Genomic DNA, 57,671 nt, shown 5'->3' on the forward strand with positions numbered 1-57,671 from the left:
TCTGGGTCACCATACGCACCCTTCATTGTAGGTACACCTGGTGCAATGCCCTGCTGCTTGTAATACGCTTCCTTCTGACGTTGGATTTGGTTCATACGTTCAGCATAGTCCTGCTGACCAGCGGTTACATATGAGCCGTTACGCCCGTAAACGTTGTTAAACAGACCTGTTCCTATTCTTGAAGCAACTCGTTTGTCACCAAGGAAGTAATGCTTCGTAAATCTGTTTTTGTTGACAGAGAGGATACTTGCAGGATAAAGCGTAAAGTTATCCGTCTCATGGAAGGTAATACCTTGCGGTGCACCATTGATATACACACCCTCCATCGTACCATAACTCTTCATGATACGCTCACCGGCAGCGTTGTAAGTGTAACGGCTTGTCTTGCCGTTATCACTTAAAACCATCAGGCGGTTGTCCTCATCCCAATACATCTCGCGGGTAGTATTCGTAGAGTCGTTCGTTACCAGTGTTGGATTACCATTGGCATCGTACGTGTAATGGTCATGACCAATCTGCGTTGGAGCTGTCGGGTGGTTACTGTCCTCATACTTATAAGCAAAGTTATAAGACTTGGCAGTTGTCGTTGAGTCCACTTTCTGAACTTTTGTCAGCGGCTCACTCATCCGTCCGAACGACATCACCATATCATACGATGCATGCTTTGCTTTAGCGCTTGCATGAATAAGGCGGTTCAGCTCGTCATATTCATACGTATGCGAACTCCTTCCTCCCAGCTTCGCCCTATTGAGTTTCATCAGCGACGTTGGGTTGGCAGCATTCGTAATACCGAGGATATTATCCACAGCATCATAACGATACCTGTTCTCCATCACAGTCTGACCGTCCGCTGTAAGGTTCATCACCTGCAGACGGTCACGCTGCTTGTCGTAGCTATAGGTAGTCTCCGTGCCATTACCGAGCTTCGTATAGACCGTATGACCCTCCTTGTCGTAACCTATCCTATCAACAATAACGCTCTGACTTCCCTGTTTATTGCTCGTAAGACGCTCAACCTGTCCAGCAGCATTGTAGTGATAGGTCACCACTTCACCGTCAGGATAAGTCATCGTCTGTACACGGTTCCAGCTGTCATACGTAGCACCATAGACATAAGTCCTAATATCTGCCACGCTCGCCATGACCGTTCGGACAGTCTTAACAACTTCGCCCTGTCTGCCGTAGATGCGTAGTTGAGGTTGTTCCGTGTACTCGTATTGTTCATTGTTATATTATCGAAGAATTTTAATTTACTTAGTTTGCACGATTACTGCATACGTCTTGCAGTTCTTCTGCAAAGGCCTTGCAGTGTTACTGCATGCGTGCTGCAGTGTTTCTGCAAGGCTTCTGCAGTGAGACTGCAACGCGGGTGCAGAATCTCTGCAGTACTATTGCGAAATGATTTAGTGCGTTGTATCGATTCATTCGTTCGGTGTTGTCCGCCTTGAACATGTTGTATATGTCATTGTTCCCAGTCGGGGCGCTGTTCGTAGCTGTCGAATTGCGGGGCGGGGAGTTCGTATTCATTGAATATTGTTGTTATTTCTGCCTGCTGCTCGGGCGAAATGAGCTGGTCTCCCTTTTGGGCGTAATAGAAAGCGCGCTCGCTGCTGAACACGTTCATTACATCGTAGCGCACGCTGTGGTACTGCGCTTTGGGGATATGGTCGAACAGTCGGCGCATGCCTCGGGCGTATCGCATGGGGGCGTCACTGCGAAACTCGCGGCACGCTTCGCCTTTCGCTACTTGTGCTACGTAGGCGGGCGTTACGCAATAGTTCGTTGTCGGCGGTTCGGGTTGCAACTGATATAGTCGGGCAACTTGGCGGCGAAGGCAGTGTACTGCTTTCGCGCATTCTTTGTCTGTGGCGTAGCATGAGGCGTAGCCGAAGGGGATTTTTTCAATCTGCATAAATATGATTAATCAAATATAGCTGTTAATTTATTCTTTTTTACAACTACAAAGATAATAATTTACTTGATAATCTCTAAATCTTTTACGTATCGACCATTCTTTTCTGCCGAGAAAGAATAATACTCAGCCCCGTTACCCACAATACCGATATTCCTCCCTTTCATGGGGAAAGAATCCAACACATTAAAAGCCCCATCTCTTCGTATCGTTTTATAAGAGAAGGAATGTGGGTGTATCCTGTAAATGTTCTTATATAAGTTATCTACATAAATTGTATCTGTTCCGGTAATAAAATAGAGCAGGATCTCTCCATAATAACCATTGGTTTTGCGAATAATGATAGAATCTGTATCCCCAATGATGAGACTATCATACTTATCACCCTCGGAAACGGATATATAAATATTATTCATATCACAATAATATCGCTTTTTTATCTTTTTGTTTGTACAGGAAATAACAAGAAGTAAAACGAATGTGTATGCAATGATGTCCTTTATTCTCATTTGAAAAAGAAATTTTGATAGTATTTACAAAGGGATAAATAGGTGAGGAAATTTATTGTTGTCTGATACAGTACTTTATACCCTTAGGTATTCTTATCGGAATCACATGTAGTTCGAGTTGCTTTTATCACCCTTCCTATTGAATCCGTTCTAATCTTAACTCTAAAAGCTATACCTCCCATGCCGTTATTCGACAAAGTATATGTAGAATTTGGTCTTAATTTGATCTTTTTAGAAAAATTGTAACCTCCGACATAAACATTATATTTATCGGGAATACTATCAAGCCTTATTTTGCTTGGTGGTGGATTTATCGTATCATTCCACACAAGTAATATACCTCCCTCATATTGACATCCATTTGAAGCTACGGAGTCGTTATCAATACTGAGTTTATAAAAAGACTTTTCACACGAACATATCGTTTGACTCGCAATATCAAAGTAAAAAGCATTATCTACTTTACATGAAAAAAATAGAAATACATATAGAATTACTATGATATTATCTTTTTTTAGTTTTGCTTTCACTCTTTTTCCCAAATTTATTTGTAATAAAGGCCTTCCACCATTGATCTAATCTCTCTATGATTTGATCTTGGGAATTATTCTTGTTCTTAAATAGCTTTTCTAAACCTTTCATTTTATAATTTTTATCGATAAATGCACTAAATTTCCTAAAAGTAATAGCTCCTTTATCTGCTTCCTTTTCTTTTGTAGAATAGCTACCATCATGCCAATTTTGCCCTGATAGTATATTTCTAAGATATTGATAAACAGATCCTACCAGATGCCTTTTTCCTTTTATTTGAGGAATATGACCAACCTCATGGGCATTTCTTTCCATAAACTCATAGAAAAAGGCTCCATTAGTTTCTCTATATGTCATATTATTTTTAAAATTATAATAATAATGGGTTATTATTGCATGATCAGGATCTTTCCCTGCTGTCAATGATGAACCAGCTGTACCTATTGATCCATTTAATATACCAGTTTCCTCAAATATTACATTTGCGAAAAGGATTTGTTGCTCATTGACCCCACTTACTAAGTGGAGAAGATGAGCTGCTGCTGGAGTAAAATAATAACCTCCAAGTGGATTCCTTGCTAATATTATACTATTTTCTGATTGTTTCCCATTTGGATCTAAATATTTAATAGGATTATCCATTGTATAGCAATACCCATTCACATTTGGATACTTCTCCGCTAACGGATCCACCCCATACCAGATACTTGCCATAGGATTCATGTACCTTGCACCGTAATAGTACAAGCCTGTCTCCTCATCGAACTGCTTGCCGTTGAACTTATATGGCAGGTCTTCACTGCTACTATGCTCGTCAACCAACAGTTCACCGTATGGCAGGTAAGCATCATACTGTGTGATGTTGGCTTTATCGTCTGTGATATAAGACGTTGAGCCGAGGTGGTCACTGTGATAGAAGAAGGTCTCCTCACATGTTGTGTCGTTTGGAATATAACCATAACCAGCCTGCGGGTCGTCAGGGGTACTCGGGTCATTCCAGCTTACAGGTGGACCGGGGTTGGTATTCGGTGTGGTGTTGGGGCGTGGAGTCTGAATCCAACCCTGTGGCACATCGTGGTTGCCGAGTGTGTCAATGATAGAGTTATACCCTCGTTTTGTATTCTCCGGGTCACCATACGCACCCTTCATAGTAGGTACACCAGGGGCAATGCCTTGCTGCTTATAGTATGCCTCCTTCTGTGTCTGAATCTGATTCATACGCTCTGCATAGTCCTGCTGACCAGCCGTTACGTATGAGCCGTTACGTCCGTAAACGTTGTTGAACAATCCTGTACCGATACGGCTGGCGATTCGTTTGTCACCAATGAAGTAATGCTTTGTGAAGCGATTCTTGTTAACAGAGAGGATACTTGCCGGATAAAGCGTAAAGTTGTCCGTCTCGTGGAATGTGATACCCTGCGGTGCACCGTTGATATACACACCCTCCATCGTACCGTAACTCTTCATAATACGTTCGCCGGCAGCGTTGTAAGTGTAACGACTTGTCTTACCGTTATCGCTTAAGACCATGAGTCGGTTGTCCTCATCCCAGTACATCTCACGGGTAGTGTTCGTAGAGTCGTTCGTTACCAGCGTTGGATTACCGTTGGCATCGTATGTGTAATGGTCGTGACCAATCTGCGTTGGAGCCGTAGGATGGTTACTGTCTTCATACTTATAAGCAAAGTTATAAGACTTAGCAGTTGTCGTTGAGTCCACCTTCTGCACCTTTGTCAGCGGTTCACTCATCCGTCCGAACGACATCACCATATCATACGATGCACGCTTAGCCTTACCGCTGGCATGAACAAGACGGTTCAGCTCATCATACTCATACGTATGCGAACTCCTTCCTCCTAACTTCGCCTTGTTGAGTTTCGTCAGCGACGTTGGGTTGGCAGCATTCGTGATACCGAGGATATTATCCACAGCATCATACTGGTACCTGTTCTCCATCACAGTCTGACCATCCGCTGTAAGGTTCATCACCTGCAGACGTTCACGCTGCTTGTCATAGGTATAGGTAGTCTCCGTGCCATTACCGAGTTTCGTATAGACCGTATGACCCTCCTTGTCGTAACCTATCCTGTCAACAATAACGCTCTGACGTCCCTGTTTATTGCTCGTCAGGCTCTCCACCTGTCCGGCAGCATTGTAGTGATAAGTTACCACTTCACCGTCAGGATAAGTCATCGTCTGCACCCGGTTCCAGCTGTCATAGGTAGCACCATAGACATAAGTCCTGATATCCGCCACGCTCGCCATCACTGTACGTACAGTCTTCGTCACCTCACCCTGTCTGCCGTAGTAGTAGGCTTCACCACCCGAAGCATCCTCAACGAGGGCAAGACGACCGGCACGGTTGTACTTATCGCCAGCCTTACCATAGGTATAAGTAACACGGTTGAAGAGATTTTCTGGATAAAGCACCTCATGCAGTCGTTCGAAGTCGTAGGTGTAAGAGATGTAACCCTTGTCAGATATCGACTTCCTAAGTTCTGCCGTGAGCTTCGTCAGGAGGTTGCCTGCCGCATCATAGGTCATATCCGTCTCACCTGCATCAGGATGGTTCACCATCAGTTTGCGACCAAGCAAGTCATAGGCATACTTCGTCTCCCTACCGTTAGGATGCTGAACTGTCATCACCTGACCGACAGGGTCATAGCTGTACTTCACCGTGATATCCTCACCACGAGCATGCTGCACCGTCTCCCGGTTACGCCCCTTGGCATCGGTATAGCTCTCCGCATGTCGTCCCAGTGCATCCGTGACCGTTGTCTGAAGCATCGGTTCACCGTCATGACTACCGATACTGTAGGCTGTGCGTGTCACACTGCCGTCAGCAAGCGTAACACTCATGGTACGGTCGTGCGCATCATACTCTGTCTTTGCCTGCAAATCACCTGTAGCATGGTTGTAAGTGCCAATATTACCATGGCTCTCCGTCATTGGATAATAAGCCGCAATATTACGTCCAAAGGCATCGATAACAGCCCTCCCACTGACGATGGAGACCTTTTGATTGCTGCCACCAGACCAGACCACACCTGTCTGTTTCGTCTGGACGGCACGCATCAGCGAGTCGGCAAAGGTGTAGGTATCTATGTTGCCTTCCTTAGAATAATGAATGGTATGTGCCTTACGTTCTGCAGGGAAGTACTCAAAGCGGATAGTAAACGGCTGACCGCTCTCTATCTCATACGGAGCACGGATAGTCCTCTGTCTGCCCAGTGCATCGTAGGTGTATTCCATCTTCTGCCCGTTAAGGTCGGTCGTTACGGCCGGAGCATTCCAAAGACCATCATAAGCCGTACTGGAGCTATAGCCGTAGGCATCCTTGACACTTGTCACAAGACTGTGATAGAGGTCATCATACGTATAAGCATAGAACATACGCTGATGGTTATAGTTCTCCGGCTTCGTCATGCGTGTGATGTTGCCATAGCCATCGTAAGTCATGTTATAGACAGAAGGCTTGTCACCGTTATGGAGCATGATTTCCGTTATCTCACCGTTGCCGTCTACCTTCGTTGAGCGTTCACGATAAATCTTACTACCACTGCTGACAGTGATATGGCTCGGGATACTGACGATATACTTGTCGGCAATCTTATGATAGTTAATGTTTGCCTCTAAGCTATAGGCTGTTGTAGTCTCCTTATATCCCTGTAGGTTACCATAGTCATCGTAAGTATTGCTGACAGCAACCGACAGACTGTCCCCACTGACTTCATCAAAGTTACTTTGAACGAGTGTCTTTAGGGCAGGGAAGACAACAGCATCTGTCGTATTATTACCAACGGCAAGTGTCTTCAGGTCGTAGTCATAGACAGCGCCCTGCAGTTTCTTTCCATCAGCGGTATAGAGATATTCACTCGTAACAAGTTCATGTGCATAGTAATCCCTGTTCTTACCATAGGTCTGTACGGAGTAACGATAGAGTCTATCACCATTCTCTGTGTCTATCTGATTAGTACGTACCTGCTTGAAACCATAGAAGTCACGCTCACGGCGGTCACGATAGCCACCGCTATATTCAAAGGTATTCCTGCTTCGTACTGCTCCGTTCTCCTTGTATCCACCTGTCGTCTCAACCGATGACATCACCCAGCGACGTCCCGGCAAGTCGTAACTTGGAGTTGTCTGCTCATAGTTGATATTGATATGTCCGCCGAAAGGAAGTGTCACGCTCTTTAGCATATTCGTTCTGCCCGTAAGGTTGCGGTAGACTATAAGCTGCTTTGCTCCATCAGCGACAATAATATCTGGATGTCCGTCACCGTCGATATCTCTCAAGGCTGTTTCAGTATAGCTGACACCATCAGACAAAGAACCTACTCCCTTGAATGTAAGTCTGAATTTCAAAATTCAAAAATGAATCGAAATTGAGACCGAGAAGTTGCCTTACCCTGAGACAGAAGTTTTCTCAAATATATATACGAACCTTTTTTCCTTTTGAATTGGCAGTGCTCTCTCCATCTTTTCCTTTAGTCATAAGTTTATTTTGTTTTGTAAATAATCAATTACAACTTTATGCGTTGAATCAACATCATACGATACACTGGTGCTTAAACCATTTTGTGTGAATATAGTCCATGTACCTATTCGCTTTGCTCTTTTCGTTTTGTCATTATATAGGGAATATCCTTTTGCAGCAATATGCCCGTTTTTATATCTCTTTATCACATACACAACTTTCCCAGACTTTATATTATTATACGTCAAAACGCTGTCTTTTTCTTTGTCCCCAACTTTATGGAATAATACTATCCCATTATCACGAGACTCGAGTAAATATTGTGAATACAATTTATGTCTAAATTCATTTATGGAGTCTATACCATCGCCTGCATACCATTTATCAGTATTGGAGTAATATGTCCAAGTTCCATCTCTCTTATCAAAAGAGAGCGAAAATTCACAATCACTCATGAAATAATAAATATAAGAATAACCATGAAACATAACTTCTGAAGTCTCTTGGTTTTCAGATAAATCAATAGAATCTAATTTTGTAGGATACATTCCATGAGAATGGCGGTACTGCTCTAATCTACTTATAATATCTTTACCATACTTTTTACCTAAATAAATTTCGTAATAATTACCAGAAATAATTATTAAGGATATAACAACAATTGAAAAAACAATTGACATGGCAGTTTTACCTATTATCATTTTTGTCTTCATACTTCAATTCCATTAATTATAATATATCCACAAAATATTATCATTTTAATTATAAGTTCATTGTTTTATCACTTTTTTTATATCTCAATGATCCGAGATTATTATTGTCAATACTAATATTCATTATTTTCCTTTTTTCATCAAAATATAATCTTATGTTACCTTTATTTGTTTTATTAAAATTTGATATAAGCTTAAGTACATCTTGTTTGGTATAATTAGCATCTTTAGGAGGATTGTAATAGGCATTCATAGCTAATTGTGAGAAATAAATTGCCTGACCACCCTTGTAAGCTTGAGTTGTCCTAGCAAAAGTCCAATGACTACTTGCCCGAGATACAACCGATGCATGAAGAAAATGACTCTCACCCATCCCTCTATGATTATCTTGAAAGTGCATGTCTTCATGAAACAACGTATTCATTAAATTATATTTATTTTTAAGAAGAATATCCGGTGTGCCATTTTCTCCTGCTGGAATCCAGATACCATTATCTTTAGGCTCATAATAAGCAGTTTCATCCTTTCTTATCTCACCTATAGTGCCTACGGTCGCTTTTATACCTATAGCTTTGGCATAATACCCAGCAACGTTCGCAATTATTTGTCTGTTCTTCTCGTTTCCCCAACCAAATAAAATTGACTTAGTTTCATAATCTGAAAAATATTTCTTAGAACCATCTGGATTAACAATTGTTATATTCGCAGAATTATTATTTACGACTTTAATTATATTGCCATTACCATTCACGTGAAACTCATCATTGCCATCAACATCAATAATTTTAATGGGATTAGCACTACAATATACATAAGAACCTAAAAATTGATACTTCTCCGCCAACGGATCCACCCCATACCATAAACTCGTGACTGGATTCAAATACCTTGCACCATAATAGTATAGGCCAGTTTCCTCATCGAACAGCTTGCCGTTGAACTTGTACGGTAAGTCTTCACTTGATGAGTGCTCATCAACTAACAACTCACCGTATGGTAGGTAGGCATCATACTGTGTGATGTTGGCTTTATCATCTGTGATGTAAGACGTGCTGCCTAAGTGGTCACTATGATAGAAGAAGGTTTCTTCTTTTGTGGTATCATTAGGGATGTATCCATATCCAGCCTGCGGGTCATCAGGGTTGCTTGGGTCGTTCCAGCTTACAGGTGGACCGGGGTTGGTGTTCGGTGTGGTGTTGGGGCGTGGAGTCTGAATCCAACCCTGTGGCACATCATGGTTACCGAGTTCTGTGAGGACGGCATTATAACCTACACCCGTGTTCTCTGGATCACCATACGCACCCTTCTCTGTTGGCACACCAGGTGCTACACCCACCTTCTTATAATATGCCTCCTTCTGTGTCTGAATCTGATTCATACGTTCCGCATAGTCCTGCTGACCAGCCGTTACGTATGAGCCGTTGCGTCCATAGACGTTGTTAAACAGACCAGTTCCAATCCTTGATGCTATGCGTTTGTCACCAATGAAATAATGCTTCGTGAAGCGATTTTTATTGACAGAGAGGATACTTGCAGGGTAGAGCGTGAAGTTGTCTGTTTCGTGGAACGTGATGCCTTGTGGTGCACCATTAATATACACACCTTCCATCGTTCCGTAACTCTTCATGATGCGTTCACCAGCAGCATTGTAAGTATAACGACTCGTCTTGCCGTTGTCAGAGAGTACCATCAGACGGTTGTCTTCATCCCAATACATCTCACGGGTAGCATTTGTAGAGTCGTTCATTACCAGCGTTGGATTACCGTTGGCATCGTATGTGTAATGGTCGTGACCAATCTGCGTTGGAGCCGTCGGGTGGTTACTGTCCTCATACTTATAAGCAAAGTTATAAGACTTAGCTGTTGTCGTTGAGTCCACCTTCTGTACCTTCGTCAGCGGTTCACTCATCCGTCCGAACGACATCACCATGTCATACGATGCACGCTTTGCCTTACCGTTTGCATGAACAAGACGGTTCAGCTCGTCATACTCATACGTATGCGAACTCCTTCCTCCTAACTTCGCCTTGTTGAGTTTCGTCAGCGATGTTGGGTTGGCAGCATTTGTAATACCCAGGATATTATCCACAGCATCATAACGATACTTGTTTTCCATCACAGCCTGACCATCCGCTGTAAGGTTCATCACCTGCAGATGCTCACGCTGCTTGTCGTAGGTATAGGTAGTCTCCGTGCCATTACCGAGCTTCGTATAAACCGTATGACCCTCCTTGTCGTAACCTATCCTATCAACAATAACGCTCTGACGTCCCTGTTTATTGCTCGTAAGACGCTCAACTTGTCCGGCTGCATTGTAGTGGTAAGTTACCACTTCACCATCAGGATAAGTCATCGTATGCACCCGGTTCCAGCTGTCATACGTAGCACCATAGACATAAGTCCTGATATCCGCCACACTCGCCATGACTGTACGGACAGTCTTCGTCACCTCACCTTGTCGACCATAGTAATAGGCTTCACCGCCACTCGCATCCTCAACGAGGACAAGACGACCGGCACGGTTATACTTATCGCCAGCCTTACCATAGGTATAAGTAACACGATTAAAGAGGTTTTCTGGATAAAGCACCTCATGGAGTCGTTCGAAGTCGTAGGTGTAAGAGATATAACCCTTGTCAGATATCGACTTCCTAAGCTCTGCCGTGAGCTTCGTCAGGAGGTTGCCTGCCGCATCGTAAGTCATGTTATAGACAGAAGGCTTGTCACCGTTATACGTTGTCAAACGGAAGTGTACAACTGCAAATATACAACTTTATTTTGTAAATGGGTCTTTAGATCATGGGAAAACGGGGAAGGATAGTGTGCGTTGTGCGCGTAAATGTAACCAAGAAAAAGCATCAAAACCCCTAATTAAGTTTAATTTTTAGTTGCTGTCACTTTTAACACTTTGCGTAATAAGTTTATATTCAGATGATTAAAGGCAGGAAGGGAGTGACAGAAATGACAGTAAAAACGGAAATGGTATACGGTAGGATTTTGTCTTTGGGAGGGAAAGGTCGACTGATAGTTATAAGATACGGCTGTTAGTGGTAAAACGCTCTGGCGCAGGTCCTCGTAAGATTATCCGTCCTTCCATATACCACCGCACCATTACGGACTAATCAGAAATATTTTTACAAGAGATTGAAGCTACATATCCACAAAATTAAAAGAAAAGTAAAGTAAAGCATTCATACTTGTAGTCCATTGTTTACCAAAGACTTACAAATGCCCTTCTAAAAGGTGCTCTTTTACGCTTCAAAAGGGCACCTTTTACACCTCAAAAGAGCACCTTTTACCCTGCGGAAGGGCATCTTTTGCCGTGTCAAAGTCCATCTGCTATTTTCAATTTATGAATCTTTATTACAATCCCTCTTATGCCCTTTCCCCTTTCATAACAAGCGAGTATTTCCCCCTCCGCATTATTAGAACGACATCATTTAAACAACTACTTTTCAATTTTCCTGTCACTTCTGTCACTCCTCAACACATCACAACGCATTGATAACAAGTTATTTATACGAAATGTTAAAAGTGACAGCAACTAAAAACAAAAAATACTTTGGGGTTTAGAGTAATTATAAACCATGTAATTCCAAAGATGTGTCCGAAGAAATGTGTATTGTTCCTTATGGTTATAAGTATTCCTTACATTGGAACAAAGAAAACCAAAAAGGCTGAATCCCTCACTTAGGATTCAACCTTGAATTATATCTAATAAAATGTTTAGCGGACAACGATTTTATTCTATCCTATTGTGGTTATATACGTCATGTTTTTGTATTTCTAAACCACCTAATTATAAAAAGTATCCTTCTTCTAAAGAAAGTTCTTTTACCGCTTTATCATTTATTATTTCTAACTTGATAGGATAAGGGAAGTTCCAATCGTCAATCAATAGACTTCGATAATTGGGTATCTTATGACTATGCAAAATATTCTGTTTGTTCAATAAATCTCCTGATTGTTTTAAATTATACAACACTATCAAGTGCCCATTCCAAAAGAAATACCCATTAAATTTTGAAGAATCATAAAAAATCATTGGACGGAAGATGACATACTGCTTACCCTTCTCTTGTTTAAAACGAAGCTCATATAATACTGAAGGGGCGTTTTCAATATAGTTATGAAGAAATTTCTTTAATCCCGTATTCTTTATAATATTTGTATCAACATAGCCTCCCTTAGATAATAAGGAGAAACCTTTGGGAATTCTAACTATTCTATTTTCATTAGTGATAAGAAATGCTCGTTGAATTGGCTCCGTTATACCTTTTGATTGGAAAACATTTCTGTAGCCATCTATTTTGCCACTATATTTTTTTAAGACTTTTGTATCTACTATATGTGTCCTATCTAAACTATCCGTCTGGAAATATGTTATTAACTTTCCATTATAGATATAATAACCATCAATCATGTCTGGGTCATAAGCACCTAACCCAGTCATAAATAACAAGTTATAATTATTAATTTTAGACACTTGTATTTGTATCACATTATATTCTGGATGCTCTTTAGAGAATTGGTTAAGCACATATTGTAGAGATGGGGAAATTGGTTCCTTTTTGATTGTACAACCCGAAAGTGCAAAAAGAGAACCAGAACAAAAACCGTTTTCGTTATGTTATCTATAGACATATTTTCTTATTCGTTGATAGCTTGGATTAAAAATTGGATTAATCTTTGACTTTTGAAGATTATATTGATATAATTGTTTTGCTTGTTTCGAGTCACCAGCATAATAGATAAATGCCTTGGGATAGTTATCCAAAGTCTGACGAGGATGGTCTTGTCTATACCTTCCATAAATAGCATCTAATGTCCACACATCTCCGTCTCTGTAATATTGTTTTACTAATTCTCCTGCAGGTGTATTTTTATACTCATTATAGTTACCTGATGCTCTTGTTACTCCCTCATTGCTTCCCCACGGATGGCTGTGTAACATAAATAAAAATTTTCCCGCATTTACAGTATTGACGTCAGCAGTCGATTGAAAATCAGAATTAAGTTTGAAAACAACTCCCCCATTATCACTTCTTTCTCCTATAAGATTCCACTCTACATTAGTATAATCTGCTACGAATTTAAAGAATTTAAAAGCATCTTCAGAGTTAGTCGTTGATGCATTTGTTCCGTTTCGTGTCTTATTTTTTACTAACTGAGAAGCAAGTCCCTTATTTATGAGAATATTGCTTTTATCAGAAGAAAAGATTCGATCTGTAGTTTTAGCATTTGTCCTTCTCCAAAAAGATATCTGCCCATTTTTATTTAGTTTATAATCATCTTTCCCATCAGGATCTATCATATTAATAGGGTTCCCATGACAATAAACATACGCCCCTATATTCGGAAACTTCTCCGCCAACGGATCTACCCCATACCAAACACTTGCCACAGGATTCAAGTACCTTGCACCATAATAGTACAAGCCTGTCTCTTCATCCAGCTGCTTCCCGTTGAACTTATAGGGTAGGTCTTCGGAGCTACTATGCTCATCAACTAACAGTTCGCCGTATGGTAGGTAAGCATCATACTGGGTGATGTTGGCTTTGTCATCTGTGATGTAAGACGTGCTACCTAAGTGGTCACTGTGATAGAAGAAGGTTTCCTCTTTCGTAGTGTCATTTTCTTCCATATTTGAAATCTATCAATTAATAAATATCATCTCGCGTGATGCTGTTTTACAGAAGATCTAAGTCATTATCATTTTCAATATTTGATTTGCTATATAGAATATCTTATCTTTTAAAGTAAAAGATTGGGCCCGTTCATTGATATTTACAATCTTCAAATCGTTAGATGATTTCTCCCATGAATTATAATAATACAAATTATCATTATCCAAGTGGTCTAAATATATTATCTCTTGTTTATGCCCTATTACCCGAAAAGATAACTTACTCATTTCAACTTCAACCAAATACCCTCCTACAATATCTTTCCAGTTTTTTTTAACTTGATATAGAGGGAGGTATATAAAGTCTCCATTTAATAAGATAGGACCACCAAAGCCATTATAAAAGGGACATTTGACATTTTCTCCATTTATATATAGATTACCACAAAGGGGACCTTCTTTTGCAAAATTGTGCAAATTATTAAAATGTATTTCGTAATTATTTTCTACATAAGAAAGATTAAAACTTAAAGGGTTACCTTTTTCTGCAGACTTTTTATCATTCATTATTTTATTCTTTTAAATCCAGTTATAGAAGGAGTAAAATATTGAGTACGACCTCCAATATAAGGAAAACCTTGAGAGGAGGCCGTTCCCTTAATCATAACAGTTCCCTTTGGGACACTTATTTCTGCAACTCCCTCCATCTTATTCCATTTAGGCAAAATTGCTAGTCCGGTTCTGTCTACTGTGCTATTCAATGCGCCATTACTTAAATAACGCCCCATTGGTGCAGCTAAACCGCCATAGTACCGATATAGGTTAACATCTTTTGTTAGTTGTATGACTTTCACTCCGTTATTGAAGTTCTCCAGTTCTGATATACTTGTTTCACCAACAAACTTCCCAACAGCAGCTGCCCCATGCCCCAAAGTTACGGAACTCTGTCTAACAGCACGTGCAGTCCTTGCGACTCGCACAGAATTTCTCGCAAGTCTTACTGACATTTTAGTTGCACTTTTAGTAAAAGCTCCACCTGCTGCTATTTGTGCAATATCAGCCCCTGTTTCACCAAATATTTCTCCTCTACGGTTTATATCATCACTTGTCTGAACTTCATTCCATCTTGCTTTAGTTGTATACCAAATTGCTTTACCAGTATTCACAGGATGAGCGGCAGCATGCCCCATCATCTTTAGTGTGTTAATGGGATGCCTAACCATATTATAGGTATTCTTGAAACTCTTGTATACTCCTTTGAAGAAAGAGCCAATACCAGACCAAATACTTTGATCGTCAGGATAAGAAGAAGATTTCCCATTGGCATCAATTAGTGTAATCGGATTGTCTACGCAATATACATAAGAACCTGTATTTACATACTCCTCTGCTAACGGATCCACACCATACCAAATACTTGCCACAGGATTTAAGTACCTTGCACCATAATAGTACAAGCCTGTCTCCTCATCGAACTGTTTGCCATTGAACTTATAGGGTAGGTCTTCACTTGATGAGTGTTCGTCTACAAGGAGTTCACCATATGGCAAGTAAGCATCATACTGGGTGATATTGGCTTTGTCATCTGTGATGTAAGACGTTGAGCCGAGGTGGTCACTGTGATAGAAGAAGGTTTCTTCTTTTGTGGTGTCGTTGGCAATGTAACCATATCCTGCCTGAGGGTCATCAGGGTTGCTTGGGTCGTTCCAGCTTACAGGTGGACCGGGGTTGGTATTCGGTGTGGTGTTCGGCTTCGGAGTTTGAATCCAACCCTGTGGCACATCATGGTTACCAAGTTCTGTGAGGACGGCATTATAACCTACCCCCGTGTTCTCCGGATCACCATATGCACCCTTCTCTGTCGGTACACCTGGAGCTACACCCACTTTCTTATAATATGCCTCCTTCTGTGTCTGGATTTGATTCATACGTTCAGCATAGTCCTGCTGACCAGCGGTTACGTATGAGCCATTACGCCCGTAAACGTTGTTGAACAGACCTGTTCCTATCCTTGATGCGATTCGTTTGTCACCAATAAAGTAATGCTTTGTAAATCGATTCTTATTGACTGAGAGGATACTTGCTGGATAAAGTGTGAAGTTGTCCGTCTCGTGGAAGGTTATACCCTGTGGTGCACCATTGATATACACACCCTCCATCGTTCCGTAACTCTTCATGATGCGTTCACCAGCAGCATTATAAGTATATCGACTCGTTTTGCCATTGTCAGAGAGTACCATCAGGCGGTTATCTTCATCCCAGTACATCTCACGGGTAGTATTCGTAGAGTCGTTCGTTACCAGTGTAGGATTACCATTGGCATCATAGGTGTAATGGTCGTGACCAATCTGCGTTGGAGCCGTCGGGTGGTTACTGTCCTCATACTTATAAGCAAAGTTATAAGACTTAGCAGTTGTTGTTGAGTCCACCTTCTGTACCTTGGTCAGCGGTTCACTCATCCGTCCGAACGACATCACCATATCATACGATGCACGCTTAGCCTTACCACTTGCATGAATAAGGCGGTTCAGCTCATCATACTCATACGTATGCGAACTCCTTCCTCCCAGCTTCGCCTTGTTGAGTTTCGTCAGCGACGTTGGGTTGGCGGCATTCGTAATACCGAGGATATTGTCCACAGCATCATACTGGTACCTGTTTTCCATCACAGCCTGACCATCCGCTGTAAGGTTCATCACCTGCAGACGTTCACGCTGCTTATCGTAGGTATAGGTTGTCTCCGTGCCATTACCGAGCTTCGTATAGACTGTATGACCCTCCTTATCGTAACCTATCCTATCAACAATAACGCTCTGACGTCCCTGTTTATTGCTCGTCATGCTCTCCACCTGTCCTGCAGCATTGTAGTGATAAGTTACCACTTCACCGTCAGGATAAGTCATCGTCTGCACACGGTTCCAACTGTCATACGTAGCACCATAGACATAAGTCCTGATATCCGCCACGCTCGCCATGACCGTACGGACAGTTTTCGTCACCTCACCCTGACGACCATAGTAATAGGCTTCACCGCCACTCGCATCCTCAACGAGGGCAAGACGACCGGCACGGTTGTACTTATCGCCAGCCTTACCATAGGTATAGGTGACACGGTTGAAGAGATTTTCTGGATAAAGCACCTCATGCAACCGTTCGAAGTCGTAGGTATAAGAGATGTAACCCTTGTCAGATATCGACTTTCTAAGTTCTGCCGTGAGCTTCGTCAGGAGGTTACCCGCTGCATCATAGGTCATATTCGTTTCACCAGCATCAGGATGATTCACCATCAGTTTACGACCAAGCAAGTCGTAGGCATACTTCGTCTCCTTGCCGTTAGGATGCTGAACAGTCATCACCTGTCCGACAGGGTCATAGCTGTACTTCACCGTGATATCCTCACCACGGGCATGCTGCACCGTCTCACGGTTGCGTCCCTTGGCATCCGTATAGCTCTCCGCATGTCGTCCCAGTGCATCCGTGACCGTTGTCTGGAGCATTGGTTCACCGTCATGGCTGCCGATACTGTAGGCTGTGCGTGTCACACTGCCATCAGCAAGCGTAACACTCATGGTACGGTCGTGCGCATCATACTCCGTCTTTGCCTGCAAATCACCTGTAGCATGGTTGTAAGTGCCAATATTACCATAACTCTCCGTCATTGGGTAATAAGCTGTGATGTTACGTCCGAAGGCATCGATGACAGCCCTTCCACTGACGATGGAGACCTTTTGATTGCTGCCACCAGACCAAACCACACCCGTCTGTTTCGTCTGGACGGCACGCATCAGCGAGTCGGCAAAGGTATAGGTATCTATGTTGCCTTCCTTAGAATAATGGATGGTATGTGCCTTGCGTTCTGCAGGGAAGTACTCAAAGCGGATAGTAAACGGCTGACCGCTCTCTATCTCATACGGAGCACGGATAGTCTGCTGTCTGCCCAGTGCATCGTAGGTGTATTCCATCTTCTGTCCGTTAAGGTCGGTCGTTACAGACGGAGCATTCCAAAGACCATCATAAGCCGTGCTGGAGCTATAACCGTATGCATCCTTGACACTTGTCACAAGACTGTGATAGCGGTCGTCATACGTATAAGCATAGAACATACGCTGATGGTTATAGTTCTCCGGCTTCGTCATGCGTGTGATGTTACCATAGCCATCGTAAGTCATGTTATAGACTGATGGCTTGTCACCGTTATGGAGCATGATCTCCGTTATCTCACCGTTTCCGTCCACCTTCGTGCTACGTTCACGGTAAGTCTTACCGCCACTGCTGACAGCGATATGGCTCGGAACACTGACAATATACTTGTCGGCTATCTTATGATAGTTAATGTTTGCCTCTAAGCTATAGCCCGTTGTAGTCTCCTTATATCCCTGTAGGTTACCATAGTCATCGTAAGTATTGCTGACAGCAACCGAAAGACTGTCCCCACTGGCTTCATCAAAGTTACTCTGAACGAGTGTCTTTAGGGCAGGGAAGACAACAGCATCTGTCGTATTATTACCAACGGCAAGTGTCTTCAGGTCGTAGTCATAGACAGCGCCCTGCAGTTTCTTTCCATCAGCGGTATAGAGATATTCACTCGTTACAAGTCCATGCGCATAGTAATCCCTGTTCTTACCATAAGTCTGTACGGAGTAACGATAGAGTCTGTCAGCGTTCTCAGTGTCTATCTGATTGGTACGTACCTGCTTGAAACCATAGAAGTCACGTTCACGGCGGTCACGATAGCCATCACTATATTCGAAGGTATTCCTGCTTCGTAGTGCTCCGTTCTCCTTGTATCCACCTGTCGTCTCAACCGATGACATCACCCAGCGACGTCCCGGCAAATCGTAACTTGGAGTTGTCTGCTCATAACCGATATTGATATGTCCACCGAAAGGAAGCGTCACAGAGCGCAGCATGTTCGTTCTGCCCGTAAGGTTACGACGTACATAGAGATGATTTTCGCTGTCACTATAGACAAGATCAGGAAGCCCGTCTCCATCCATATCCATAACTGCAGCTGTAGTACGGCTTATACTTTCGCTATGAGATCCCTGTACACTTGGTGTAATGCTAATTGTGAAACCGAAAGGAAGAGGAATCGTATAGGTATAGGCTGTGCTGGCATAGATGGCAACAGAGGAACCGAGATTGTCAGAAATATTACTCTGTCCGAGAGAAGTACTGCCAGACATAAATCCGCTTCCAGTATTCAAAGTAGCCTTCAGATTGCCCTTTTCATCCAGTTGAAGGAGATCAGGGAGACCGTCACCATTGACATCACTAAGCTGAGAACGCGTAGAGGTCAAGCTCTCCGTATCATTCTGACCGATATTGACACTAAAAAGTCCCAATACGGGAACCGTGATACCAAGTCCGTCACCAAAGTTGCTGTTTTTAGTCGACTCAAGTTGTGTAAGAGAAGAGGCTATCGCTGGTGTAAAGTCATAGCCAAGTCCATAACGAACGGTGCCGTTGGTAACCATATCAGGAAGTCCATCTCCATTAAGATCCTCCCAACCTCTTACTGTTTCCGAAGTTCCACTGGAGAAGTTTCCACTTGCTCCACAAGAAAATTCTGCTACTTTACCAGAGTGACTGGCAGAATTCCCCTCTGCAGCCCGCTGCCTCATAATCTGCTTTGTGGTTGTATGCTGTGCAAAGGCAGCCTTTGCGACAGCCATCTTCTCCTTAAAGTCTTTAAAGGAATAGGCACTCTTATCTGAAGAGAAGCCAATATCTCCACCTATATTGCTGGCGTCACCATCTGTAGCGGCATTTTCAACATCATATTGCAGGCTCCCCTTGCCCAGTATACCTGTAGGCTGTGTCAGTTGTGCAACGACTTTTCCATCATTATCATTCAACCAGTCAGGGTAACCGTCACCATTGAGGTCCATGGCGGAGATAATATTATAGGACTGCTGTGAGGTGTTACTTTTGTTGACTCCGAGGCTGGCTCCCAATGAGAATCCCATATTATATGTCTTACCCTTTGATTTCGACTCTGTCAGTAACACTGGTGCTGCCAGTCCTCCACCTTGTATATTATAATCGACAGTATCCACAATGATATCATCCTCTCCCAGTCGTGATGGACGCATGACAACAGAACCGACATAGGCACTATCTGTTGCACTCACAAAGTATTTTTTCTCTGGTAAGTAAGACAGTGTAAAGAACAATTGACGGTTAATATCCATCTCATTGGCTTCTACGGCACTCTCATTGACTTTTCCATCATGATAGTACTCATTTGTCTCAGGAATCTTCATCTTGTCCTTCGGTATTGCAACATTCTTTGCCGTACCATTCCATGCAAAAGATCCCCAACCTTTGTACAGCTGTCCATAGTCAAAACGGTTAAAGCTTGAATAGACAGACGCATTGACTGTGGAAACCTTGACAGGTCTTGACACTGCAGGACTTCCTGCTGTAGCAGGGCTGACAACAGAATCCCTAAATATCGTTAGCTTTGCAGTCGCATTTTCAAGTTCGTTCAAGATAGAATATGTCACCTGTACTTTTCCTGCAGACATCTTCTGTGCAAGTACAGAACCGTCTGCAATTCTGATAGTTGATCCTGTCAGTTGATTACTGCTGCCAAGAGTTAATTCTTTGCGGTAGAGTAAGGATCCATGATCATCCTTGATAGTCATATAGACTGTTGCTGGCGCCGTATCCTTGTTTGACATCCTTTGGGCAGAAAGCTCAGGGACAAGAGTAAGTGCTTTCCCCCATACCGGACTTTGTATAGAGACATTTCTGCCTATAACGGTGTCTGGACATAGAGAAATATTCTTGCTGAACATCAGGCATTGCGGGGAAAGAACATATTTCATGGTGTCCGCATAAAAGACAGGTCTCCAGTCTATATGTTTCCAGTTGATGGGACTCGCAGTACGTATAGTGAAATTAACAGTAGCTGCTTCTCCTGCTGTGGCTGTTAGATTACCGGAGAAGCTGCCATGGCTGATCACAGTATCTGCTTTAAGGAGGAGACTGTCCATGACCAACTGATTACCATCCTTATCAGTCTTTATGATTGCCAGTATAATGTCATCAGAAGTCTTCTGTTTATTGAATGTACCTTCAAATCTGTTTACTGCAGTTTCCGAAAGGGCAGCTGTTGAATATGCACCGCTTATATAATCTTCACTGCTGCGATATCTCTTCAAGTCCTCACCGGCATATTTATCAGTCTTGATAGAAGTATAAGTTATCTCCGGATCCCATATGACATCATCACCTATACCGGAGTAGCGTGCTCCGACACGAAATACAAAAACATCTCCAGGTTTTACGCTACGGGTCATTGTAGGTAAGGTCACTGATCCCGATTGTAACAGGATGTCCTTCCATAACACGTCACTATTGAATTGCATACTGAGGCTGACACCATCTCCCTCAGAAGAGTGCTTCTCTACATGGCTCATAACAGATACTGTACCTGAATAAGGCGCTCGCCAAACACGTACGACATCATGTAGAGGGAACTCTCTCTCCAAAGAGTCGCGAACAGTCTTGTAGTCAACTTTGAAAGCAGGCGCAACGTTAACTCCGGCTATTGATGGTATTGGGTTGCCAGTGGCCGTACTGGCAGGTGCAAAGGTCACATCTTTTCCGTCGCTATGGTTGAAATAAACGATTCCGTTAACTGCAATATCAACAAGGCCATCACTATTAAAATCCTGGAAATAAACCTTAGTTTTATTCTGATCCTTAGTTTTGCTGATGGCAAAACCCATATTCGCCGGTCCAAAACCTGTAGCAACGTTAGCACTGAGAGTATAGCTGGTAGCCTTGCCAGAAGAGAAACTGTTTACACCCACCAAAGCCTGTTCTTTACCAAAGACAGGATGAGAGAGGGCCTTGTTCATATTGAGGCGATAATGGAGTTTACCATCGCTACCTTTCCATACCTTATCGGGCATCCCATCGCCATTGATATCTACAAGTGTCACACGGCCTTCATTGGAAGAATTGGTATGGCTATAAGAAGCACCTGCACTCGCTGTTGCTGGCCCCCAGCCAGCGCCAACCATTATACCACCTCCAATGGTATTTCCCCTGGAGGAAGCTCCGCCAAGAAGAGACAAGTGTTCGTCGAAATGTCCAATTTTGGTTTTTACAAGCTTGCCATAATTGTCTATACCAGCTGTATAGGTTGTAATACTATCTGCATAGAGTCCTTTTTTCACATCATTATAGTAGTTGAAACTCTGTGCAGCTACTACTATACCTTTACTGTCGTTCTGGTCAATGCTCGTAAGAAGTGTTTTCCCGAAGGGTCCTTTTTCATAATGGATTGTATATGAACGAAGCTGCTGCCCATTGTTTTTGACCTCGACGCTTCCCAACAGAAGAGAGTCTGTCTGGAGAACCCCAAGTCTACCACTACGAACATAGTCAACTCTGTGTACGTTACCAGTATTCCAGTTGAATTCAATACTATACAGTCCTTCCGTCTCCCCGAATCCTGTCCATGTATAACGTTCAGGATAAAGGTTATTGCCAGACTTCATGTAATGGAAAGCGGCAAAGTTCCCATGAACATCGGTAACACGATCAAGTGCCCATTTGATACGGTTACCTTTGGTATCAGTAAGAGAAGTAGCATCACTGACATGACCACCATACCCACCATAACTGTAGACTGTACCATCCTTGCCCGTCACTTCCCAGTAATAGTTCTTCGGGCTGTTACCCTTTCGGATAATCCTACTGAAACCACCTTCAGTCATTGGATAGAACTGCTTATCAGTCTGACGTGACAAAGAATCAGTCCTACGATAGAGTCGGTCATTGAGCTGCTGTCCCATGAGGAGATAGCTCTCACTCTCTGACTTATCATCAAAACGTGGTACACCCCATCGGGTCTCTATGTCAATGCTCTGCACAGGAAGACTCCATCCATAGCCTACAAAACTACTACCGCCCTCACTGCTGTACTGTAAGCCGGCACTTACACCAATATCATTACGCCCTGCAGGAACTTCAAAAGGATAGGACAGTGTTGCCGTACCATTCTGATTAGCTGATGGAGCTTCAATCTGCTGAATACCCGCTGCTGGGTCAGCAGCCTTCAGCTCACTGATACCTGTAGGGACATAATTCTGTGTTTCGGGACTCTCTGGAACTTTGATGATACCGTTGATGACATCCGTAAAGTGAGAAGTCTCTGCCATTGCCACCTCACGTTTAGTATCAATACCTTTTGACTGGAGCATTGTCCAGCGTTGGTGCAGTTCATCATAGTAATAGGTGTGGATATCATCTACTGTATAGCCTTTCGGAATCAACGTGCTGTCGTAAGGGACAGAAATACTTGCCAGATGATGGACGAAATGATTACCATGGGGTAAAAAACGATAACCTGATACCGTATCTGTTCTTGCCATTAAGGTGTCACAGCCACCTGTAACATTCACCATACCCGTAGGCAAGGTTGGTAGTTCACCCTTTCTAAGTGGAGTAATACTGAGAACTTTACCCTTTTCCATAGCCTCACGTGGAACGGCAAGCTGGGCACGCCCAACATTGAGTGTATCGCTGTCGGAGTTGGCAAAGAACTTGCTGACGGTACGTTTGCCTAAGTCTGCAAAAAGTCTTGCAGATTTCCTGTTCGGCTTGTGAGTATCTACACGATTCCCCTTTTGATTTCTTATAACTTCTTTGGAGATTCTCTTCACAGGTAAGTTCTGTACACTGTCCTTAACTTGTTTTCGTAAGGAAGTTGCCTTTGGGGAAGTGCTATCTTTTTGTACAGAAGAGACTGTATCAGTACATGTAGAATCACTGATTACTGTTTCTTTAGCAGAACGACTACTTCCACCATTACAGGAGTTTAGTATGATTCCTGAAAGCAACAGGAACGGAAGGAGGAGTGAATGTGTAGAATACTTCATTATTCTTGCTATTTTGTTTCAGACCTAAAGGTCCTCAATATATATACTTGTGTTGGAAAATTTTATAAAAGATAAAAATGAGAATTACTTCCTCACCAGTTTAAATGTCTTTTCTTTGCTACCACTTTGCAGTGTCAATAAGTAGACACCTATCTGTGGCAGATAGACTTTAGTTGAAAAATATGTATCAGGCATATTAGTCTGACGACTGACAAGAGCTCCACCCGTCGTATAGAGTGCCATGTCCAATGGAGCTACTTCGCTCAGTTCCACCTGCACACTGACATATCCATTCACCGTTGGATTAGGACTTACACTTACATTTGCAAAGAAGTCACTACTTCCGTCAGAAGGATTCATGGAAGGAATCTCTGTGATACCTGTCTTCGAAATCTGAAACTCATTCTCAGCCTTGTTGCCCACATGGTCTGTCGTCGTAAGAAGGTATTTCCCTTCTATGAGTCCATCGGCAGACTGTATGCTGTCGCTTGTAGTACGATTGAAAACAGACATGTGTTCTCTCTGTAGAGTCATCTTGTAAGGGGCGATACCGCCTGTTACTCTGACAGAAAGTGTTCCTGTGCTGCCGCTCTTCTCCTTTGGCTGCACTACTTCTATTGTTGTAAACATATCTTTGGCAGCTCGTAGCGTGAACACATCACGTTTGCCTAACGGTATATTCTTAAAGACAATACTATCACCAACTGTCATGTTTGCCTTATGATAGCTTAGAGTTTTGACAGGAAAGCTACCTGTTCCTGTAGGGTCAACGGCAAGATAGTAGCTCTCACCTTCTGCAAGAGGCTGTATCTGGCGTAGCTGCTTGCCATCAGCTACAACATCAACATTGGGCTTGTCAATCCGTGTTGCTGTATCCATCCATCTTCTACCGAGCCACTTGCCGTAAGCCTTACTCTGGCGGAAAGAAAGTTTACCATTGTTGTCACCCCAAAGAAGACTCTCACCATCTTCAAGAGGTTTGCTCATACTAATTATAAGAAAACCGTCTTCCTCACAGCTCTTGGCTCTTGTCTTATGTAAGGCAGAAGCCTTGTCTGAGATGAGACCAGCTATACGGTGACTATAGGCTTTGTTGGTATAACCATTCCAAATAACCTCGCTTCTTGAATTAAGGTAACTACTGCGAAGACTCACGTCATATTTCAAAGCAAGATAGCTTTCCACACGGCAACGTTCTGTATCAGAAAGGCGGCGATCGAAGACGGTATACTCAACAGTTCTGCCATCAAGGTCCTTTACAGGTAGTTTGCTGTTTCTATTCCGACCGATATGCAAAGTCTGACCGTTGCCCATATTGGAAGAGGTCGTATAGCTGTAAAGTCGCATTTCAGGCAGCGAGTCCTTGGCATAATTCATAAAAGTACCATTGCCAAGGTTTGCAGCACGCTCAGTTGTCTGCATACGAGTAATAGCTTTTCCGCTTCCAAGAGACCATATTGCCTGTTCTTTTTCGCCGTATACCTTACTTACGCCGATATAGGTAAGTCCAGCACCAGCAGAGACACGGAAAGAGGCAGAATCGTGTGACCAGACCATTGGCTTATCTACACCACCTGGGGTCTGAGCTGTAGCAGAAAGAGTGGATATAAAGAAGAAAACTACTATGAGGTATTTATGTTTCATATAGAGACTGTTTTAATATGATTCGAGGATGCTGCTTATTTAGCTTTGCCAAGTGGAAGACTGTAGCCAATAGTAAGGCTGACAGTCTGCAGATTGTTCATACGTTCCTGATACCCATAGTCATTGGCACTGGTGCGGAGCATATCATTAAATCCGAAACCGTATTCCAGTCCTGCCTCCAGACCATTCTTTATATCAACATAGCCAATCTTAATGGTAGGAATGAATACTATGCGTGCCTTGACTGATTCTCTCAGATGATCCTGTGTACGTTCTGCCTGCTGTCGATATACCTCTCCAATGCGGTCATTAGTAAAATCGATATTACGGCTGCCAAACGGAATAGCAGCACTAATTCCTGCTCCCATATAGAACTTTGGGAAAGCATAGAAACGAAGCAGGATTTGTGGAGTAATGAAATTATAATGAAACCGTGTAGTCTCGGTTACATTTTCAGGTATCTTATGTTCTGTCAGCTTGCTAAAAATACGGGTGTAATCAATGCCAAGCTCAGCACCTAGCCTGCGGTATTGCCATGTGCCAAAGATTCCAATACGAGGATTCATACCACCACGTTCACTCATTGTGAAAGTAGGGCGTATATCATAGTTTTCAATAATACTGCTTAATCCTGAAATGCTGGAATACCCTACTCCTGCTCTGAGTCCTATCCGAAAAAGGTGATGAGAAGGAAAAGAATAAGTTATCAAAGATAGTGATTCTTTCGGATTCTCCTGTACAATGGTGGGCTGGCTATTCATAGAGTTGTCAAGAACATGTTCACCTGTTTTCTGATTAGTAGGTTCATTGTCTGGTTCTTTCGTCTCGTGTTTTATACTGGCTGTTTTATCGTTTAAAGATGAAACGTCAGTTGATAATGATGGAGAAAGGATAGGCTGCTCTGACGAAAAATGTTTGCCATTAGCGGTTTTCCTTGTCATGCTTGATTTTTTAATTCTCCTTGTATTGATACTTGTAACGTTTCGGGGCACATTCCCCAGCTTATTATATACACAATCTGAACGTCCCGAATCCTTCTGCACTTTTGTCTTGTCTAAAGAAGAAGAGACATGCGGTGTAGTAGATTGTGATGGTGCCTTGTCTGCTGTCTTTTGTTCTATACGCTGCTCAGACTCTGGCTCGTCATTAACACAGCGTTCTATACCAAAAAGAGTAGCTATGCCAAGAAAGATTCCTGCCAGAATATAACGTTTTTTTCTGTTGCTCTTGTCCTTCATAGATAAACTCATAAGGGTTAAAGTTTAAAAAGATAGCTGATACTAAGCTCTATGTTCTGTCCATGGGTTGAATGTTCTGCCCAGTTATAGTCATTACGTTCTGTCTTAATGGTAGAGTTCAATCCGTGGAAGTAACGTAAGTCTATAGCCCAGTGGTTGCCTATTTCATATCCAAAGCCACCGCCAACGGCAATATCTGGCTGTCCCGTCAGTTTCTCCTTCATCAGACGTTCCGTCTCTGCGACAGTGGCAAAATGATAGTTTGCAAACTTACTGTCTTCTTGATTACTCTCGTAAGATATGCCCTTACCATTAAGATTGGCTCCCGCACGTCCTCCAATTGAGATATTAAAGCCTTTGTGCCAAGGATAGATCTTCAGCAGAGCAGATACGCCAATGTAATTATAACGAGGTGTAACCTTATAGTTTAACTCCTTATTATCATTATAGACAAGCTGTGATGCCTTCTGCCAATAGCTAAATCCACCTTCAACACCTATGATGGAACCATCGACATGATACTGAGCAAATACACCAACTGTTGGCGTAAACTGCCACTTGTCTTTGAAACTGTAATTGGAATAATAGTCTTCAGGAACAAGGATTTTATCCATTCCTGTGTTGACAGACATGCCGCCACCCAAACGGACACCTAATTTAAATGGTGTTTCCTGTGCAAAAAGATTAGCATTTACAAATAACAAGGTGGCTAGAATACCAATTTTAGAAGTTACATTCATTGTAGTAGTTAGTTTTTAATTTTATGGAGACAAAATTATAAAAAATAATAAGATTTACATAAATATTTTTCTGTTTTAACATTGTATAATAGTAAGCAGGTGGATATCAGTGTTATAGTAAAGAAACTGTTCTTCCGTTAAATGCTTAGACACTTTTCGTATAGTTTTAATAAAAGAACCAAAGATATACATTAAACAAATGAGGGTGTATCAAAATGCAACTTAATAACTTGACAACTCTCAAACTATAAGTAGTTTTTTCCTAAAAGCAAAGAAAAGACCATTTCTTTACTCAAAATCGAGTACAGAAATGGTCTTTTTTAATGAATTGTTTCAAACTGTAAGATTATCAAAATGGTATTTGCATTTTGACACACCCTCTTTTTATTCATCCTCAGACACTGAGAACCTTTTCAGTATAACACGTCGAAAATTTATAGACAAGATGTTAAAAAATTATTACATAAATTCAGATTAAACACCTTAAATAAAGCTAGAAAATACGCATAAAAGGTAAGATTGCAACCAACAGTAAATCAATTGGTTATGAAATCGTGCAAGAAAAGGTGCTTAATTGGACTTCAAAAGGGCGTTAGTAAGACCTCAAAAGAGCATCTATTGCAAGTCAATCAAGCATCTTTTCAAAGCTAAAAGAGCATGTATTGGTTTTGAGTTACATGAAAATAGTTTACAAACGTTGATTAAAATGAGAACAAGTTGTTTGTAAAAGTGGAAAGACATAGTAATGGATAGACATAGTCTTTATTTGCCTTTTCTACATTTTATCTTGTAACTTTACCCACTTTGTAAGACTCAGGTTTTAGATAGTCATACCGTGTAAGTATAAAATCTTTATTCTATTTCCAATCTATGCATTTAACCAATAGTCCGTTAAATATTATGCTGCATCAGCAGCGAAACTAAATATATCATTTATCCTTTCTTTATTTAATGGCGTGTTCGGGCTTTTCTCGAACACGTCAATAATTCGTTGCGCGTAATAGGCATTAATCATCTTCGCTTTAAGGCGACCGATGGACGTACCAAGTTCCTTGCACATAATTTTCGCCACATTAAGTGCTGTGAATGAAGAGTTGAAAGCAAACTCAAGTTTTCTCTTGTCGCGTGCCTGACAATCTGTAAGACCGAGGAATTGCTTTGCGTCGCGAAAGCAAAACTCCTCTTGGAAACGTGTGGTATAGTACTCCATCACATCGCGTCCACTCATGCTCTCATCCGTAGAGAAGTACAGACGGCGGACACCGTTGGGCAACTCGTGGATGACAAGCGACACGACCCTATGCAAGGATTTGCACCATGCCTTGAGCGCATAGGCTGTACCTTTGGTCTCTCCTAAATCAAGCTCATTGCCTTTGGATATGTCGATGTTCCTTACGTCAATCTTATCACCTTTGATACGAGGACGACCGGGCTTTCCTGTGGGTTCCCCATCCCATGTGTAGAACAAGGCAGCATCATGACGCAAGCGGCTCACAACATGGAATCCCATCTTCATTACCTTGTCGATAAAAGGTCTTTTGGAGAAGGCTGAGTCGGTGACAAGAACCTTGCAAATACGCTGTAAGGTTACCTTGTCGTCCTCCAATACTTTGGCATACCAGTCGTATAGGCTCATCTCTTTTTTCTCCTCGCCTTTTTCCAATGTGGTCTGCACCGCCTTGAGCATCATACACTCATGCAGCTCTACATCTATCACCCCGATACCGAGGATCTCAAGTCCATGCTTTACAGCACCTGCACAGCCCGACCAAAACGTACCCACGTATGGGGTATGCTTCCCAGCCTTCTTAATGAAGCTTGGATCAATAACGATGGCATTGCGACCCTTACCCTGCTTGAAGGCGAAAGCACTCAGCCACATATTCATTTCGAGCCAGTTCACGCTGCGCTCTGCCGTCTGCCGATAGCATTGCTCGCCACGCTTTCCATAGCGTCCCATCTGCGTGAAATTACATTTCCTTGGGATGACCATCAAAAGAAAAAGCATTTCCATGACGTTTGTTTGAATACTTTTGTTTAACTTTGCTCCATCTTTAGCACTAAATGCTGCTTTGCAGAGCTTCATATATCGGCTAATCAAGTTGGTTATCAGCATAAACTTTATTGTCTTTTTACATCTATAAAGTTACTGAAATTCAATGAGATAGCCGATTTTATTATGTTATACTTTGTTATATTCTGTTGCCTAATTATTTCTTTCTCAGAGACTTATCATGTTTCCTTTCTGCCACAATTCCTGTTGGCTTTTGGGTAAAAGCTTCGCAAACTGCGAAAATTTAACGGACTATTGTACCAAAGACAAAATTACCGAAATCTTTTGTATTGCAGATGACTTTTGCAAAGAATTTGAGTCAGAAATTGATAAAATAGGGTTTCCCAATGATTCCAAGTGTAAGCATTGCCGCTGTAAATGGCGTATGAGCAAGTCAGAAATTATAACCATAATGATCTGTTTTCATTTTAATTCTTATCGTAACTTTCAACATTATTATATGTTCTTTGTAAAGGAGCATCTTGCAGATATGTTTCCTCATCAGTTATCCTATAATCGTTTTTTGGAGCTTGAAGCTAGAGTATCGGTAGAAATGATGATGTTCTTGCAAATATGTTGTTTTGGCAGATGTACTGGTATTAGCTTTATTGACTCTACCTGTATCCCAGTCTGCCATAATAAACGTATTTACCGCAATAGGGTTTTTAAGGATTATGCTACCAGAGGCAAAAGCACAATGGGTTGGTATTTTGGATTTAAACTGCACCTTATATGTAATGAACGGGGGGAAATTCTCAACTTTATGCTTACCAAAGCCAATGTAGACGATAGAGATGAAGATGTCTTTAATAGACTGACTGACAATGTGTTCGGAAAGTTATTTGCCGATAAAGGATACATCTCTAAGGGACTATTTGAAAAATTATTCAATGATGGGATTAACTTGGTAACAGGTATAAGAAGTAATATGAAAAACAAGTTAATCCCATTATATGATAGACTGCTTTTAAGAAAAAGATCTGTAATTGAAACCATCAATGACGAACTGAAGAATGTAGCTCAATTGGTCCACTCTAGACATAGAAGTGTCCTTAATTTTGCTATGAATGTATTATCAGCAATAGCTGCATATAGCTTCTTTGAAAAGAAACCTGAAATCAATTTAGATTTCTGCATAGAACAACACAGCGGTCAACTTTCTTTGTTCTAAAGAAACAGTTTGCATTTTGAGAAAAAGAATTAGCCTCAATCTAAGACGATAGAGGCTAAATGGGTTATAGGATAAATAAATCAGAGTAATAGAAAGAAACTTATCCCGAGTTCAGGTTAATAGCTTCTGGGTTTGAGATTTGCCATACCCTCACGGATAGCTTTGTCCGTAAGGGAACTTATCAAAAGACGCTCGAAGGGCTTTCTGCAACCAAGATATTGATAGATATAGCGGAAGATGGGTTCACCCTCCCGTCCTGCATCAGTAGCGACAATGATACGATCTGCCTTGTCAAAACAGGAGCGTATCACTTTGAGTTGCTTCAATGCTGCAGGGGCTGATACATACTCCTTGTCCTTACGTACTTGTCGTACCACTAACTGAAAAGGATTGGGACGAATGGGCAGGTCTTCAGCTTTATAGGCAGAAAAACCGTAGGTATCGGGCATGGCAAGGGCTATGAGGTGTCCCATTGCCCATGTAACAAGATACCCGTTACCTTCCAATTGAAAATCGGCGGACGGAGTGGAAGCCAAATATCCGTCCTGCTTGCCATTTGTCCCTACGATGCGGGCAATATCTCTGGCTACCGAGGGCTTCTCGGCAATAATACAAGTTGTCATAGTCGATAATAGAATTAAGGGTTACATCTTACGCCCACGGGACTTCTTCTGTTTGTTCTCGTCCTGCTTCTGCTGTTGGGCTGCAGTGGGCTGTGTTTGCCCGGCCTTTAGCGGTTCGTTCACATGCTTGGTAGCTTCGTTGGTCTTACCATGGTTGTTTACGGCTACCTGTGTCTTGTGTTCTTCGGAAACTGCTACGACCTTTTCCTTGCTGGTTTCCTGCTTCTTGTCGGGATTCCACTTGTAAAAACGTGGGCGGTTTTGCTCCTTGTCCATACGAACGTATGCGTTGAATGGTTGTCCCTGTTTATCCACCATATTCTTTAAATATAGTGTGCGACCGCTATCCAAGGCTTCACGCTGTTTTTCTGACAATTCCAAACCGCAGAGCTTATGCGGTACGCCTTGCTGCTGTGTTTGCTGCTGCCGTTCCTTAAATCCACGGTTGTTGTCGAAGATAAATTCAATGCCTTTCTTCTCTGCATTGACCTGCAATACAGCATCGAAGGACTTGCCACTTTTGGCGGTCATGCCTTCCACTTTCACAGCCTTACCTTCCACAAGGTCTTTATACTGGGCATTGGAAAGGGTAACACCTTTGATTTCCTTGGGAATGTTCACACGGTCAGCACGCAGGGTTATAATTTCGTTGGTCTGCGGATCGTTAGATACGTATGCAGAGAATGGTTCGCCAGTCTTGGGTGTCACTTCGATGGTTTTACCGAGATTGCCCGTAGTGAGAAGTGCCTCCTTTTCTTCGGGAGAGAACTTGTAGTCCATATAGGGAAAGTCAAGCTGTGGCTCTTTGCGGAGTGGATGAACTGCCAAACCAATGTTGCCATTTTCATCGGTACGGAATGCCAGACGGGCATCGGTATAGATGGTGGTATCGCCCATAGGGATAGCGATGGCAACGAGGTTGCTTTTCTGCCAGGAGAGCATCTTTTCTAACTCTCCGCTTTGCTCCAATCGCTCACGGGAAAGACCGAGATTGTCAAGCATCTTCCAATCTACCTTTTCGGGGTCGATAGTGGTGGCATTCTTTTGCTGGGGCAGATAGTCCCCAAAGGGAACGCCCATCTCTTCCAGTTGCTGTTTGCTTTCGGGTTTTTCTCGGGTTTGGAGCATGGTACGGAGATTGTCCACGCCTTGTTCCACATTGTCCGCCAAGACCTTGTACAGCCCGAAGCGAGTCGGGTTATTGAACTGTTTGAGGAAGTTGGTCATGAAGTTTTTGAGAAGTCCATCCCTGTTGTTGAACTTCAAGAACGCTGCTTGATTGGCAACGATGGGTTCGGCAGTTTTGAGGTTTCCCTTGTCGTCAATATCCGATACAACAGAAAGTTTACCCGCTTCCTTTTCGTCTTTTACTTCTGTGCGGTCTTCCAAGACCAGTACATAGTTGTCATTGCTGTTTGATTCCATTGCTTGATAATTTTAATGATGAATACTGTTATCAAGCAGCTAAGTTATAGTAACATTATTAAAGATTTAAGAGTAAAGGAATTAGCGGGAATAGTCAAGAAATAACAGAAAAAAGATGGATATATAAAAATAAAGAAGAAAATGTTTGCTGCGTCCGCAAGTTCTATGTTGAACTTGCGCTGTTCGCAGGGAAAAGGAAAGAGGATATGTCGGAAGTCTTGTTGTGGACTTCTGACACACCCTCTTGCTGTGTGCGATGTGGATGCGTTTACTTACTCATCCCATAAATTGTTTGCTGGCCATGTGCCGCCAGCCTCGTCCTCCTCGAAGAAGTCAGAACCCTTGGCTTCAATCGGCTTAGTTGGATCATAGTTTCCGTCAATACCCGGGCTGGCAATCAGCATGAGGTTTTCACTGTTGATGTGAACCGTCTTTGTGACGGGTGCTAAATATGTTCTTTTTCCCATAATTACCTCATGTTTTATTTGATAATTATCTTGCGTCCGCCCTGGATGTAGACACCACGCTGTGGCTTCTCTACACGCTGGCCGTTGAGATTGTAGTAGACCTTGTCTGCCTCTTTCTCTGTCTCAATCGCTGTGATACCTGTTGCCGAGTTGTCGTCCCAGAACGAGAAGGAAATCTTGGCACCTGCCGGCACACTGCTAATCTTGGCATAAGCCTTGTGGATCGGGAAGGTCGGAATGGTCTGCGTTACTTTCTGGAAGAGGCCGCCCTGCATCACGTACATAGGATCACCTGACGCTGTATAATCAACCTTCTGCGGGTTGACCGTGATACCCGTCATGATGTTGTTGGTAACCGTGCGCTCCACGTTGTCCTCCTCACCGATAGCATAATAGAAGTCTGTCGGGGTAGAAACCTCTTTGAGCACCTTCAACAGCACACCTGTATTGGCTGGTACATAGCCGTACTTGCCCTTTACGCCACCGTTCACGTCAACACTCGTCATGCTTACGTGGTAGTTTGATGTACCGTAGTCGCCGGGACCCTGCTTCACGTCGCTGTTCTTGGCAACGAAAGCACCGATGTCATGCGTATGCTTCTCTGCATAATAAACACCGAAGTCGGTATCAAACTCACGTGCGAATGTGCCGTACTTCTTGCTGATCGTTACACCCGGAATCTTATAGTCAATCTGGTCGATGAAATTGAACAGACTCGGCTGGTAACCATGGGTATCAAGATCATATACCTCCTTTTTCCATTCGCTCTGGTATTTACTAAGTGCAGACTTCTTTACATATATATGAGTTGTAGAAGCAAACTCACTATAATTCTTTTTAGTATCATCCAACTCAAATCGAGTTGTACTCAACATCTTCTTGGTAGGGTTGCTCTCAATGAAGAACACATTCTTCACTGTACTCGTATTATCTGTAATATTGGTAACGAAAGCTTGAGCACCAATGTACTCGATATTCTTTTTCACTACCACTTCCTTCACTGCAGCAGTTGTATTTTGGAATGCGTAGTCACCAATCAGGTTTACATGATATCTCTTACCATTTACAGGATGAGTAACACTTGTAGGTAATACAAAAGTATGGTCTGTGGAGGTTGTTTTAAGCAAATCTGCAACTGTCTCAGAAACAGGAATATACTCTTCATTACCTACAAAGAACGATTGCTCGATAATTCCTCCTTTAAATTTCTTGTAGAAAGGTATGGCCTTATAATTATCATAAAGATCCTTGCGAACATGGATGGTGATGTGCTTAAACATATCAGGGGCATCTCGACCATCATCAAACGACATCTCATTTTGATTTGTATTGATATTCGCAGCAGGAATCACCTTATCACAGAGGAATGTGATCAAACTCAGGTTCTTGCACAAACCGAATGCACGCTTACCAATACTTTCTACCTTATTAGGGATAATAACATTCTTAAGTTTTCGACAATCGAGGAAAGAGTAATCACCAATCTTCTTAATAGAAGGAGGAAGCAAAGTAAACTTGTCATTTGCCTTTCCGGGAGGGAAGATAATGAGCTCTTCCTTATCCTGCGAAAGCAAGTAACCGTCAACGCTTGAGTACACAGTATTTTCCTTATCCACATTAATCTCTGTCAGTTTATCGCAATACTTAAACGCCTCAGGATGAATCTTGGTTGTGTACTTTTCTATCTTAATTTTCTCAAGAGCCCCACAATTACGGAATGCTTCTTTCTCAATTTCCTTCACGTTCTTAGGTATATCGAGACTTTCCAAGCCACAGTCGGCAAAAGCCCCAGAGCCAATTTTTTGAATCACAGCATCCTTATCGAATGTTGCAGTCTTCATATTCGTACATCCGCTGAAAGCATTACGCTTGATATTTGTTACAGATTTGGGCATGTTGAATGACTCGAGGCTCTCTGCATTGGCAAAGGCATTTTCTTCAATGGTTTCCAAATCGCAGTTACCTTCAAACTTAAAGGTCTTCAACTTCTTGTTCGTTGTGAATACATTGGGTCTGATAGTCTTCAGCTTAGAGTTAGCAGGCATGGTGACTGTCTCTAATTCCTTACACCCATTAAACACGTCGTTAAGCTCAGTGATTGTCGCAGGCAGCGTCACCGTCTTCAGTTTTTCGCAACCCCTGAAAGCTGCTTGCTCCAGTGTTGTCGTAGAAGAAGGCTTTTCAAATGTAACAGTCTCAATATTTGACATGTTACGGAATGCAGCTTTACCAACCTTCTCTACAGTTTTAGGGATAGTGATGGATGTTAAGTTGCTGGCTGCCTGGAAGGACTGTGCGGCAATTTCCTTGACGGTTTCCGGAATAGCGTAGCTGGCCCCAGTCTTGCTGGGAGGGTAGAAGAAAAGCTTGTCTTTGATTTTGCTGTAGACTACTCCATCAACAGCAATAAAGTCAGGATTATCATTAGCTACCTTGTATTCATTAATCTTATCACATGCAACAAAAGCACCTTCCTTCAAACCATCCTTTTTCAATCCTGCAGGAATGGTGATTGTTTGAAGATTTCTGGCACCATAGACGGAGTTACTGGTCGTTTTCTCAACTTTGTTCAAGTCAAGTGAGATGATGTTATCAGTATTCATGATACCATACTGACCAATACTTGTAATTTCATTGGGAACTTTGTAATCAACCGTTGTTTTTGCTCTTGGGTAGCAGACCAATTCTTTCTTAGTTTTGTTAAAAAGTACGCCACCATCAACCTTGAATGTTGGGTTATTTGATGAAATTTCAAATTCCGTCAAAGTATTGGTTGTAGCGATAGGAGGATAAACCTGCTCAACCTCCTGCAGCCCTGCCGGCAATACAATTTTCTTGAGTTCTGCATGAGCCGGGAATGCACCACGGTTAATCTTCGTCACATTCTGATCAACGTTGTAAGTGTCACTGTTAACCTTCGTTGCAATAGCTGTAGGAACGTTCCAAAGGGTTTTCTTGTCTCTTGAATAAAGAACACCGTTGTTATCAGACGTAAAGTGTTGATTCCCGTCAGCAACCTCGAAGACAGGGACTGTTCTCAAATCTCCGAATGCAAGGGGGTTTATTGTCTCTACACTTGCCGGAATGTTTATACTCTCTAGATTTGTTGCCCCACTGAAGCAGTTAATTCCTAAGTCTTTTATGGTATTCGGAAGTGTTACAGAGGTTACATCTTTACTGGTATAGCCTCCCTGTGACCCTACTGCAACAACGGTGAAAGTTACGCCCTTATTGTCACCTATTTTTTCAGGGATAACCAATGGACCCGCTTTTTTGGTTGATAAGAATCTTAATGTAGGCTGTACGCCATTTCCATCTGGCTGAATCACCTGATAGTGCGTTTGTTCGTTGTCAAACGAAACTATCTGATCCTTTGTGTATGCCCAAAGGAAATTAGGTATTGCTGTCAAGAGCAATACCATAAATAGCAGTTTTGTTTTTCTCATACTTATGTTATTAATATTAATTTCCATTTGAAATGCGCAGCTTACTCGGTTTGATATTTCTTCTTTAAAAGGCCATAATAGACACTCTTTGCCGGCATCCCAGCCGTTCTGTCCGAATGCATGGTTTCCTGAAATCTGTAAGTCGTCAACACCGTGAGTGCAACAGTAGAAAGTGTTCAGTTTTTTATAAAGTTGTGTGCAAAGGTAGTAATTATTTCTATAATTGCAAAAAATATTAGCTGAAAGGTTAAATCGTGCGGGAATTTACATCTTTTTTGATAACAATGACTATCATTGAAAGCGTGAATTCAACAGGCAAGTGCAAATTTCAGACCGTTGCAAAAGGACAAATATGTTCAGGCAGCAGAAATACTGCGCCCTATTATCAAGTCAGGCAAGCACCAACTTGCTTCCAATGGCGTCCGCGAAGACCAATCCGCTTTCAATATGCTCCGCACAACTCCTACTAATGATGAATATCTATATGTCATCTATGGAGAAAATACGCTCTCACGGGCTTCTTTTGCATTTCCGAAAATAGCCAAGAACTGGGATAATGTCAAAGAGCATGTGGCTTTTAACGCTTTTCGACCGACACGTACTCTTTTAGCTTGTTATGGTGATGAAGACTTGAGAGGAAAAAATCACTAGTTTCTAAGCATCCAAAAATCGCCGTCTTGCCACTTCACAAAAAACCCTTATATGACAGGCTTCATATAAGGGTTCTGTGCTATTTACAGTTTATGGGTAGCAGTTTAACCAATTCCTCATCCTCCATGTCCAGCAAGGGTTTTGCTAATACCTGCCTTAACCACATGTTAGGTTCTATCTTTGCTTCCCTACAACATGCCATGAACGTATAGAAGATGGCATTGTTTTCAGCTCCTTCGTTGTTGCCACAGAAAAGATAGTTCTTCCTTCCTAACGTAATGGGTCTGATGGCTTGCTCCATAAGATTGTTATCTATATTGAAATGCCCATCTTGTACGTATCGGCTGATGCGTATCCATACGGAGAAGGCATAACGCAGAGCTTTCTCCATAGCTTCGCCAGGGAGATACTCCTTGTGTACCTCCTTCATATATGCTTCAAGAGTCCTTAATATAGGATATGCTTTGGATTTTCTTTCAGCCTGAATCTCTTCGTAGCTGGCGTTACTGTGTTTTAAGTTTGCTTCTAACTCGTAGAGTACGGCGATCATCTTAACGATATGGGCAGCATTCTTATCATTTGTCGATAAATGCTCGAACTTTCGCCGGACATGTGTCATACATCCCAAGAGCTCTATGCCTTGAACGTTTTCAAATCTGCTGTAAGCTTCATACCCATCGGATTGTATAGCACCATGATAGCCTTTGAAGAGTTCGTCGGGTACAGCTCCCGATCGTGAACCTTCCTTCCAATGAAAGAAGACCCCTCGGCAGTGCAGTGCATCTCTTACTCCCCACAGATAACCCTTGCGAGTCTTACCCTTACGGTCGGCAACTTGTACGCTTGTCTCATCAACTTGTAAGTAGGGACTCTGTAAAATCAACTTCGCTTGGAGTTTATATAGAGGATATAAAGCGTTAGCAGTGCTGTGAACCCAGCTGTTTATGGTAGAGGTTGGGATGTTGATGCCATGCTCTTTCCATCTGGTGCTTTGTCTATACTCTGGCAAATGATAGACAAACTTTCCTGTGATAATCTCAGCCAGCAGAGAGGCATCGGCAAAACAATCCACAGCTTGCTTCTGTAAAGGAGCTTCCAGTATGTCAATCTTTGCATCCGTGGGTTTTGCATCTTTCAAACGGCAGACGATGCGGTCTTCAACCTTAACATAAAAGCTTGAGGGACGTAAGCACAAGTGTTCTGTCTTATCGTGACCGATGATAACCATACGGTTTTCATCATAACCGTCTGGATAAATCTCAGTAACCACACGCTCTATATCATTAGGAACATAAGAGGCATATGGCTTGCCTTTTCTCGTAGAACGAGCGTTGCGGCTTGCTTCCCTGCGCTGCTTAGCTTGCTTCTCTACTTCCTTGATGATAGTTGGTATTTCCCCCGAAAGTTGTTTACCTTCTTTTGCCCAATCTTTATCAAAGAACGAACCTGCCCAGCCGTTGGGACTCTCAGGTAAACGCTTTTCGCTACGTCTACCGAATACCATACGCTCAAGTTCAAGAATACGTTGAGATTTTCTTGCTAACTCTGCATCCTTTTGCTTAAGCTCTTCGTCCTTTTGCTTAAGTTCTGCATCCTTTTGCTTAAGTTCAACATCCTTAACCTTGACCTCTGCATCTTTTTGCTTAAGTTCAACATTCTTGCTCTTAAGTTCTACATCCTTACTTTTAAGCTCCATATCTTTCTGCTCAAGGAGATTTATAAAATCTTCTCGAGTTAAAAAATGATAGTTAGACGCAGTCTTATTGTTGGATGTATTCATCAGAAAGCCAGTTATTTATATGACACAAAGGTACGAAAAATATCTGGATTTTGCAAGAAATTTCTAAGGTTTATTGTAACGTTTTCTTCGATAACAATGAGGATTTATACCTTCTATATAAAGGACCAATTCATCCCATCGAAGTTCATAAAATCCCTTGGTTTGCTGCATGATTTTACCACTTAAACAACCCTGTGCCATCTGCTTGTGGTATACGACAAAACCACATCGTTCCCAATGAAGCAGCTTGATACGATTGCGAGAACGATTATAAAACACATAGACACAACCATCAGACGGGTTAAAATCGTTACCACGTACGAATTGACATAATCGAAGCATCCCCTGGCGCATATCCACAGGAGAACAACAAACCCGATAAACATTTGTTTCATTCAGTGCAAACATCTTTTTTGTGCAAAGGTAGCAACAATGCGGTATCCACAAAAGACGGCGAATTTTGGATGCTTACGGTCCATTTACAAAATAAAGTTGTATACTTCTGTTTGACAACGTATAACAGTGACAAGCCATCAGTCTATAATATGACTAAAGTTTCCCACCCCTCTATTTTATGGGTATTTCAACCAAACTGCTTTGCGAATACCCATGAATGTGAGCCGTTAACACTTGTCTAAAATATGTTTACGGTTGTGAGCTTTTCTTGTTGCCTGTCTTCCAATGCTTTGACCATAATCTCAAAGTTGTTCCGCATTTCTGAGTCGGTGACTATTAACTGCCCTATCTCACTAACAGAGAACCCAAGAACGTCACAAAGAGTAGCAAGCAACCTCTCTATGCACTTCAGCACACGATGCCATAACGTAAGTGCCATGACATCTTCTTCCATGTCAGCAAACAATTCACCCATGGTCTCATACTTTGACATCCGTTTTTCTAACGACATCACGATATATGTAATGTAGCAGAGCGTTGCATCAGCAATCTGACCATCAAAGTCTCTCCCCATGTATGAGCCGAGTCCGAGATGTCCCTTTGTCTCCTTGTTGACCACTTCAATGTTCCATCGTATCTGGTATAACTCGAAGGCACGCACAAAGCTTATCGATAGATCCGTACTAAGCATGATATTCCAAGTCTGTCGACGTCCATATCTAATCAGGTATATCCTGACTGGTATATTCCCCAAACAACCCCTCAACTCAATGTACTGACACTTGTACTTTCGGCAGCATTTGGTACGTCTTGCATACATTGCTACGAGCTCAGCGGCATTGTGTCGCTTATTCTCCACAAAGTACTTTGTCTTTCCCATCTTTGCAAGACCAATGTAGTGTATAGCTCCGTTGCCTACTCTCCTGATTTCCTCAATGAACTTCTCGCAGGCAAACCAACTATCCGCCAAGGCATAATGGGGATGAATACCACTCTTCCACATGCGCTGGAGCATCCTTATGGCTGAGTCCATCTTGCTCATACCGCACTCTTGATTCCGCTCATACGCTGGGCTCTCTTTCATGCGTCTCTTGGAGAATCTGCTGCGGAGTGCCTTCTTGCCAAGTCCACCGTCCCCTTTCTTTCCTAATTCCTCATGGATGGAGAAGTCGAACGGCAGAGAGGACTTACCATCGAAGAACAGGCACAAAAGAAGCTTGTAGCCTAGGACATAGTTCATTCGCACATGGTCAAAAACCTTGGTGATATGCTCAAACTTCTTACCAGTCTTTTCCAAGGTTGTATCGTCAAATATGACACAGGAGTTTTCGCTCTCTGTCTGAATGCCATTCTTCCGGAGAATGCATTCAAAACGAAGAACAGTATAGCTAAGCAAACGACGCCAATTCATTGTCTGCCTGATCATCATACGATAATAGCAGTTCTTTCCAGTGGTGAGAAGATGGTAGAAATTCTTCTTGTATATGGAGTGTATCGTCTCACCATTAATACGGAAAAGACAAAGGGAAAGAATCAGTTGAACAGCGGAGATACCATCGTGTTTCTCCAAAGAAAGCCTACAGAGTAGACGTCCAAGACCAAATTTTGAGAAAAGTGAGAGAATATCGCTATTCATCTTACTTTTAACACTTAAAAGCTTGGATATCTCGCTTAAATTGTCTAATTTTGCATCCATAACAGTTACTCTTTAATTTATTGATAATCAATGTAATAAAGCACTACAAAGTTACCAATAATTATTGAGAAACTGTTATTTTAAGCCAACTTTTTGAGGGTGGGAGACTTTAGTTTAATGATTATATATAGAAGTCCACTTTCCTCTCTCTCCGCTGATAGGCTTCAAAAGGACTTCACAAAGGTTGTCAATTTAATCTTCAAAAATTAGATAATCGTTGTAAAATCAATATTTTACAACGTTTTTCTTTGTATATACCCCTATCGTATGACTGCATAACCCTATGTTTTGATGATCATTCTTCGGTCAATTTCTGCTATACAATAAGCGCATTGATGTCTTCAAGACTTTCTCCACCACAAAGGTAACTGAAGAAAAGAGAACCGAAAAAGCTTCCATGACTGAATGCTTTATCGCTGCTACCACGTTTGCCCAAGAAAGATTCTGTGAGTTTTTCAAAGCCCAACTTTGAAAATACGTCCATAATATGATAAATTCCACCGAAAGAAGTGATATTCTCGTTTTTAATTGCTACCTTTGTCATGTCAGATTATTGCTTGCTTTTTAGGTTTATAACACTAAGATAGGTGAACTTTCTGGCATCTCCAAGTGTTTTGAGTACTTTGTTGCTCAGGAGTTTGGGTTTCCTACAAGATTTTACGCTGCGAAATCAAGTCTTTGTAGAAATCGAGTTTGTTAATAACCCTTTACCTTATAATATAAAAAACAATGAAGAAGAATATGTTAATTGCTTGTGGCTTGTTGGCTTGTGTACTCACACTTCAGGCACAGACGAAAGATGGTGGTATTGATGCGCAGATGATGCAGCAGATTCAGAAGGCTGGATTAACTACATCCGATCGTGCTTTATCGAATGCAATCGCCACAAACTCTATTGATGACCTTGCTCGTAATTTTCGCAACTCAGGACCTGTGGACACCTATTTCAGTGTAGAAACACCGAAACAGAACATTCAGGACCAGAAAAGTTCGGGTCGTTGCTGGCTCTTTACGGGATTGAACGTGCTACGTGCTAACTTTGCTCATCGTCACAAGGATACGCTGAAGGTGGAGTATTCTCACGTTTATCTCTCTTTCTATGACCAGTTAGAGAAGGCAAACTTGATGTTGCAGGGGGTGATTGACAATGCTGGAAAGCCATTTGAGGATACACGCGTGCAGTTCTTCTTTAAGAATCCTATCAGTGATGGTGGTACGTTCTGCGGTGTTTCGGACTTGGTTGAGAAGTATGGTGTTGTTCCAATGGAAGTGATGCCAGAGACTTATTCGGCTGAAAACACCTCTCGAATGGCAAAGATTGTGTCATCAAAACTGCGTGAATACGGTCTCGAACTGCGTAAGATGGTTGCCGACAAGAAGTCAAAGGCTGCTATCAAGGCACGTAAAACAGAGATGTTAGGCAGTATCTATCGCATTTTAGTGCTTTCTTTGGGCGAACCAGTAAAGACTTTCACCTTTGCTTTCAAGGATAAGAACGGTAAGCAGATTGGTAAGGCAAAGACCTATACACCGCAAGAATTCTATAAGGAGACTGTGGGTGGTCCACTCAATGGAACCTTTATTATGGCAATGAACGACCCACGTCGTCCTTATTATAAGACATACGAAATTGAGTACGACCGCCATACATACGATGGTCATAACTGGAAATATGTGAATCTCCCAATGGAAGATATTGCAAAGATGGCAATCGCTTCGTTGAAGGATTCAACAAAGATGTACACCAGTTATGATGTTGGTAAGCAGCTTGATCGTAAGCGTGGTTATCTTGATCTTGATAATTATGATTATGCTACGCTTTTCGGAACAACATTCCCTATGAATAAGGCTGAACGTATTGCAACTTTCGATAGTGGTTCTACGCATGCAATGACACTCACAGCAGTAGACTTAGATGAGAATGGTCAGCCAAAGAAGTGGAAGGTGGAGAATTCTTGGGGTGCTACTTATGGTCAAAATGGCTGTTTAATTATGAGTAATCCTTGGTTCAATGAATATACTTTCCGTTTGGTTGTAGACAACAAATATGTTCCTGAGAACATTATGAAGGTTGCCCAGCAGAAACCAATTATGGTTGTTCCTGAGGACCCATTGTTCCAAGAGGATATGTAAAGACCTCCCCCGGCCCCTCCAAAGGAGGGGGAGGGCAGGATAGGATTAGAGAGAAATGAGGATGTGTTAATAGGCACATTCTCATTTTCTTTTATTACCTTAACCTCCGAAAATTATGAAAAATGCTTATCTTTGTAGGATAGGATGAAATCACCCTGTACGTTCATGGCGTTTTGTTTTCGTCCTTATAAGAATATAAAACAAATTTATTACGATATGAGAAAACAAATCACTCTGCTGTGTATGATGGCTTTTCTGTCTTCGTTACATGTGACAGCACAGTCATTCAGAAAATATATTGATGCGAAGCCAGAACTATCTGCAAGTAATGGGGTAGCCTATCCTACGCCTTCAGGAAAACTTACGCCACCTCCTGCTGGCTATGTCCCAGTCTATATCTCTCACTATGGACGGCATGGCTCACGTTATCCTTTATCACGGCAAGACTATACTCGACCGCTGCAGGTGCTTGAGCGAGCTGATTCGGCAGGCGTACTCAGTGAGAAAGGTAGGGAAACAATGGGTAAGATATGTCGTATGTATGCTGAGTCATACAAGCGTTGGGGAGAGTTGACACCATTGGGTGCTGAGCAGCATAAGCAGATTGCACGACGAATGTTTAAACGTTTCCCATCTGTATTTCGTGATTCTGTGTGGGTGGATGCCAAGTCAACGGTGGTTATCCGTTGTATTCTATCCATGGAGAATGCCCTACAGGAACTCTTGCGACAGAATCCTCATTTGCGAATTCGCCATGATGCGAGTGAGCATGATATGTATTACATGAACTTTTCAGACAAGAAACTTGCTCAACAAAAGGAGAGTGAGGAGGTCAAAGAAACTATGAAGGATTGGGAGAAACGCAATATGAATTATCAGCCATTGATGTCCCGCCTTTTTAAAAATGCTGATTATGTTAACAAGAATGTCAATGCAGAGCAGCTGATAACCGACCTCTTTAGCCTTGCTGGTTTCGTGCAGAACTCGGATATACGTTATTCGTTATCGCTATATGATATTTTTACGCCTGATGAACGTTATCGTCTTTGGCAGCGAACCAATGTTTGGTGGTATCTACACTTTGCAGGTGCACCTCAGAGTGGTGCTAAACAGCCTTTCTCTCAGCGTAATCTCTTGCGTAATATTATCACTGAAGCAGATTCTTGTCTTGCGCTTCCACATCCAGGAGCTACACTTCGCTTCGGACATGAAACAATGGTTATGCCATTGGCCTGTCTGCTCGATTTAAATGGAAGTTACGTACAAGTGTTTCAGGTTGATAGTCTTGAAGCAAAGGGTTGGATAGGTTCACGTATTTTCCCGATGGCAGCTAATATTCAGTTTGTGTTCTATAAGAACCCAAAGAACCCAAAGGCAGACGTTCTTGTAAAGGCACTGCTCAATGAGGAAGAAGCGACGCTACCATTGCCTTCGACCTCTAAATCTTATTACTATAAGTGGAGTGATTTCAGACGTTTCTTTTTGAATCTGATTAATAGTTATCATGATTAGTAACCTATTAGTTAGGGTTCTTCCGAATTATGAAGTGATAGTTTAAACCTATTATATAATAAAGCACACAGCGAGGCTCTAAGTTCCTTGCTGCAAACTTAGAGCCTCGCTGTGTGATATTTCTTAAGATTCTAAACGCAGGATGCAAACCTTATCACTCCAAACTCCTTTAGGTTTGTCCAGATTTTTTCATATATCGATTTTGTAAAGACCACCAAATGGTTTGCAATTAACGCCCAATTGGCTTGCAAAAGGTGCCCTTTTGAGGTCTTACTAACGCCCTTTTAGGACCTTATTAAGCACCTTTTAAAACCTCTTTTTACAACTACTTGATAACAAGTAACTTACGAAGGTGCTAAAATAACTCGCTTTTAAGGCATTTTTCTACCTTTTTCTCGAATATTTTGTCAATATCTTTCTTAACCTTGCAGCGTTAAACCTCACACAGATGCATGGAGCTGCCAGAGGTTTTATTTAGCGTTGATAACCTTTATTCTGTTTCAATTTTTCGTTGAGGTCTAATGCACGTGATGGGATAGGGAAGACGATAGTATGACGGTCGGCTTCTGTTTCGGGTGCAGTACGAAGGTCATAGGACTGATGGAAACGATTGAAGCGGATGAGGTCATTACGACGCCAGCCCTCCCACATAAGTTCCATCAGGCGTTCAGCAAGAATGTTATCTAATGTAGCAGTTCTATTTCCCATGCCACTACGGCTGCGAACGAGGTTGAGTTCAGTATTACCACTCTCTCCGTTGCGTACAGCAGCTTCAGCCTTCATTAGCAATACATCGGCATAACGGAAGAGAACAATGTCGTTGTCTGGGCTTTTACCATCGTTAAAGGCGTTGCGGTCCACCTCATATTTAGCCATTCTTGCCCCTGCCGTCTTAATATATGGGCTGTTAGTGAGATTTAACTCTACAGCAAGTGGCATATAAACAAGTGGTTTGCCATCCTCTAAATATATGATATTTCCATCTACCCGAACAGTGTCAGAGTAGAGGTTATAAGCATATCGCTTATCAACATTACTGGTACCATAGCCGAAAGTCTTCACTGTTGAAATAGTTGCGCAGGCTCCATTCTCAGAGCTTGTACCGAAGGCACCGCCATGTGAGTAGTGACGAGAGCGGAAGAGATACTGGAATTGGCTCTTGTAAAGGTGTTTGTCGAGTGGGATAGTAAAGATATTCTCTGGTGAATTCTCGTTGTTAACAGAGAAGTTGCTGAGATAATTGGCTGCTAAGGTAAAGCCATCAGCAGTCACCTTATCGCAGTAATATTTGCAGGCTTGCCATATATTCATCTGCTGACCATTGATAGTAAAGTAGGTTTGCTTACCATTAGGTTGTTGATTATCTGTCCAATCAGCATCAGAATAAACCTCCCCATTCAGCATCAACTTAGCAAGAAGGAAGTTGGCTACAGAACGTGTTACACGTCCATAGTTCTTGCCAAGAAGGTTACTATGACCTGTCGGAAGCAGTGGGGTGACTTCTTGTAGTTCTTTTACAATAAACCGATATACCTCAGGGCGACTTGCTTGTTCTACGTTTTCAGTACTTTCGTCAGCCGTAGTTACTAATGGTATATTTCCAAACATATCCATAAGGTAATAGTAGTATAAGGCACGGATAGCCCTAACCTCAGCCCTATAAGCCTTGTACTGCTCATCTGTAAGCAGTTGTTTATGTTTGTCGATAGTTGTAAGTGCATCATTACTGAATACAATTACTTTATAGAGATATTTCCATGTATCGTAGAGCGGTTTACTGTCTTCTGCCCAGTTATGAGTATATAAATCAGCCCAAAACCCTCCATCATACCAGTCTCCACCACGGACAGGTATGATTGCTTCATCGGTTGTGAACGTATTATAATCATATACACCACGATAAGTACCTTGTAATCCCTCACTGTCTTTATCACTTCCTATGTAGTTATACAAAGTAGCTACAGTATTGACATATACATCTCTATCTGTCGTGTAGGTATGTTGTTCATCGAGGCTGTCTTTGCTATTCTCGTCCAGACAACCAGTTAACGTGAGGATGCTAAAAAAAAGTAGAGGTCGAAGTAAGTATTTCATTTAGAATAGTATGCTTTGTTGTAATCAATTGCTTAGAACTTAATGCTTACTCCGATAGAGTAAGTACGATAAGGGGGATAGGTGCGCTTGTCATCAATACCTAAGGTGTTATCCACTACATAGCTATTAATAATCGGTGTCAAACCACTATAGCTTGTAATTGTTGCGAGGTTATTGATGCTGAAAGATACACGTAATGAGCTGATATATTTGTTTCTAACGGGTGTGTTCCAACCGATTGTAAGATAATCGAAGTTCAGATAATCACCACGTTCCAACCAATAGTCAGTCACGTTTTGATCAACGATATTGCGTGCTGGAGCTTCTGCAAGGACGTTATAGTCTGGGAAATTCGACATATTCAGATAAGAAAGGGCTGTACCATTAAATATCTTATGACCAAAAGCACCATTCATCTGCAAAGAGATGTCGAAGACTTTGTATCTGAAACTTATGTTTGAACCCAAAGTCATCTTTGGTGTAGCCTGTCCTGCAACATATCTGTCACCATGGTCACTGAGGTCGATTACGTTATCATTATTCAAATCTGCAATGTCGTATTTGTTGTGTCCATGTCCGTTGTCAACGATTCCTTTGCAATGAGGAAGATAGAAAACACCTAACGGTTGACCTACTATCTGATAAATAATATCATTATAACCGCCATGGAAACCGGCACCATTCATGCCACCGATAGGAGTAATATCTGATGCTGTCATATCCCTTCCATTGAGTTTGCCATTGAGGGAGAGGAGTTTATTCTTTTGCCATGCCATATTAATGTTGACATTGAGTTCCATGTCTTTCTTTGAGATAGGAACGATGCCTATGCCCAACTCAAAACCACTATTAGACATTGAACCGATATTTGCCAGCAGCTTATCAAAGGCAAAAGTTGGTACTGGTACGTCATATTCATAAAGCATATCAGTTGTCTTAGAATAGTAATACTCTGCTGTGAGCAATAATCGATTTTTGAAGAAACCGAGGTCAGCACCAATATTAAAGGTGCTACGTGTTTCCCAACGTAGGTCAGGATTACTATTTCGTAGGGTACCCATTGTGACCGTTGGTGTTCCATTATATGGGATTAAACCAACCGGAATATACTGTTTTAAAGTCAGATAAGAACTGATTCCACCAAGGTTTCCTGACTGACCATAGCCTGTTCGTAAGTTCAGAAGACTAATGCTCTTATTGTTACGTAGGAAACTTTCTTTCTTCATATCCCAAGTCGCTGAGATAGAAGGGAAGATGCCCCATGTATGGTCTTTGCCAACCATTGACGAACCATCTGCACGTGTTGTCAGATTCAGTGTGTATCGGTCGAGTAGTGTGTAGGTAAGTGTACCCATAAAAGAGGCAAGACTTGGGTCAGCATAACTACTACCAGTTCCTCCATAAGGACGGTCAGAAGCAGCCCCAAGATTGTCATAACCAAAGTAATTGTTGGTTAATCCCTTTACTTGTGTCCAAAAAGCTGCTATCTTTTTCTTCTGATATTCAGCAAGAATGGTGGCAGATAAATTGTTAATCCCCCAACGATATTTCCAATCAAGAGAGATGTTACCTAACATATCTTCGGTCTTTCGTTCTCCTCTATATGCTAATCCTTGCGCCCATACCCATGTCGGAGCAAATCGTCCGTTCTCCGTTGAGGTGTAAGAATAGGAACCTAAGGCTGCTAACTGAAGGTTATGTGTTAGCTGTAAGGACAACTGCAGATGTGAATTGAACGTAAGATTCTTTTCATCGTTACGCTCAAACAGCAATGGTTCTGTCGGTCCTATCTGTGATGCATTGCCATTCCTCTGCCAGCCGTTTCCTGTTTTGTGGAATGGGAGTGTTGGATTCATTGCGGCGATAGAATAGGAAAGTGCCTGAAGATCGAATATCTTTTCATCTTGTTGGGATGATCCGAATACACCAAAGTCTATCTTTAACTTCTCGTCAAAGGCAAACTGCGAGATATCCAACTTAGCCATGAAGTTATTGTAATCCTTAGTTTTTATAACCGTCTGTCCACGCACATAGCCTAATGAGGCACGATAGTTGGATTTGTCACTACCTCCACTAAAAGCCACATGATGTGAATTGACAAATCCTATTCGTACTATTTCTTTCTGAAAATCAGTGTCATAACCTTTGTCAACGTAATCTAACCCTAAAGCTTTTGCAGCACTAATATACTCTGCTGCATTCAGCATACGAAGACGTTTGTATACTTTATCAAAGCCTACTGCTCCATCATAATAAATCTGGAACTTACTACCATTTCCACGCCTTGTCTTTACCTCAATAACACCCGATGCTCCTCGTGAACCATACTTAGATGTTTCTGACGCATTTTTAAGAATAGTAAAGCTCTCTATATCAGCTGGGTAAATAGTAGATAGCGTTGCCAAATCACTTGAAACACCATCAATGAGGACCAGAGGGTCGTTACCACCAGTAAGTGATGTGGTACCACGAACGCGCACACTCGTCAACATTGCCATACGGTCCTGACCATTCGTAACGACATTTACACCGACAGCTTGTCCTGAAAGGGCATTGATAGCAGAATTAACTAAACCTTTATTCATCTGCTTTTCACCCACTTTTGCCATTGAGCCGATAACAGGAAGGGTGTCATTGACGAGGAATAATGGCTGCCTTTGCTCTGTAGTGATCGCTTTATGTCGTCTCTGTGCATTGGCAACATCTGTAACACCAATTACCAAAAGGCAGCAAACAAGAGAGCGGGTTAGAATGTATTGTCTATTCATGTTAGGATGCAATAAATGTTATTTATACTGATTATCCAAGCAAATATACATATTTTTCGGGAGATAAATCGGTGATTACAGTTTTTTTTGTTAATTTTGTTGTGTTATCCTTTTATATACTCTTTTGTGAGTTGAGGAACTTAAAGATAGAAACCTAATTTATCATCAATATGGAAAAGCTTTTTCTAACGGCTTTGCTGATGGGCATGTCTGTGTCTGCAGTTCATGCACAGAAAACCACAGTTGAGCCTACTTTCACCGAGTGGCATGACCTTCAGGTGAATGCCGTCAATCGTTTTGCAACACATACAGACTTTTTTGCCTTCGCACCGACTGAGAATGTGCACAGTACGAAGTTTGATATGAAGCAATCAGCTAACTATCTTTCGCTCAATGGAGATTGGAAGTTTAATTGGGTTGAGAATGCCGATCAACGTTCAACCGACTTTTTTCGCACTGATTTTGACGATTCTCAGTGGAAAACCTTCCCCGTTCCTGGTATCTGGGAGGTGAATGGCTATGGCGACCCTGTCTATGTGAACATCGGTTTTGCATGGCGTGGTAACTTTAAGAACAACCCTCCAGAGGTTCCTATTAAGGAAAATCACGTAGGTTCTTATCGTCGTACTATTCGTATACCAGACAACTGGGATGGTAAACAAGTTATTGCTCATTTTGGCTCTGTAACGTCTTGTGTATATCTGTGGGTGAACGGTAAGTTCGTAGGTTACAGTGAAGACTCTAAGATTGGACCAGAGTTTGATGTAACAAAGTACCTCAAGAAGGGCGAAAACCAGTTTGCTTTTCAGGTGTTCCGTTGGTCAGATGGCAGCTATTGTGAGGATCAGGACTTCTGGCGGCTCAGTGGTGTTGCTCGCGATAGCTATCTCTATGCTCGCGATGCAAAGCAGCACCTGAAAGATATTCGTGTAACACCCGACCTCGTCAATGACTATAAGGATGGTACACTTAGTATCAATCTCCAACTTGCTGGTAGCACAAAGGCGTTCTTAATATTGGAGGATGCAGATAATAATCTTGCAGCTAAGACCGTCGTCACAGCTGATAAGGCAGGACAAGCAAAGGCTTTTATGGAACTTAGAAACCCTAAGAAGTGGTCGGCTGAGACTCCTTACCTCTATAACCTCTATGTTAATGTAGAAGATGCTAAGACGAGCAAGGCTATCGAGACTATCCCACTCAAGGTTGGTTTCCGCAAGGTTGAAATCAAGAATGCGCAGGTATTGGTTAATGGTCAACCTGTTCTCTTCAAGGGAGCTAACCGTCATGAGATGGACCCAGACGGTGGTTATGTTGTGACACGTGAGCGTATGATTCAGGATATTAAGCTGATGAAGAAGCTGAATGTCAATGCTGTACGCACTTGTCACTATCCAGACGACCCTATCTGGTACGACCTTTGCGACGAGTATGGACTCTACGTTGTTGCTGAGGCTAATCAGGAAAGCCACGGCTTTGGTTACAGCAAGGATGCTATATCGGGCAGTCCGCTCTTTGCCAAGCAGATTATGGAACGCAATCAGCATAATGTCGGAACAAAGTTTAACCACTCAAGCATCATTTTTTGGAGTCTTGGTAACGAAACTTGTTATAGCAAGAACTTTGATGATGCATACGATTGGATTAAGTTACAGGACCAGAGTCGCCCTGTACAATATGAGCGGGCAGAGCTAAACGGCTATGCTACGGACATCTTCTGCCCAATGTACTATTCTCCAAAGGCTTGTGAGGATTATTCAAAGAACGCAAAGTACACTCGCCCTCTTATCCAGTGCGAGTATAATCATACGATGGGTAACTCAGGTGGTAACTTGAAAGACTACTGGGACCTTGTACGCAAGTATCCTAAGTTCCAAGGTGGATTTGATTGGGACTTCGTAGATCAAGGCTTACATCGCAATCCTAATTTTGACGCTTCTCGCTCTTTGGAAGATTATGAACGTGCGGCTGATGCTGCCAATGTGAAGACCGAATACACATACGGTGGTGACTACAATAAGACGGACCCATCAGATAACAACTTCAACTGCAATGGTATGATTGGTCCTGACCGTCAACTAAATCCACATGCCTATGAGGTTGCATACGAATATCAGAATATTTGGGCACACCCCATCGACCTCAAACAGGGTAAGATTGCTGTTCATAACGAATACTTCTTCCGTGATCTTAGCAACTATCGTATGGAGTGGAGCCTTGTTAACGAGGGTAAGGTTGTTGAGAAGGGTACGGTTGACCAACTTAATGTGGCACCACAGCAGACTGTTGAATACACATTGCCTATTGCTGGTAAGGAGTTTGATGGCGAAGTGTTGTTGAATATTGACTTTAAGTTGAAAACTGCTGAACCACTGATGGCAGCTGGTCAGACTGTTGCCGAAATGCAGATGGAGGTACAGCCTTGGCAGCCAATGCCTAAGATGGAGCCTGTTGTCAAGCAAAAGATAAAGGTCACAGACAATGTGAAGGACAGCTTTGTTCGCTTTACTGGCAATAACTTCGATATCACTTTCGATCGTAAGACAGGTTTCCTTAACAGTTATAAGGTTGATGGTCGTAGTTTTTTGGGTGAAGGTGGTACTTTGAAGCCTAACTTCTGGCGTGCTGTGACAGATAATGATATGGGAGCCAATTTCCAGAAGCGTCTGTCAGTTTGGAAGAATCCTACGATGACACTGAAATCACTGCAGGTTGAGAAGAAGATAAATAGTCTCACAGCGGTGTATGAACTACCAGAGGTTGGCGGACAGCTGTGCCTCGTTTATCATGTTGCAATGGATGGTGCGCTCCATGTTAGTATGGATATGGAATTTAAAGAAGGTAGCAAAGCTCCTCAGCTTCCTCGCTTCGGTATGTTGATGCAGTTGCCTTATGAGATGGATAAGTCAGTGTTCTACGGTCGTGGACCTATCGAGAACTATGTTGACCGTAAGCTTTCTCAGCGCATCGGACGCTATGAGCAGACTGCTGATAAGCAGTTCTTCCCTTACATCCGTCCACAGGAGACAGGTACGAAGAGCGACATTCGTTGGTGGCAGCAGACTGATAGCAGTGGTCGTGGTTTCCGAGTATTGTTTGATGAGGCTGCTTTCTCTGCCAGTGCATTGCACTATAACATCTCTGACCTTGATGAGGGAAGTGAGAAGCATCAACGTCATAGCTATCAGGTGCCACTGTCTAAGTACACTAATCTCACTTTGGATGGTGCAATGATGGGTGTGGGCGGTATTGATAGCTGGGGTTCTGAACCACTGAAGAAATATCAGTTGCCAGCTGAAAATCGTGCTATGCACTTCTGGATTATACCAGTGTTCTAAGTTGATAGACATATCTTATAAAATAGAAAACGCCTTTGCAGGAGTTCTGCAAAGGCGTTTTTTTGTTTAATATCCATACAGTCAGCATACCTATCATTGGCAGTGTCTAAATTCTTTTCATGAAAATAAATATTTTTCTTCACGTAAATAAATATTTTTCTTCATGAAAATAATTCTTTCTTGTCGTGAAAACAAATCGGTTTAGTATCCTTATCAGTTTATTATCTTTGTAGTTTCATCTTCCCAATCATCGTTTTATAGACCTCTTCAGACACTTGTCTGCCACGCAAAGAGCGAACGCGTGGCATACTATTGAAGTATTCATCTTGTGACTGATACCATGCGTAATGTTTTATCTCATGAACGAGAGCAAGGGAGATTGCCAATTTTCCGGCAGCAGAGGGGTTGACGGAAGAGAGAAAATACTTGCCATCTTTCATTTCTAAAGCTAATATGAGATAGTCTTTGTGCTGTTGTAACGTACGTGGTTGGAGGTTACGTGTGCGCACGGAGATAGTGATGTGTCTATTGAAAGTACGGTTAATCTTGTCCATCATACCACGAAAGACAATGCCATGTGCTGATGTGTCTTTCAGCCCTGTATAGGCGATAGAATAGTGTATCATCTCGTGGATGAGCACATCGTCTATCTCTTCTTTCGTAAGTTTGTAATAGTTGGAAACAGAAATGGTGAAGTCATAGTACTTTGTACGCCCCCAACTCATTTTTCTTTTGCATGCCATCTGTCCCAACCGAGTCTTAGCACGTGACCATTTTAGCTTTGGTACAGGCAGTTTGCCTTCAAAGATGAGGTCGTTGTAATGCTCAAACGCTTGTCGAAGATAGTCTACTGTGAGTTCTGCATTCATTGTCAAGATATGGCAGGTGTTATAAACAATATAGGGACAGACGGTTCCGTCTGTCCCTACACGTCTGTTATTTCGTTTTTATTAGAGTTTAATAGAATAGCGTCAGTGTATAGAGATACACAACAGCTGCTGGTATTGCTAAGAGTGAAGAGTCGAAACGGTCGAGCATTCCGCCATGCCCTGGTAGGATATTACCACTATCCTTCACACCAACTGTACGCTTGAAAAGACTCTCTACAAGGTCGCCCCATGTTCCGAAGACCACTACAACGAGCCCAAGTCCTACCCATTCAGGGATGCTTAGCATGTGAGGTGAAGCACCATTGTTTGCAAAGTAGCCTATAACACCGGCTACAATCAGAACGAGGATACCGCCACCAATGCTTCCTTCCCAACTCTTCTTAGGACTGATGCGTGGGAAGAGTTTATGCTTTCCGAGGAGCGAACCACAGAGGTAAGCACCTGTGTCGTTAGTCCAAAGGAAGATAAATATGCTCAACGGAAGGAGGAAGTCGAACGTTATTTGTTCCCCTCCAACTTGCTGGAAAGCCAGTATGTTAATCATTGAGAAAGGCAATGCGATATACATCTGTCCTAACATCGTATATGCCCAGCTGTTGATAGGGTTCTCATTCTTCAAATACAGCTCTGCAATCAATAGATAGAGAATCGTCAGAACATAAGGTACAAGAATAATAAATCCTTCTGTTGGTGTCAGTCGCAGACCTGCAACCGCCAAGAAGAAATAGACTCCTGCTATGGTTGAGATGAAGCGGTTTACCTTGACTCCCTTGATATTGTTCACCAATCCTGTGTATTCCCAGATGGAAAGACCCGTGATGAGTGCGAAAAGCACAATCAAGGCGTGAGGGTGAAGAATGCCTAACACCATCACAACGACAAAGAATACGCCAGTAACGGTTCTGACAATCAGATTCTTTAGTTTATCACTCATAACTGTATGTTTGTTTATAAATCACTGGCTTTGTCGCTGCCTTCTTTAGCGATTCTTGCTTCGTGCTCAGCTTGTGCCTGTTTCACCTCTTCTGACATGTCCTCTAACTTAGGCTGAGACTTCTCTTCCTGCGCAAGCAACTCCTGTGTGCGGCTAATCCAAGGACGCTTTCCGAAGATTTCCTCAACGTCTTCTGCCATGATTACCTCACGTTCAATGAGAAGCTGTGCCAAGCGGTTATGACCTTCTTTGTGTTCTGACAAGATTTGCTTTGCACGCTCATACTGTCCGTTAATCATCTTCAGCACTTCCTCATCGATGGTTTTAGCTGTTGTGTCAGAATATGGTTTCTGGAAGTTATAGTCATCATTGTTATAATAACAAATGTTTGGCAACTTGTCGCTCATACCAGCATACGCAATCATACCGTATGCACTCTTGGTCGCACGCTCAAGGTCGTTCATAGCGCCAGTTGAGATATGACCTGTGAAGAGTTCCTCTGCGGCACGTCCACCAAGCAATGAACACATCTCGTCAAGCATCTGCTCCTTGGTTGTGATAGGACGCTCTTCTGGTAGATACCATGCTGCACCGAGTGCCTGACCACGTGGTACGATGCTCACCTTTACCAATGGGTTGGCATGCTCACAGAACCAACTGATGGTTGCATGACCAGCTTCGTGAAGGGCAATAGTGCGTTTCTCATCAGCTGTCATTATCTTTGTTTTCTTCTCTAAACCACCGATGATACGGTCAACAGCATCAAGGAAGTCTTGCTTTGTAACTTCTTTGCTATTGTGACGAGCTGCGATAAGGGCTGCCTCATTACATACGTTGGCAATATCTGCACCTGAGAAACCTGGGGTCTGACGTGCAAGGAGATCAATATCGAGGTTCTTCTCTAACTTCAAATTACGCATGTGGACGAGGAAGATTTCCTTACGTTCAGGCAGGTCTGGCAAGTCAACGTGTATCTGTCGGTCGAAACGTCCAGCACGGAGGAGAGCCTTGTCAAGCATGTCAACACGGTTGGTTGCAGCAAGAACAATAACTCCTGAGTTCGTTCCAAAGCCGTCCATCTCTGTCAGAAGGGCGTTGAGTGTATTCTCACGTTCATCGTTTCCGCCCATAGCTGGGTTCTTTGAACGAGCACGTCCAACGGCATCAATCTCATCAATAAAGATGATACAAGGTGACTTCTCCTTAGCCTGATGGAAGACATCACGCACACGACTGGCACCGACACCGACGAACATTTCAACAAAGTCAGAACCACTCATTGAGAAGAAAGGTACACCAGCCTCGCCAGCGACGGCCTTAGCCAAGAGGGTCTTACCTGTTCCCGGAGGACCAACGAGCAGTGCTCCCTTAGGAATTTTACCACCCAAATCAGTATATTTCTTTGGATTCTTCAAGAATTCAACAATCTCTTGTACTTCCTGCTTGGCACCTGTTTGACCTGCAACATCTTTGAAAGTAATACCCATTTCATTGGCTTTCTCGTAGAGCTTAGCCTTGGATTTACCTACGCTAAACACGCCTCCGCCGCCTCCAGCACCACCTCCCATACGTCGCATGAGGAAGAACCAGATTCCGAAGAAGAATATCCATGGTGCTATAGAGCCAAGGATGTCGAGAAAGGTGTTGCCTGATTGGTTGTCGTAGCTATAGCTAACAATTTTCTTCTGCGCTACAGCTTGATCGAGAAAAGTCTCTACCTTATCCACCGAGCCAATCTCCACGGTCACATAAGGGGCTGTACCCACATCCTTTGTACCTTTCTTGAAGATGTCACGAATATGATTTGGACTTACATACATACGTAGGGTATTGTCGTTTTTGTTGACAATGACCTTTGTCGCATAACCTTTAGCTACATATTGCTTAAATGTAGTATAATCCTTGTCTATGGCTGCATTTGATGGGAAAAACCCACCTCCCCCAGTAATGAGCACTACTCCGAGGGCAATAATAACGAATATGTAGAGCCAATTCATATTGAATTTTGGCATATTCGGCTTGTTTTTGGGATTTGAATTGTCCATTTTGAAGTCTGTTTTTAATATTATAAGGTCGATAACCAGGTTACTTATCAGTCTAAATCTGGCAGAGCAGTTAATTTGGCATCTTCCCAAAGGTGTTCTATGTCATAGAATTCACGTGTCTCTGGGGTGAAGATGTGAACGATAACGTCCGCATAATCAATTGCCACCCACTGTGCGTTACCAAGTCCTACGCAGTTGATAGGCTTCTCACCGGTCGTTTCGCGAACATAATCGCTTACTGATCCAGCAATAGCTTCTACCTGTTGTGTTGAGCTACCCTGGCATATAACGAAATAGCGGCAGATAGTACCATCGATCTTCGATAGGTCTGCAATAACTATGCCATGTCCTTTTTTATCTTGAATTCCTTTTGTAATTAATTCTACTAAATTCTTTGTTTCTTCCATTAAATCACATTATAATATATGAACTGCAAAGGTAGCGCAAAAGGAATGAAGCACAAAATAAATTTTGTTTTATTTAGCAATTTGTTATGATTAGCCTTCTTTAGACTTCTACCTCATAAAAATCCATCTTTAAAAACATTTTTATCTCTTTTTATGAAAAAAGTCGGTAGAAGTTTTGGTAGTTCAAGAAAAAGTACTAACTTTGCACTCGCAATTCAGAAATGAGTTGTAGGTCATTGGGATATGGTGTAATGGTAACACTACAGATTCTGGTCCTGTCATTCCTGGTTCGAGTCCGGGTATCCCAACAAAGTGAGAGAGTTGAATTTTCAACTCTCTTTTTTATTTCAATTAGTAACTTAAATATTTACCTGATTAAAAGATGAAAAAGTTATTTACAGCCATTTTGGCAGTATTGGGAATAGGTATGGGAGCATGTGCGCAGAATCTTTATGAGGATGTAGACGTTAATCGTTTTGAACAGATTATTAAGTCAGACTCTGTTCAGTTAGTGGATGTCCGTAAACTTAATGAGTTCAGAGAAGGACATATT

31 protein-coding genes, 1 tRNA gene and 4 pseudogenes (2 of these 36 only partly in view) are annotated in these 57,671 nt (G+C 42.2%); 7 read left to right on the forward strand and 29 right to left on the reverse strand.

The features are described from left to right. The 15 genes and pseudogenes from J5A56_RS12460 to J5A56_RS12535 form a co-directional block, all read right to left on the reverse strand. Positions 1-1,070: the 5' portion of an RHS repeat-associated core domain-containing protein gene (locus J5A56_RS12460; protein ID WP_249112202.1), read on the reverse strand. Its footprint begins 952 nt before the window's first position; only the first 1,070 of its 2,022 coding nucleotides appear in the window; it begins with the start codon at positions 1,068-1,070; its stop codon lies beyond the left edge, outside the window. 392 nt (positions 1,071-1,462) lie between these two features. After that, positions 1,463-1,912, reverse strand: coding sequence for a DUF6078 family protein (locus J5A56_RS13690; protein WP_021670540.1), 450 nt, complete (start codon positions 1,910-1,912; stop codon positions 1,463-1,465). Positions 1,913-1,974: 62 nt separating this feature from the next. Then, complete coding sequence (locus J5A56_RS12475) at positions 1,975-2,328, reverse strand: hypothetical protein (RefSeq protein WP_036895401.1); 354 nt, start codon at positions 2,326-2,328, stop codon at positions 1,975-1,977. 176 nt (positions 2,329-2,504) lie between these two features. After that, a complete protein-coding gene (locus tag J5A56_RS12480) occupies positions 2,505-2,951 on the reverse strand; it encodes a hypothetical protein (RefSeq protein ID WP_021670541.1) in 447 nt (148 codons plus the stop codon). Positions 2,952-3,555: 604 nt separating this feature from the next. Then, positions 3,556-7,356, reverse strand: a pseudogene (locus J5A56_RS12485) (RHS repeat-associated core domain-containing protein); the annotation flags it as partial. An 87-nt stretch (positions 7,357-7,443) separates the two neighbouring features. Beyond that, positions 7,444-8,142 (reverse strand): hypothetical protein, encoded by a 699-nt coding sequence (locus tag J5A56_RS12490; protein ID WP_021670906.1) that lies wholly within the window; start codon positions 8,140-8,142, stop codon positions 7,444-7,446. Positions 8,143-8,191: 49 nt separating this feature from the next. Continuing rightward, complete coding sequence (locus tag J5A56_RS12495) at positions 8,192-10,567, reverse strand: RHS repeat-associated core domain-containing protein (protein WP_249112203.1); 2,376 nt, start codon at positions 10,565-10,567, stop codon at positions 8,192-8,194. Between the two features lie 1,374 nt (positions 10,568-11,941). Then, a complete protein-coding gene (locus J5A56_RS12500; protein WP_249112115.1) occupies positions 11,942-12,628 on the reverse strand; it encodes a hypothetical protein in 687 nt (228 codons plus the stop codon). A gap of 144 nt (positions 12,629-12,772) precedes the next feature. After that, positions 12,773-13,777, reverse strand: a pseudogene (locus J5A56_RS12505) (RHS repeat domain-containing protein); the annotation flags it as partial. A 66-nt stretch (positions 13,778-13,843) separates the two neighbouring features. After that, positions 13,844-14,335, reverse strand: coding sequence for a hypothetical protein (locus tag J5A56_RS12510; RefSeq protein ID WP_021670641.1), 492 nt, complete (start codon positions 14,333-14,335; stop codon positions 13,844-13,846). Further along, positions 14,335-23,667, reverse strand: coding sequence for a SpvB/TcaC N-terminal domain-containing protein (locus tag J5A56_RS12515; protein WP_249112117.1), 9,333 nt, complete (start codon positions 23,665-23,667; stop codon positions 14,335-14,337). Before J5A56_RS12515 ends, J5A56_RS12510 begins: the two co-directional genes overlap by 1 nt. An 84-nt stretch (positions 23,668-23,751) precedes the next feature. Next, positions 23,752-25,311, reverse strand: coding sequence for a T9SS type A sorting domain-containing protein (locus J5A56_RS12520; RefSeq protein ID WP_021671514.1), 1,560 nt, complete (start codon positions 25,309-25,311; stop codon positions 23,752-23,754). A gap of 35 nt (positions 25,312-25,346) precedes the next feature. Continuing rightward, a complete protein-coding gene (locus J5A56_RS12525) occupies positions 25,347-26,549 on the reverse strand; it encodes an outer membrane beta-barrel protein (RefSeq protein WP_021671513.1) in 1,203 nt (400 codons plus the stop codon). Positions 26,550-26,566: 17 nt separating this feature from the next. Continuing rightward, positions 26,567-27,289, reverse strand: coding sequence for a porin family protein (locus J5A56_RS12530; protein WP_021671512.1), 723 nt, complete (start codon positions 27,287-27,289; stop codon positions 26,567-26,569). 898 nt (positions 27,290-28,187) lie between these two features. Further along, positions 28,188-29,405, reverse strand: coding sequence for a transposase (locus J5A56_RS12535; protein ID WP_211815543.1), 1,218 nt, complete (start codon positions 29,403-29,405; stop codon positions 28,188-28,190). Positions 29,406-29,556: 151 nt separating this feature from the next. On the opposite strand from J5A56_RS12535, the gene J5A56_RS12540 reads away from it, so the two are divergent. Beyond that, entirely contained in the window at positions 29,557-30,513 is a 957-nt protein-coding gene (locus J5A56_RS12540) for an IS982 family transposase (RefSeq protein WP_432757715.1), read from the forward strand. Between the two features lie 119 nt (positions 30,514-30,632). On the opposite strand, the pseudogene J5A56_RS12545 reads toward J5A56_RS12540, so the two are convergent. The 4 genes and pseudogenes from J5A56_RS12545 to J5A56_RS12560 all read right to left on the reverse strand — a co-directional run. Then, positions 30,633-31,136, reverse strand: a pseudogene (locus J5A56_RS12545) (toprim domain-containing protein); the annotation flags it as partial. 21 nt (positions 31,137-31,157) lie between these two features. Then, a complete protein-coding gene (locus J5A56_RS12550; protein WP_211815544.1) occupies positions 31,158-32,561 on the reverse strand; it encodes a DUF4099 domain-containing protein in 1,404 nt (467 codons plus the stop codon). 272 nt (positions 32,562-32,833) lie between these two features. Next, positions 32,834-33,028, reverse strand: coding sequence for a hypothetical protein (locus tag J5A56_RS12555; RefSeq protein ID WP_021672620.1), 195 nt, complete (start codon positions 33,026-33,028; stop codon positions 32,834-32,836). 14 nt (positions 33,029-33,042) lie between these two features. Next, positions 33,043-36,474, reverse strand: coding sequence for a leucine-rich repeat domain-containing protein (locus J5A56_RS12560; protein WP_036920226.1), 3,432 nt, complete (start codon positions 36,472-36,474; stop codon positions 33,043-33,045). 336 nt (positions 36,475-36,810) lie between these two features. On the opposite strand from J5A56_RS12560, the gene J5A56_RS12565 reads away from it, so the two are divergent. After that, positions 36,811-37,125, forward strand: a complete 315-nt coding sequence (locus J5A56_RS12565; RefSeq protein WP_021672618.1) for a hypothetical protein — start codon at positions 36,811-36,813, stop codon at positions 37,123-37,125. Between the two features lie 79 nt (positions 37,126-37,204). Here the strand turns inward: J5A56_RS12565 and tnpC are convergent, their stop codons facing one another. The 4 genes and pseudogenes from tnpC to J5A56_RS12585 form a co-directional block, all read right to left on the reverse strand. Next, positions 37,205-38,905, reverse strand: coding sequence for an IS66 family transposase (gene tnpC, locus J5A56_RS12570; RefSeq protein ID WP_211815548.1), 1,701 nt, complete (start codon positions 38,903-38,905; stop codon positions 37,205-37,207). Positions 38,906-38,968: 63 nt separating this feature from the next. Then, positions 38,969-39,313, reverse strand: a complete 345-nt coding sequence (gene tnpB / locus J5A56_RS12575) for an IS66 family insertion sequence element accessory protein TnpB (RefSeq protein WP_211807225.1) — start codon at positions 39,311-39,313, stop codon at positions 38,969-38,971. A gap of 226 nt (positions 39,314-39,539) precedes the next feature. Beyond that, the gene (locus J5A56_RS12580; RefSeq protein WP_211815557.1) at positions 39,540-40,997 is read right to left on the reverse strand and encodes an IS4 family transposase; all 1,458 of its coding nucleotides are present in this window, start codon (positions 40,995-40,997) and stop codon (positions 39,540-39,542) included. A gap of 322 nt (positions 40,998-41,319) precedes the next feature. Then, positions 41,320-41,541 (reverse strand): annotated as a pseudogene (locus J5A56_RS12585) (IS1380 family transposase); the annotation flags it as partial. 185 nt (positions 41,542-41,726) lie between these two features. On the opposite strand from J5A56_RS12585, the gene J5A56_RS12590 reads away from it, so the two are divergent. Both J5A56_RS12590 and J5A56_RS12595 read left to right on the forward strand, forming a co-directional pair. Continuing rightward, positions 41,727-43,130: a C1 family peptidase gene (locus J5A56_RS12590; protein ID WP_021671492.1), complete on the forward strand. Its 1,404-nt coding sequence runs from the start codon at positions 41,727-41,729 to the stop codon at positions 43,128-43,130. 216 nt (positions 43,131-43,346) lie between these two features. Continuing rightward, positions 43,347-44,642, forward strand: coding sequence for a histidine-type phosphatase (locus J5A56_RS12595; protein WP_036919433.1), 1,296 nt, complete (start codon positions 43,347-43,349; stop codon positions 44,640-44,642). A 474-nt stretch (positions 44,643-45,116) separates the two neighbouring features. Here J5A56_RS12595 and J5A56_RS12600 read toward each other — a convergent pair whose 3' ends face one another. Next, a complete protein-coding gene (locus J5A56_RS12600; protein ID WP_021671490.1) occupies positions 45,117-46,736 on the reverse strand; it encodes a RagB/SusD family nutrient uptake outer membrane protein in 1,620 nt (539 codons plus the stop codon). 32 nt (positions 46,737-46,768) lie between these two features. Then, a complete protein-coding gene (locus J5A56_RS12605; RefSeq protein ID WP_021671489.1) occupies positions 46,769-49,504 on the reverse strand; it encodes a SusC/RagA family TonB-linked outer membrane protein in 2,736 nt (911 codons plus the stop codon). A 170-nt stretch (positions 49,505-49,674) separates the two neighbouring features. On the opposite strand from J5A56_RS12605, the gene J5A56_RS12610 reads away from it, so the two are divergent. Beyond that, the gene (locus tag J5A56_RS12610; protein WP_021671488.1) at positions 49,675-52,842 is read left to right on the forward strand and encodes a glycoside hydrolase family 2 TIM barrel-domain containing protein; all 3,168 of its coding nucleotides are present in this window, start codon (positions 49,675-49,677) and stop codon (positions 52,840-52,842) included. A gap of 221 nt (positions 52,843-53,063) precedes the next feature. Here the strand turns inward: J5A56_RS12610 and J5A56_RS12615 are convergent, their stop codons facing one another. The 4 genes from J5A56_RS12615 to rsfS all read right to left on the reverse strand — a co-directional run bounded on the left by J5A56_RS12615 (position 53,064) and on the right by rsfS (position 57,118). Continuing rightward, positions 53,064-53,711, reverse strand: coding sequence for a SprT-like domain-containing protein (locus tag J5A56_RS12615; RefSeq protein ID WP_021671486.1), 648 nt, complete (start codon positions 53,709-53,711; stop codon positions 53,064-53,066). A gap of 88 nt (positions 53,712-53,799) precedes the next feature. Further along, positions 53,800-54,666 carry a phosphatidate cytidylyltransferase gene (locus J5A56_RS12620; RefSeq protein ID WP_021671485.1) on the reverse strand — a complete coding sequence of 289 codons (867 nt, stop codon included), beginning with the start codon at positions 54,664-54,666 and terminating at the stop codon, positions 53,800-53,802. A gap of 14 nt (positions 54,667-54,680) precedes the next feature. Continuing rightward, complete coding sequence (gene ftsH / locus J5A56_RS12625; RefSeq protein ID WP_021671484.1) at positions 54,681-56,711, reverse strand: ATP-dependent zinc metalloprotease FtsH; 2,031 nt, start codon at positions 56,709-56,711, stop codon at positions 54,681-54,683. Between the two features lie 47 nt (positions 56,712-56,758). Further along, entirely contained in the window at positions 56,759-57,118 is a 360-nt protein-coding gene (rsfS, locus tag J5A56_RS12630) for a ribosome silencing factor (RefSeq protein WP_021671483.1), read from the reverse strand. 237 nt (positions 57,119-57,355) lie between these two features. Between rsfS and J5A56_RS12635 the strand changes: the two genes are divergently transcribed. Next, positions 57,356-57,426: transfer RNA gene (locus tag J5A56_RS12635), tRNA-Gln, on the forward strand. Between the two features lie 74 nt (positions 57,427-57,500). Continuing rightward, a protein-coding gene (locus tag J5A56_RS12640) for a rhodanese-like domain-containing protein (protein WP_021671482.1) crosses the window boundary here: on the forward strand, positions 57,501-57,671 show its 5' portion. 216 nt of this gene lie beyond the right edge of the window; 171 of the gene's 387 nt are visible here — the first part of the coding sequence; it begins with the start codon at positions 57,501-57,503; the stop codon falls past the right edge of the window.

The sequence above is a fragment of the Prevotella melaninogenica genome (assembly GCF_018128065.1).
Taxonomy (GTDB): Bacteria; Bacteroidota; Bacteroidia; order Bacteroidales; family Bacteroidaceae; genus Prevotella.

Bases quoted from the DNA above. Each gene is read 5' to 3' on its own strand.
- J5A56_RS13690 (WP_021670540.1), bottom strand. From the start codon at position 1,912: ATGCAGATTGAAAAAATCCCCTTCGGCTACGCCTCATGCTACGCCACA.
- J5A56_RS12475 (WP_036895401.1), bottom strand. From the start codon at position 2,328: ATGAATAATATTTATATATCCGTTTCCGAGGGTGATAAGTATGATAGT.
- J5A56_RS12490 (WP_021670906.1), bottom strand. From the start codon at position 8,142: ATGAAGACAAAAATGATAATAGGTAAAACTGCCATGTCAATTGTTTTT.
- J5A56_RS12495 (WP_249112203.1), bottom strand. From the start codon at position 10,567: ATGGCGAGTGTGGCGGATATCAGGACTTATGTCTATGGTGCTACGTAT.
- J5A56_RS12510 (WP_021670641.1), bottom strand. From the start codon at position 14,335: ATGAATGATAAAAAGTCTGCAGAAAAAGGTAACCCTTTAAGTTTTAAT.
- J5A56_RS12515 (WP_249112117.1), bottom strand. From the start codon at position 23,667: ATGAAGTATTCTACACATTCACTCCTCCTTCCGTTCCTGTTGCTTTCA.
- J5A56_RS12520 (WP_021671514.1), bottom strand. From the start codon at position 25,311: ATGAAACATAAATACCTCATAGTAGTTTTCTTCTTTATATCCACTCTT.
- J5A56_RS12525 (WP_021671513.1), bottom strand. From the start codon at position 26,549: ATGAAGGACAAGAGCAACAGAAAAAAACGTTATATTCTGGCAGGAATC.
- J5A56_RS12530 (WP_021671512.1), bottom strand. From the start codon at position 27,289: ATGAATGTAACTTCTAAAATTGGTATTCTAGCCACCTTGTTATTTGTA.
- J5A56_RS12535 (WP_211815543.1), bottom strand. From the start codon at position 29,405: ATGCTGATAACCAACTTGATTAGCCGATATATGAAGCTCTGCAAAGCA.
- J5A56_RS12550 (WP_211815544.1), bottom strand. From the start codon at position 32,561: ATGGAATCAAACAGCAATGACAACTATGTACTGGTCTTGGAAGACCGC.
- J5A56_RS12555 (WP_021672620.1), bottom strand. From the start codon at position 33,028: ATGGGAAAAAGAACATATTTAGCACCCGTCACAAAGACGGTTCACATC.
- J5A56_RS12560 (WP_036920226.1), bottom strand. From the start codon at position 36,474: ATGAGAAAAACAAAACTGCTATTTATGGTATTGCTCTTGACAGCAATA.
- tnpC (WP_211815548.1), bottom strand. From the start codon at position 38,905: ATGAATACATCCAACAATAAGACTGCGTCTAACTATCATTTTTTAACT.
- tnpB (WP_211807225.1), bottom strand. From the start codon at position 39,313: ATGTTTGCACTGAATGAAACAAATGTTTATCGGGTTTGTTGTTCTCCT.
- J5A56_RS12580 (WP_211815557.1), bottom strand. From the start codon at position 40,997: ATGGATGCAAAATTAGACAATTTAAGCGAGATATCCAAGCTTTTAAGT.
- J5A56_RS12590 (WP_021671492.1), top strand. From the start codon at position 41,727: ATGAAGAAGAATATGTTAATTGCTTGTGGCTTGTTGGCTTGTGTACTC.
- J5A56_RS12595 (WP_036919433.1), top strand. From the start codon at position 43,347: ATGAGAAAACAAATCACTCTGCTGTGTATGATGGCTTTTCTGTCTTCG.
- J5A56_RS12600 (WP_021671490.1), bottom strand. From the start codon at position 46,736: ATGAAATACTTACTTCGACCTCTACTTTTTTTTAGCATCCTCACGTTA.
- J5A56_RS12605 (WP_021671489.1), bottom strand. From the start codon at position 49,504: ATGAATAGACAATACATTCTAACCCGCTCTCTTGTTTGCTGCCTTTTG.
- J5A56_RS12610 (WP_021671488.1), top strand. From the start codon at position 49,675: ATGGAAAAGCTTTTTCTAACGGCTTTGCTGATGGGCATGTCTGTGTCT.
- J5A56_RS12615 (WP_021671486.1), bottom strand. From the start codon at position 53,711: ATGAATGCAGAACTCACAGTAGACTATCTTCGACAAGCGTTTGAGCAT.
- J5A56_RS12620 (WP_021671485.1), bottom strand. From the start codon at position 54,666: ATGAGTGATAAACTAAAGAATCTGATTGTCAGAACCGTTACTGGCGTA.
- ftsH (WP_021671484.1), bottom strand. From the start codon at position 56,711: ATGGACAATTCAAATCCCAAAAACAAGCCGAATATGCCAAAATTCAAT.
- rsfS (WP_021671483.1), bottom strand. From the start codon at position 57,118: ATGGAAGAAACAAAGAATTTAGTAGAATTAATTACAAAAGGAATTCAA.